The 57,671-nt window shown below is 39.5% G+C and carries 49 protein-coding genes, 3 tRNA genes, 4 rRNA genes and 2 pseudogenes (2 of these 58 cut by a window edge); 35 read left to right on the forward strand and 23 right to left on the reverse strand.

Annotated elements, in window-relative coordinates:
* Both cas10 and GM698_RS05245 read right to left on the reverse strand, forming a co-directional pair.
* A protein-coding gene (cas10, locus tag GM698_RS05240) for a type III-A CRISPR-associated protein Cas10/Csm1 (protein WP_176812056.1) crosses the window boundary here: on the reverse strand, window positions 1–1,895 show its 5' portion. Its footprint begins 277 nt before the window's first position; 1,895 of the gene's 2,172 nt are visible here — the first part of the coding sequence; its start codon is at window positions 1,893–1,895; the stop codon falls past the left edge of the window.
* 144 nt (window positions 1,896–2,039) lie between these two features.
* Complete coding sequence (locus GM698_RS05245) at window positions 2,040–2,963, reverse strand: NAD(P)-dependent oxidoreductase (RefSeq protein ID WP_337790846.1); 924 nt, start codon at window positions 2,961–2,963, stop codon at window positions 2,040–2,042.
* Between the two features lie 79 nt (window positions 2,964–3,042).
* Here GM698_RS05245 and murI point away from each other — a divergent pair, with 79 nt between their 5' ends.
* The 9 genes from murI to xerD all read left to right on the forward strand — a co-directional run bounded on the left by murI (window position 3,043) and on the right by xerD (window position 10,852).
* On the forward strand, window positions 3,043–3,843 hold the full coding sequence (gene murI / locus GM698_RS05250; protein ID WP_176807784.1) for a glutamate racemase: 801 nt from the start codon (window positions 3,043–3,045) through the stop codon (window positions 3,841–3,843).
* A gap of 352 nt (window positions 3,844–4,195) precedes the next feature.
* A 16S ribosomal RNA gene (locus GM698_RS05255) occupies window positions 4,196–5,736 on the forward strand.
* Window positions 5,737–5,843: 107 nt separating this feature from the next.
* Window positions 5,844–5,920 (forward strand) — tRNA-Ile (locus GM698_RS05260).
* 79 nt (window positions 5,921–5,999) lie between these two features.
* Window positions 6,000–6,075 (forward strand) — tRNA-Ala (locus GM698_RS05265).
* Window positions 6,076–6,392: 317 nt separating this feature from the next.
* A 23S ribosomal RNA gene (locus GM698_RS05270) occupies window positions 6,393–9,293 on the forward strand.
* A gap of 185 nt (window positions 9,294–9,478) precedes the next feature.
* Window positions 9,479–9,594: ribosomal RNA gene (gene rrf, locus GM698_RS05275) — 5S ribosomal RNA — on the forward strand.
* A 59-nt stretch (window positions 9,595–9,653) separates the two neighbouring features.
* Window positions 9,654–9,769: ribosomal RNA gene (gene rrf, locus GM698_RS05280) — 5S ribosomal RNA — on the forward strand.
* Together the 16S, 23S and 5S rRNA genes with 3 tRNA genes alongside form the textbook arrangement of a ribosomal RNA operon.
* A 10-nt stretch (window positions 9,770–9,779) precedes the next feature.
* A tRNA-Asp gene (locus GM698_RS05285) sits at window positions 9,780–9,856 on the forward strand.
* Between the two features lie 102 nt (window positions 9,857–9,958).
* Window positions 9,959–10,852 carry a site-specific tyrosine recombinase XerD gene (gene xerD / locus GM698_RS05290; protein WP_176807783.1) on the forward strand — a complete coding sequence of 298 codons (894 nt, stop codon included), beginning with the start codon at window positions 9,959–9,961 and terminating at the stop codon, window positions 10,850–10,852.
* Here the strand turns inward: xerD and tilS are convergent.
* The gene (tilS, locus tag GM698_RS05295; RefSeq protein WP_209289055.1) at window positions 10,849–12,111 is read right to left on the reverse strand and encodes a tRNA lysidine(34) synthetase TilS; all 1,263 of its coding nucleotides are present in this window, start codon (window positions 12,109–12,111) and stop codon (window positions 10,849–10,851) included. The two genes, xerD and tilS, sit on opposite strands and share 4 nt — an antisense overlap.
* A 1-nt stretch (window position 12,112) precedes the next feature.
* Complete coding sequence (mnmE, locus tag GM698_RS05300) at window positions 12,113–13,471, reverse strand: tRNA uridine-5-carboxymethylaminomethyl(34) synthesis GTPase MnmE (RefSeq protein ID WP_176809460.1); 1,359 nt, start codon at window positions 13,469–13,471, stop codon at window positions 12,113–12,115.
* Between the two features lie 189 nt (window positions 13,472–13,660).
* On the opposite strand from mnmE, the gene GM698_RS05305 reads away from it, so the two are divergent.
* Window positions 13,661–14,725, forward strand: coding sequence for an MFS transporter (locus tag GM698_RS05305; RefSeq protein WP_159628792.1), 1,065 nt, complete (start codon window positions 13,661–13,663; stop codon window positions 14,723–14,725).
* Window positions 14,726–14,812: 87 nt separating this feature from the next.
* Here the strand turns inward: GM698_RS05305 and GM698_RS05310 are convergent, their stop codons facing one another.
* The 4 genes and pseudogenes from GM698_RS05310 to GM698_RS05325 form a co-directional block, all read right to left on the reverse strand.
* Entirely contained in the window at window positions 14,813–15,748 is a 936-nt protein-coding gene (locus GM698_RS05310; RefSeq protein WP_176812051.1) for a hypothetical protein, read from the reverse strand.
* Window positions 15,749–15,894: 146 nt separating this feature from the next.
* Window positions 15,895–17,216, reverse strand: a pseudogene (locus GM698_RS05315) (IS3 family transposase).
* A 78-nt stretch (window positions 17,217–17,294) separates the two neighbouring features.
* Window positions 17,295–17,813 carry a protein disulfide oxidoreductase gene (locus tag GM698_RS05320; RefSeq protein ID WP_176809461.1) on the reverse strand — a complete coding sequence of 173 codons (519 nt, stop codon included), beginning with the start codon at window positions 17,811–17,813 and terminating at the stop codon, window positions 17,295–17,297.
* 70 nt (window positions 17,814–17,883) lie between these two features.
* Window positions 17,884–18,513: an FKBP-type peptidyl-prolyl cis-trans isomerase gene (locus GM698_RS05325; RefSeq protein WP_209289056.1), complete on the reverse strand. Its 630-nt coding sequence runs from the start codon at window positions 18,511–18,513 to the stop codon at window positions 17,884–17,886.
* A 100-nt stretch (window positions 18,514–18,613) separates the two neighbouring features.
* Between GM698_RS05325 and GM698_RS05330 the strand changes: the two genes are divergently transcribed.
* Window positions 18,614–18,751 (forward strand): hypothetical protein, encoded by a 138-nt coding sequence (locus GM698_RS05330; protein WP_209289057.1) that lies wholly within the window; start codon window positions 18,614–18,616, stop codon window positions 18,749–18,751.
* A 339-nt stretch (window positions 18,752–19,090) separates the two neighbouring features.
* On the opposite strand, the gene GM698_RS05335 is transcribed toward GM698_RS05330, so the two are convergent.
* Entirely contained in the window at window positions 19,091–19,891 is an 801-nt protein-coding gene (locus tag GM698_RS05335) for a hypothetical protein (protein WP_209289058.1), read from the reverse strand.
* 10 nt (window positions 19,892–19,901) lie between these two features.
* Window positions 19,902–20,144: an AlpA family transcriptional regulator gene (locus GM698_RS05340; protein WP_176807775.1), complete on the reverse strand. Its 243-nt coding sequence runs from the start codon at window positions 20,142–20,144 to the stop codon at window positions 19,902–19,904.
* Between the two features lie 203 nt (window positions 20,145–20,347).
* Here GM698_RS05340 and GM698_RS05345 point away from each other — a divergent pair, with 203 nt between their 5' ends.
* Window positions 20,348–20,755: a hypothetical protein gene (locus GM698_RS05345; protein ID WP_159628786.1), complete on the forward strand. Its 408-nt coding sequence runs from the start codon at window positions 20,348–20,350 to the stop codon at window positions 20,753–20,755.
* On the opposite strand, the gene GM698_RS05350 is transcribed toward GM698_RS05345, so the two are convergent.
* Both GM698_RS05350 and GM698_RS05355 read right to left on the reverse strand, forming a co-directional pair.
* Window positions 20,745–21,200 carry a hypothetical protein gene (locus GM698_RS05350; RefSeq protein WP_176807774.1) on the reverse strand — a complete coding sequence of 152 codons (456 nt, stop codon included), beginning with the start codon at window positions 21,198–21,200 and terminating at the stop codon, window positions 20,745–20,747. The two genes, GM698_RS05345 and GM698_RS05350, sit on opposite strands and share 11 nt — an antisense overlap.
* Before the next feature lie 53 nt (window positions 21,201–21,253).
* Window positions 21,254–21,622, reverse strand: coding sequence for a helix-turn-helix domain-containing protein (locus GM698_RS05355; protein WP_176809463.1), 369 nt, complete (start codon window positions 21,620–21,622; stop codon window positions 21,254–21,256).
* Between the two features lie 107 nt (window positions 21,623–21,729).
* On the opposite strand from GM698_RS05355, the gene GM698_RS05360 reads away from it, so the two are divergent.
* From GM698_RS05360 to GM698_RS05370, 3 genes and pseudogenes are all read left to right on the forward strand, one after another.
* Complete coding sequence (locus GM698_RS05360) at window positions 21,730–22,233, forward strand: hypothetical protein (protein WP_176807772.1); 504 nt, start codon at window positions 21,730–21,732, stop codon at window positions 22,231–22,233.
* Between the two features lie 6 nt (window positions 22,234–22,239).
* Window positions 22,240–22,614 (forward strand): hypothetical protein, encoded by a 375-nt coding sequence (locus GM698_RS05365; RefSeq protein ID WP_176807771.1) that lies wholly within the window; start codon window positions 22,240–22,242, stop codon window positions 22,612–22,614.
* 347 nt (window positions 22,615–22,961) lie between these two features.
* A pseudogene (locus GM698_RS05370) lies at window positions 22,962–24,107 on the forward strand (DNA translocase FtsK); the annotation flags it as partial.
* Window positions 24,108–24,134: 27 nt separating this feature from the next.
* Here GM698_RS05370 and GM698_RS05375 read toward each other — a convergent pair.
* Window positions 24,135–25,415, reverse strand: coding sequence for a site-specific integrase (locus GM698_RS05375; RefSeq protein WP_209289059.1), 1,281 nt, complete (start codon window positions 25,413–25,415; stop codon window positions 24,135–24,137).
* A gap of 188 nt (window positions 25,416–25,603) precedes the next feature.
* On the opposite strand from GM698_RS05375, the gene mutS reads away from it, so the two are divergent.
* Complete coding sequence (mutS, locus tag GM698_RS05380) at window positions 25,604–28,279, forward strand: DNA mismatch repair protein MutS (protein ID WP_209289060.1); 2,676 nt, start codon at window positions 25,604–25,606, stop codon at window positions 28,277–28,279.
* A gap of 33 nt (window positions 28,280–28,312) precedes the next feature.
* Here mutS and GM698_RS05385 read toward each other — a convergent pair whose 3' ends face one another.
* From GM698_RS05385 to GM698_RS05410, 6 genes are all read right to left on the reverse strand, one after another.
* Window positions 28,313–29,764, reverse strand: a complete 1,452-nt coding sequence (locus GM698_RS05385; protein ID WP_209289061.1) for a surface lipoprotein assembly modifier — start codon at window positions 29,762–29,764, stop codon at window positions 28,313–28,315.
* A gap of 134 nt (window positions 29,765–29,898) precedes the next feature.
* Window positions 29,899–30,537, reverse strand: a complete 639-nt coding sequence (locus GM698_RS05390) for a bifunctional 4-hydroxy-2-oxoglutarate aldolase/2-dehydro-3-deoxy-phosphogluconate aldolase (RefSeq protein WP_176809468.1) — start codon at window positions 30,535–30,537, stop codon at window positions 29,899–29,901.
* Window positions 30,538–30,606: 69 nt separating this feature from the next.
* Window positions 30,607–31,548, reverse strand: a complete 942-nt coding sequence (locus GM698_RS05395; protein ID WP_209289062.1) for a sugar kinase — start codon at window positions 31,546–31,548, stop codon at window positions 30,607–30,609.
* 9 nt (window positions 31,549–31,557) lie between these two features.
* Complete coding sequence (uxaC, locus tag GM698_RS05400; RefSeq protein ID WP_209289063.1) at window positions 31,558–32,961, reverse strand: glucuronate isomerase; 1,404 nt, start codon at window positions 32,959–32,961, stop codon at window positions 31,558–31,560.
* A gap of 15 nt (window positions 32,962–32,976) precedes the next feature.
* Window positions 32,977–33,822 (reverse strand): SDR family oxidoreductase, encoded by an 846-nt coding sequence (locus tag GM698_RS05405; RefSeq protein WP_025247015.1) that lies wholly within the window; start codon window positions 33,820–33,822, stop codon window positions 32,977–32,979.
* Window positions 33,823–33,899: 77 nt separating this feature from the next.
* A complete protein-coding gene (locus GM698_RS05410) occupies window positions 33,900–34,898 on the reverse strand; it encodes a TRAP transporter substrate-binding protein (protein ID WP_176809471.1) in 999 nt (332 codons plus the stop codon).
* 234 nt (window positions 34,899–35,132) lie between these two features.
* On the opposite strand from GM698_RS05410, the gene GM698_RS05415 reads away from it, so the two are divergent.
* The 14 genes from GM698_RS05415 to lipA all read left to right on the forward strand — a co-directional run bounded on the left by GM698_RS05415 (window position 35,133) and on the right by lipA (window position 49,588).
* A complete protein-coding gene (locus GM698_RS05415; RefSeq protein WP_176809472.1) occupies window positions 35,133–35,624 on the forward strand; it encodes a TRAP transporter small permease in 492 nt (163 codons plus the stop codon).
* Between the two features lie 17 nt (window positions 35,625–35,641).
* On the forward strand, window positions 35,642–36,943 hold the full coding sequence (locus GM698_RS05420) for a TRAP transporter large permease (RefSeq protein ID WP_176809473.1): 1,302 nt from the start codon (window positions 35,642–35,644) through the stop codon (window positions 36,941–36,943).
* A 16-nt stretch (window positions 36,944–36,959) separates the two neighbouring features.
* Window positions 36,960–39,338: a TIM-barrel domain-containing protein gene (locus tag GM698_RS05425; protein WP_176812042.1), complete on the forward strand. Its 2,379-nt coding sequence runs from the start codon at window positions 36,960–36,962 to the stop codon at window positions 39,336–39,338.
* A gap of 29 nt (window positions 39,339–39,367) precedes the next feature.
* Window positions 39,368–40,117, forward strand: a complete 750-nt coding sequence (locus GM698_RS05430; protein ID WP_176812041.1) for an FCD domain-containing protein — start codon at window positions 39,368–39,370, stop codon at window positions 40,115–40,117.
* Between the two features lie 24 nt (window positions 40,118–40,141).
* Window positions 40,142–41,326 carry a mannonate dehydratase gene (uxuA, locus tag GM698_RS05435; RefSeq protein ID WP_209289064.1) on the forward strand — a complete coding sequence of 395 codons (1,185 nt, stop codon included), beginning with the start codon at window positions 40,142–40,144 and terminating at the stop codon, window positions 41,324–41,326.
* Window positions 41,327–41,609: 283 nt separating this feature from the next.
* The gene (gene rsfS, locus GM698_RS05440; RefSeq protein ID WP_371739877.1) at window positions 41,610–41,924 is read left to right on the forward strand and encodes a ribosome silencing factor; all 315 of its coding nucleotides are present in this window, start codon (window positions 41,610–41,612) and stop codon (window positions 41,922–41,924) included.
* A gap of 91 nt (window positions 41,925–42,015) precedes the next feature.
* Entirely contained in the window at window positions 42,016–42,483 is a 468-nt protein-coding gene (gene rlmH / locus GM698_RS05445) for a 23S rRNA (pseudouridine(1915)-N(3))-methyltransferase RlmH (RefSeq protein ID WP_159628767.1), read from the forward strand.
* Between the two features lie 13 nt (window positions 42,484–42,496).
* Complete coding sequence (gene mrdA, locus GM698_RS05450) at window positions 42,497–44,440, forward strand: penicillin-binding protein 2 (protein WP_159628766.1); 1,944 nt, start codon at window positions 42,497–42,499, stop codon at window positions 44,438–44,440.
* Entirely contained in the window at window positions 44,433–45,560 is a 1,128-nt protein-coding gene (rodA, locus tag GM698_RS05455) for a rod shape-determining protein RodA (RefSeq protein ID WP_176807764.1), read from the forward strand. The genes mrdA and rodA overlap by 8 nt, the downstream gene beginning before the upstream one ends.
* Before the next feature lie 106 nt (window positions 45,561–45,666).
* Window positions 45,667–46,245 (forward strand): septal ring lytic transglycosylase RlpA family protein, encoded by a 579-nt coding sequence (locus GM698_RS05460; RefSeq protein WP_209289065.1) that lies wholly within the window; start codon window positions 45,667–45,669, stop codon window positions 46,243–46,245.
* Window positions 46,246–46,270: 25 nt separating this feature from the next.
* Window positions 46,271–47,449, forward strand: coding sequence for a serine hydrolase (locus GM698_RS05465; protein WP_176807762.1), 1,179 nt, complete (start codon window positions 46,271–46,273; stop codon window positions 47,447–47,449).
* A 110-nt stretch (window positions 47,450–47,559) separates the two neighbouring features.
* Window positions 47,560–47,859 (forward strand): DUF493 family protein YbeD, encoded by a 300-nt coding sequence (gene ybeD / locus GM698_RS05470; RefSeq protein ID WP_209289066.1) that lies wholly within the window; start codon window positions 47,560–47,562, stop codon window positions 47,857–47,859.
* Window positions 47,860–47,924: 65 nt separating this feature from the next.
* Window positions 47,925–48,578, forward strand: coding sequence for a lipoyl(octanoyl) transferase LipB (gene lipB / locus GM698_RS05475; protein WP_209289067.1), 654 nt, complete (start codon window positions 47,925–47,927; stop codon window positions 48,576–48,578).
* Window positions 48,579–48,592: 14 nt separating this feature from the next.
* Window positions 48,593–49,588, forward strand: a complete 996-nt coding sequence (gene lipA / locus GM698_RS05480) for a lipoyl synthase (RefSeq protein WP_209289068.1) — start codon at window positions 48,593–48,595, stop codon at window positions 49,586–49,588.
* Between the two features lie 66 nt (window positions 49,589–49,654).
* Here the strand turns inward: lipA and modF are convergent, their stop codons facing one another.
* Window positions 49,655–51,130: a molybdate ABC transporter ATP-binding protein ModF gene (gene modF / locus GM698_RS05485; RefSeq protein ID WP_209289069.1), complete on the reverse strand. Its 1,476-nt coding sequence runs from the start codon at window positions 51,128–51,130 to the stop codon at window positions 49,655–49,657.
* An 18-nt stretch (window positions 51,131–51,148) separates the two neighbouring features.
* Window positions 51,149–52,099: a methionyl-tRNA formyltransferase gene (gene fmt / locus GM698_RS05490; RefSeq protein ID WP_176807758.1), complete on the reverse strand. Its 951-nt coding sequence runs from the start codon at window positions 52,097–52,099 to the stop codon at window positions 51,149–51,151.
* Between the two features lie 112 nt (window positions 52,100–52,211).
* On the opposite strand from fmt, the gene GM698_RS05495 reads away from it, so the two are divergent.
* From GM698_RS05495 to hemG, 3 genes are read left to right on the forward strand one after another with little or no spacing between them, the layout of a single operon-like run.
* On the forward strand, window positions 52,212–52,823 hold the full coding sequence (locus GM698_RS05495; RefSeq protein WP_176812036.1) for a YigZ family protein: 612 nt from the start codon (window positions 52,212–52,214) through the stop codon (window positions 52,821–52,823).
* A gap of 3 nt (window positions 52,824–52,826) precedes the next feature.
* On the forward strand, window positions 52,827–54,311 hold the full coding sequence (locus GM698_RS05500; protein WP_176807756.1) for a TrkH family potassium uptake protein: 1,485 nt from the start codon (window positions 52,827–52,829) through the stop codon (window positions 54,309–54,311).
* Window positions 54,311–54,841 carry a menaquinone-dependent protoporphyrinogen IX dehydrogenase gene (gene hemG / locus GM698_RS05505; RefSeq protein ID WP_209289070.1) on the forward strand — a complete coding sequence of 177 codons (531 nt, stop codon included), beginning with the start codon at window positions 54,311–54,313 and terminating at the stop codon, window positions 54,839–54,841. Before GM698_RS05500 ends, hemG begins: the two co-directional genes overlap by 1 nt.
* 136 nt (window positions 54,842–54,977) lie before the next feature.
* Here hemG and rpsT read toward each other — a convergent pair whose 3' ends face one another.
* Window positions 54,978–55,241, reverse strand: a complete 264-nt coding sequence (gene rpsT / locus GM698_RS05510) for a 30S ribosomal protein S20 (protein ID WP_159628755.1) — start codon at window positions 55,239–55,241, stop codon at window positions 54,978–54,980.
* A 261-nt stretch (window positions 55,242–55,502) separates the two neighbouring features.
* Between rpsT and murJ the strand changes: the two genes are divergently transcribed.
* Both murJ and GM698_RS05520 read left to right on the forward strand, forming a co-directional pair.
* The gene (gene murJ / locus GM698_RS05515; RefSeq protein ID WP_176807754.1) at window positions 55,503–57,080 is read left to right on the forward strand and encodes a murein biosynthesis integral membrane protein MurJ; all 1,578 of its coding nucleotides are present in this window, start codon (window positions 55,503–55,505) and stop codon (window positions 57,078–57,080) included.
* Window positions 57,081–57,542 (forward strand): isoprenylcysteine carboxylmethyltransferase family protein, encoded by a 462-nt coding sequence (locus GM698_RS05520; protein ID WP_209289071.1) that lies wholly within the window; start codon window positions 57,081–57,083, stop codon window positions 57,540–57,542. It begins immediately after the preceding gene.
* A gap of 77 nt (window positions 57,543–57,619) precedes the next feature.
* On the opposite strand, the gene GM698_RS05525 is transcribed toward GM698_RS05520, so the two are convergent.
* On the reverse strand, window positions 57,620–57,671 hold the final stretch of the coding sequence (locus GM698_RS05525; protein ID WP_159628752.1) for a BCCT family transporter. Its footprint extends 1,964 nt past the window's final position; the window shows 52 of its 2,016 coding nt (coding positions 1,965–2,016); its start codon lies beyond the right edge, outside the window — the gene reads right to left on this strand; it ends in the stop codon at window positions 57,620–57,622.

The following is a 57,671-nucleotide window of genomic DNA, read 5'->3' on the forward strand; positions in this document are numbered from 1 at the left end:
TCAATATTCTCTCCTAATGCCATTAAACTCGTCCATTTTGACCAAGGCACTGACTGCTGATAAATAGTGAAAGCATTTTTGCCCTCGACGCCTTTGGCTTTTTCCAAGGCGTCTTCCGCTAGTCCACCTAGCTGTGGTATGGGTATTCCAAGTTTAGCCATCACCATACCAGCCGAGAAATGAATATTTGGATTGTCTGCTACATAACGCTTAAACTCTCTCTGCATTTCGCCTGCTAATTGTTGTGTTTCAAGCCACGGACCGATTAAAAAGAAGTCATCACCACCGGCAAAGACGGTGTACATATTCGGGAATTTTTCTGAACAAATCGCAGGTAGCCATAAGCTAAAAAATTGGTTCATTTGACGAGAAAGTGCAGCCATTTTTGCTAAATTCGGCTGTTTTAAGCCTTTTTGGAAAATCGTCCCGAGATTATCCACATCGCCTTTTAGTGTCATTAGTGCAATTTGCCCTTCGCCGGTTTCTGCATTTCGATGCGTTGTGGCAAGTGTGTCAAACGGCGTAATCTCTCCGTTTCGAGAGGCTACATAACCGTTAATATAACGGCGGGAGTAGCCGTGCCAAATCTCACTATCCTGATTTTCTGGCAATTCAAAATCCCAAAAACGCAGAATATCAACTTTGCCAAATTTACCGCTGATCTCTTCATTTTGGGTAAAAATGATTTTATAACCAAAAATAGACAGATGAAGAGGCGTAGTGTGTCGATCTTCGTAAATATCACTTTGTTCATCACAAATTAAAATGCGATCTTTTTTGACTAAATGCTCACCGATTAAAATCTGATCCAACGACATTTTAGCAAAACCGTCGATTTCCGCCGGAAAATAACTATTTAACTGACAAACACCTTGTGAATAATCCGCAGATTGCACGCTCTGCGTACTATCTAATAAATCCAAACGCTGTAATTTAATTTTTTCGAAATCATTAAATAGACTATTTCGTAATGTGGAAAAATTCTCTGCAGAAAAATCCGATTGATTGGCTGTTTTGGTTGCGATGCCCAAACCAATTAGTCCGTAGGTGTGCTTTACAAACCATTGATTTAGTTCTGATTTTGCATTTTCTACTGCATTTTTGACCGCTTGCGTATTTGGGGCAATAATTAAGAATTTTCCTGCGGCATTCATTATTTGGCTGGTTGAGGGTAATTTACACGCCTGTAATACTTTCAGTGCGGCAAGTTCAGTGAAAAGCGAAACTTGGAAAGAACGCCCGCGTAATAATTTCGCCGCCTGTTTGTTGGTTTCACTTCCGCTGGAAAAAATAAAATCTTGAATCCCGAAAAAATCACCTTGAATTAGTAAGAATTCGCCGTTTTCCTCTTTATCGTTTGTTTGGTCGTATAAATAGAGTGCAGTGGCTAAGGTTGCAATAGCTTTACTGTAATCATAAAGGGAAATGTCAGAAGCATAGGCTGATGGAATATTGCCAGTAAAAATTTGGTAAGCAGTATCGAAATGATCTAGCCAAAGATCGGGCTTCTTTTCGTGAGATTTGGGAATTTTGTTTAAACCCGCCAAAAAATCTTGCCAAAGCTTATCATAGTGTCCTTCTTTCTGTTTTCTGGGAAAAATAGTGTCAGAATTGACCGCTTGAATAGGATAAAAATGTGCCAAACTTTTGTGGTTTTCCAATTCGATATTTTCAAATAATGTAGAAAGATGTTGTTTGGGAGTATTTTTAATTGTCTGACCTAGAAGCAGTTGCTCTGCTTTTTGAATGAAAGTTGAAATGTCGTGAGCTATTGGGAATATGTGGCTAGCAATCGATTTATGTTCTGCATTCGCTCTTTGTGCAAAAATGGATAGCTGAGAGGTAAGTGCTTGAAAAGCGATATGGCAGGATTTTTCTGAAATTGAGTGATTCATTTCATTGCTCCATATTGATAATAAATGTAGGTTAAGTATATCTTTTGTTTCATCTTTTATAAATAATTGCAAATTTGTAATTTTTTAAGAGATATATTAAAAAAAACACTAGCAAAGATGCTAGTGTAATATTGAAGTCCCTTTTTACTTCGCCAAAAACTGATAAATCGCAGCCATATCCACTTCGCTCAAGCCTGAATCGTTCGCTTGGTTGTAGGTTTTGGTTGCTTGCTCAATCAGCGGATAAGATTTGCCTAGTTTTGCAATTTCCTCGCTCGCTAAATTAAAATCTTTTGTCATATGTTTCATCATAAATGCTGGCTGGAACTCGTTGGCTAAATACATAGGCACTTTCGCTTGGAAAATTTGGCTATTCATAAACGATCCAGAAATCATCTCAATCACTTGCTCTTTCGGAATACCGTATTGGCTAGCAAAATTCAACGCTTCGCCATACGCCTGAATGAAAATACCGAGTAGCGAGTTGATCATCAACTTAATGCCGCCTGCTTTGCCCACTTCGCCATAGTAGAATGTCGTGGTACTAAAGGCTGCGAAAAGCGGTTTTAATTGCGCAATGATTTCTTCTTTACCCGCCGAAAGCACGAGTAATTTACCCGCTTCTGCCACCTTGCTTGAACCTGAAACGGGAGCTTCTACAAATTCCGCTCCGTGCTGTGCTAATAAGGCTTCCACCGCTTGGTTTTGGCTTGGTGAAATGGTGCTCATATTCACAAACACTTTGCCTTTTGCTTTTGCTAACACTTCAGGGCTTAGCACCTGCTGAACAGAAGCATAATCTGCAATCATCAAGAAAATGACTTCGTGAGCTTTTACTAACTCCACTACCGATGAATATCGTTTTCCGCCTGCTGCAACCACTTCTTCTGCTTTTTCTGGGCTACGATTATAAACCCCTACTTTTACACCATTATTAAGTAAGTGCTTCGCCATTGGCTCGCCCATCTGGCCTAAACCAATCCAACCTATTTGTTGTGTATTCAATGTTTGCATTGTTTTCTCCTTGTTTCTATGAAAAGCGTTTTGATTATTACGGCTTTCAGTAATGAAGTCAAACGCATAGATGGCTTGAATATGCAAAGAGAAAAGAGTAGCATTTTGCTAATTTTTTCTTCAACAAATAATAATGAAACCAACAATTCTTTTATATGATTCTGGAATGGGTGGTCTGACCGTGTATGATGAGATCCGGAAAGTGTTACCCAACGCCTATTATCTCTATTGTTTTGATAATGCGTTTTTCCCTTATTCGGAGAAATCGGAAGCCGTGTTGATTACGCGAGCGGTCAAAATTGTGCAAAAAATTGCAGAAAAACGACCGCTTGATATGGTGGTAGTCGCGTGCAATACGGCGAGCACTGTGGTTTTGCCAGCATTACGAGAACATTTTAGTTTCCCGATTGTCGGCACCGTGCCTGCAATCAAGCCTGCGGCGGAAGTGTCACAAACAAAAACAATTGGTTTACTGGCAACCAAAGGCACCGTTACTCGTCCTTATGTGGCGGAGCTAATCGAAAAATATGCTCAAGATTGTGTTGTGGAAAAAATTGGCACAACCGATTTAGTGGAAATTGTGGAAGAAAAACAGCGGACAGGCAAGGTGGATATGAATCGCCTGCTGAATGTGGTAGAAGAGTGGAAAAACCACCCGACATTGGATACGATCATTCTAGGCTGCACCCATTTCCCATTGGTTAAAGCGGAATTAAAACAAATTTTGCCAAATGTTCGATATTTTGTTGATCCTGGCATTGGTATAGCCAAACGAGTGGTGAGCTTGCTAGAAACTCAAGGAGTAGCTCAATCTCAATATGGTCGCAATACGCCAAACGAGGCTTTTTGTACCAGCCAAGGCGATGACTTGGTAATTAAACAAAAAATAATGCAGCAATCGGGATTTAATCAGCTATCAGTGCTTGATATTTAAACTAAAATAAGCATTTTGGTGAAAAATAGCACATTTGAGAAAAATTTTTTAAAAAAGTCCTTGCGTTCGTATCATATTTCACTATAATGCACGGCACACAACGACGCGCTGTTGTGAATTATTTAGATGTTGATTACGGTGCGTCGTTTTGTTTTGTTCTTTAACAAATTATCAGACAATCTGTGTGGGCACTTGTTGATAGACTTGATTTAAAACTATTTTTATTTTTAAAACTTGAAGTCTTAATAGGTGCTTATAACTAGAAATTCATTATTTTTGATTTCTTGACTTAAGTTAAGTTTAGAAGTTGAAGTGAACTTTAGCTAAGCAGTTTATTGAGCGATTAAACTTTTAATTGAAGAGTTTGATCATGGCTCAGATTGAACGCTGGCGGCAGGCTTAACACATGCAAGTCGAACGGTAGCAGGTTAGTACTTGTACTAATGCTGACGAGTGGCGGACGGGTGAGTAATGCTTGGGAATCTGGCTTATGGAGGGGGATAACGACTGGAAACGGTCGCTAATACCGCGTAATCTCTAAGGAGGAAAGGGTGGGACTTTCGGGCCACCTGCCATAAGATGAGCCCAAGTGAGATTAGGTAGTTGGTGAGGTAATGGCTCACCAAGCCGTCGATCTCTAGCTGGTCTGAGAGGATGACCAGCCACACTGGAACTGAGACACGGTCCAGACTCCTACGGGAGGCAGCAGTGGGGAATATTGCACAATGGGGGGAACCCTGATGCAGCCATGCCGCGTGAATGAAGAAGGCCTTCGGGTTGTAAAGTTCTTTCGGTCGCGAGGAAGGCGTTGATTTTAATAGAATCGGCGATTGACGTTAACGACAGAAGAAGCACCGGCTAACTCCGTGCCAGCAGCCGCGGTAATACGGGGGGTGCAAGCGTTAATCGGAATAACTGGGCGTAAAGGGCACGCAGGCGGACTTTTAAGTGAGATGTGAAAGCCCCGGGCTTAACCTGGGAATTGCATTTCAGACTGGGGGTCTAGAGTACTTTAGGGAGGGGTAGAATTCCACGTGTAGCGGTGAAATGCGTAGAGATGTGGAGGAATACCGAAGGCGAAGGCAGCCCCTTGGGAATGTACTGACGCTCATGTGCGAAAGCGTGGGGAGCAAACAGGATTAGATACCCTGGTAGTCCACGCTGTAAACGCTGTCGATTTGGGGATTGGGCTTTAAGCTTGGTGCCCGTAGCTAACGTGATAAATCGACCGCCTGGGGAGTACGGCCGCAAGGTTAAAACTCAAATGAATTGACGGGGGCCCGCACAAGCGGTGGAGCATGTGGTTTAATTCGATGCAACGCGAAGAACCTTACCTACTCTTGACATCCAGAGAATCCTGTAGAGATATGGGAGTGCCTTCGGGAGCTCTGAGACAGGTGCTGCATGGCTGTCGTCAGCTCGTGTTGTGAAATGTTGGGTTAAGTCCCGCAACGAGCGCAACCCTTATCCTTTGTTGCCAGCACGTTATGGTGGGAACTCAAAGGAGACTGCCGGTGATAAACCGGAGGAAGGTGGGGATGACGTCAAGTCATCATGGCCCTTACGAGTAGGGCTACACACGTGCTACAATGGCGTATACAGAGGGCGGCGAGCCAGCGATGGTGAGCGAATCTCACAAAGTACGTCTAAGTCCGGATTGGAGTCTGCAACTCGACTCCATGAAGTCGGAATCGCTAGTAATCGCAAATCAGAATGTTGCGGTGAATACGTTCCCGGGCCTTGTACACACCGCCCGTCACACCATGGGAGTGGGTTGTACCAGAAGTAGATAGCTTAACCGCAAGGGGGGCGTTTACCACGGTATGATTCATGACTGGGGTGAAGTCGTAACAAGGTAACCGTAGGGGAACCTGCGGTTGGATCACCTCCTTACCAAAAAAAATCAAGTGCGAGGCTAGGCGAGAGTTTAGCGTCGCGACGACAGCAAGTGTTCACACAGATTGTTTGATAGAAAGTAGAATAAACAGAAACATCCTTTTGGGTCTGTAGCTCAGGTGGTTAGAGCGCACCCCTGATAAGGGTGAGGTCGGTGGTTCAAGTCCACTCAGACCCACCACTCAATGACGTGAGTAAGCGAAAGCGAAAGCACAGAATGTGAGTGAAAACTAAAAGGAAGTGGTAAGTCAATGATGTCTGGGGATATAGCTCAGCTGGGAGAGCGCCTGCCTTGCACGCAGGAGGTCAGCGGTTCGATCCCGCTTATCTCCACCAAGCATCGTGAGTCGTCATACCTAAGGTAGCAAGCGGTTGAATTTGAGCAAAGATTTGCAATATTCAATAAAAAAGAGACCGCTTGTTAATTTAGGTATGATGAGAGTCGAAAGACATTATCATCGTTGTTCTTTAAAAATTTAGAAACAAGCTGAAAAACTGAGAGATTTTCGAAAGAAAGTCTGAGTATGTAATAAAATCTTAGCTGAACAAAAGCAGCTAAGTGTTTAGTTTAAAACAGACTTTAAATGTGTTGTTATGTTGTTTTTTCTTTCCTTTTGATTGAAATACAAAAACAAAAACATTTGAGGTTGTATAGTTAAGTGACTAAGCGCACAAGGTGGATGCCTTGGCAATCAGAGGCGATGAAGGACGTGCTAATCTGCGAAAAGCTTGGATGAGTCGATAAGAGGCGTTTAATCCAAGATGTCCGAATGGGGAAACCCAGTAGATGAAGAATCTACTATCACTTGCTGAATACATAGGCAAGTGAAGCAAACCGGGAGAACTGAAACATCTAAGTACCCCGAGGAAAAGAAATCAACCGAGATTTCGTTAGTAGCGGCGAGCGAACGCGAAAGAGCCAGTGAGTAATAGCGGATTTATTAGAGGAATGAGCTGGGAAGCTCAATCATAGAGGGTGATAATCCCGTACTCGAAAATATTTCCGTGGTACTAAGCTCACAACAAGTAGGGCGGGACACGTGATATCCTGTTTGAAGATGGGGGGACCATCCTCCAAGGCTAAATACTCCTGATTGACCGATAGTGAACCAGTACTGTGAAGGAAAGGCGAAAAGAACCCCGGCGAGGGGAGTGAAATAGAACCTGAAACCTTGTGCGTACAAGCAGTGGGAGCAGATTTATTCTGTGACTGCGTACCTTTTGTATAATGGGTCAGCGACTTATATTTTGTAGCAAGGTTAACTGAATAAGGGAGCCGTAGGGAAACCGAGTCTTAACTGGGCGTATAGTTGCAAGGTATAGACCCGAAACCCGGTGATCTAGCCATGGGCAGGTTGAAGGTTGGGTAACACTAACTGGAGGACCGAACCGACTAATGTTGAAAAATTAGCGGATGACTTGTGGCTGGGGGTGAAAGGCCAATCAAACCGGGAGATAGCTGGTTCTCCCCGAAATCTATTTAGGTAGAGCCTTATGTGAATACCTTCGGGGGTAGAGCACTGTTTCGGCTAGGGGTCCATCCCGGATTACCAACCCGATGCAAACTGCGAATACCGAAGAGTAATGCATAGGAGACACACGGTGGGTGCTAACGTTCATCGTGGAGAGGGAAACAACCCAGACCGCCAGCTAAGGTCCCCAAGTACTAGTTAAGTGGGAAACGAAGTGGGAAGGCTTAGACAGCTAGGATGTTGGCTTAGAAGCAGCCATCATTTAAAGAAAGCGTAATAGCTCACTAGTCGAGTCGGCCTGCGCGGAAGATGTAACGGGGCTAAAACTAGTCACCGAAGCTGCGGCATCAATGGAAACATTGTTGGGTAGGGGAGCGTTCTGTAAGCGGAAGAAGGTGAGTCGAGAGGCTTGCTGGACGTATCAGAAGTGCGAATGCTGACATAAGTAACGATAAAACGAGTGAAAAACTCGTTCGCCGGAAGACCAAGGGTTCCTGTCCAACGTTAATCGGGGCAGGGTGAGTCGGCCCCTAAGGCGAGGCTGAAAAGCGTAGTCGATGGGAAACGGGTTAATATTCCCGTACTTGGTGTAATTGCGATGTGGGGACGGAGAAGGTTAGGTTATCAGGGTGTTGGATTACCCTGTTTAAGCTGGTAGTTGGGAAGATTAGGCAAATCCGGTCTTCTATTAACAACGAGAAGTGATGACGAGACTCTACGGAGTTGAAGTAACCGATACCACGCTTCCAGGAAAAGCCACTAAGCGTCAGATTACACTAAACCGTACTATAAACCGACACAGGTGGTCAGGTAGAGAATACTCAGGCGCTTGAGAGAACTCGGGTGAAGGAACTAGGCAAAATAGCACCGTAACTTCGGGAGAAGGTGCGCCGGCGTAGATTGTAATCCCTCGCGGATGAAGGTTGAACCGGTCGAAGATACCAGCTGGCTGCAACTGTTTATTAAAAACACAGCACTCTGCAAACACGAAAGTGGACGTATAGGGTGTGATGCCTGCCCGGTGCTGGAAGGTTAATTGATGGTGTTATCGAAAGAGAAGCTCCTGATCGAAGCCCCAGTAAACGGCGGCCGTAACTATAACGGTCCTAAGGTAGCGAAATTCCTTGTCGGGTAAGTTCCGACCTGCACGAATGGCATAATGATGGCCAGGCTGTCTCCACCCGAGACTCAGTGAAATTGAAATCGCCGTGAAGATGCGGTGTACCCGCGGCTAGACGGAAAGACCCCGTGAACCTTTACTATAGCTTGACACTGAACATTGAATTTTGATGTGTAGGATAGGTGGGAGCCTTTGAAGATGACACGCTAGTGTTGTTGGAGGCGTCCTTGAAATACCACCCTTTAACGTTTGATGTTCTAACGAAGTACTCGGAACGAGTACTCGGACAGTGTCTGGTGGGTAGTTTGACTGGGGCGGTCTCCTCCCAAAGAGTAACGGAGGAGCACGAAGGTTTGCTAATGACGGTCGGACATCGTCAGGTTAGTGCAATGGTAGAAGCAAGCTTAACTGCGAGACAGACAAGTCGAGCAGGTGCGAAAGCAGGTCATAGTGATCCGGTGGTTCTGAATGGAAGGGCCATCGCTCAACGGATAAAAGGTACTCCGGGGATAACAGGCTGATACCGCCCAAGAGTTCATATCGACGGCGGTGTTTGGCACCTCGATGTCGGCTCATCACATCCTGGGGCTGAAGTAGGTCCCAAGGGTATGGCTGTTCGCCATTTAAAGTGGTACGCGAGCTGGGTTTAGAACGTCGTGAGACAGTTCGGTCCCTATCTGCCGTGGGCGTTGGAGAATTGGTTGGGGCTGCTCCTAGTACGAGAGGACCGGAGTGGACGCACCGCTGGTGTTTCGGTTGTGTCGCCAGACGCATTGCCGAGTAGCTACGTGCGGAAGAGATAAGTGCTGAAAGCATCTAAGCACGAAACTTGCCAAGAGATGAGTTCTCCCAGTCTATAAGACTGTAAGGGTTGTTGGAGACTACGACGTAGATAGGCACAATGTGTAAGCGTAGCGATACGTTGAGCTAATGTGTACTAATTGCCCGAGAGGCTTAACTATACAACGCTCAAGTGTTTTTATAGAAAAAATAAGAAAGCACGAAGCGAAGTAACGTAAAGTAAAGACTAAACAAACAAGACAGACAAACAAATAAACTCAGAAAATAAATAAATAAACTCAGAATCAACAGCTTGTTTTTAGATTAAAGAACAAAAAATAGAAAGACAGAAAATCAACAAGATTTTCCCGACGACAATAGTGCTGTGGTTCTACCTGATTCCATACCGAACTCAGAAGTAAAACGCAGTGACGCCGATGGTAGTGTGGTGATTCGCCATGTGAGAGTAGGGCATCGTCGGGATTTATTTCCTTAGTTTTTTTGATAAAGAGATAAGAGAATTAAGGAAATAACCGAATTTGATTGATAATCATAGTGCTGTGGCTCTACCTGACTCCATACCGAACTCAGAAGTAAAACGCAGTAACGCCGATGGTAGTGTGGTGATTCGCCATGTGAGAGTAGGGCATTATCAATTTAAGTATTGAGGAGCGGTAGTTCAGCTGGTTAGAATACCTGCCTGTCACGCAGGGGGTCGCGGGTTCGAGTCCCGTCCGTTCCGCCAATTTATTTAACCGATTAGTATATGCTAATCGGTTTTTTGTTTTTTATGCTTTTTTTAAATTCTGCTAGAATTGCAGAATTCTGAGTAAAAATAACCGCTTGTATGGCTGAACTTGATCCTATTATCGAACAGTTTCTTGATACGTTATGGCAAGAACATAGTTTGTCTAAAAATACGATAGCCTCTTATCGTTTTGATTTAGAGCGTTTTTCTGATTATTTTTCTAAGCCTAAGGCTTTCTTATATGTCGATCAGTTTGATTTACAAGCTTTTTTAGGAGAGCGGTTAGAGCAAGGCTATAAAGCGGCAAGTACAGCGCGTATGTTAAGCTGCTTACGAAAATTTTTTCGTTTTCTTAGTCTTGAAAATTATCGCGAAGATGATCCGACTCTCACACTGAGCTCTCCTAAACGCGGTGTACATTTACCCAAATCATTAAGTGAAGATCAAGTGATGGATTTACTGGATGCGCCTAATACTTTAGACCCAATAGAATTGCGGGATAAAGCGATGTTAGAGCTGCTTTATGCAACAGGTCTGCGTGTAACGGAGCTGGTTTCTCTTTCCATAGATAATCTGAGCTTGAAACAGGGCGTGGTGAGAATTATTGGTAAGGGAGATAAAGAGCGGTTGGTGCCGTTAGGTGAAGAAGCTAGTTATTGGATACAAGAGTTTTTTCAATATGGTCGTTCTCTATTATTAAATAATCAGCCATCTGATGTGGTGTTTCCAAGTCGTAGAGGACAGCAGATGACAAGGCAAACCTTTTGGCATCGGATAAAGCATTATGCGGTGCTTGCAGGTATTGATCCAGATAAGCTTTCGCCACACGTTCTTCGCCACGCTTTTGCTACTCATTTGGTGAACCACGGTGCGGATTTGCGAGTAGTGCAAATGTTGCTTGGGCATAGTGATTTATCCACTACGCAAATTTATACCCAAGTTGCAAAAGCTCGTTTGAAATCGCTGCATCAACAATTTCATCCAAGAGGCTAATTATTGATACAAGCCACAAATTCATCTTGCCAAAAGATAAGTAATGTGTGGTTTCTTTCCCATACAGGCACATTATGTTGTTGCCAGATTTTTTTCATTTCTTCCCGATGCGGTTTTCTGTAACATTTCACCTTGCCTTGTTGCCCAATTTTTAGATAAGTCGGCTCTTGAGCCAGCTCTTTTGGTAATAACAAGCGGTGTGTTTTTGTATTTTTTTTGTAAATGATCTCTTGGTTATGGCGTGTTATTTTTCCAAGCTGATAGGGAAGAACGATTTCGCATTCTGCTTTCAAGATGATTTTAAAATTAGGAATTCTTGAGATTTCATCGGTAATATAGATTGATTGTTGGTAACGTCTAATCACCTTTTCCCCAATTTTGACCTGTGGATTTTTATCTTGATTTGCAAAAATTAGCTTAGAAATGACCGCTTGTAGTTGAGCTTGGCTGGGCATCATTATGTTATATTTTGCTAGCCATAGGCGGATTAATTGCTGTTGTTTGAGTACTGAGAAATGCTTGAAATTATCAATTGTAAGTTGGTTTTTTTCTCCGAGTCTTTTTGCTAATTCCTCTTCAAGGAGTTCTTCAATGAGCTCTTGTTGCTTCGCACAATGTTGGGCTGAGCGAGCCACCATTTTGCTGAAGTGAGTCCAACGTTGATTAAGCAAAGGAAGGATTTCATTGCGTAGAAAATTTCGATCGTAGTGATTATTAGTGTTACTTTCATCGTTAATCCACTCAAGCTGATTATTTTTCGCATAAGCCAAAATGTCTGTTTTGCTAAAGGTTAATAGCGGTCGAAAAATGGTAAAATGTTGCAAGAAACTGACCGCTTGCATAGCGGATAATCCTTTAATGCCACTCCCTCGCTTTAATGCAAGAAAAAAAGTTTCTGCTTGGTCATCTAAATGGTGAGCGGTGGCTAATATTTCGTTGGGCTTTAAATGTTGTTGAATGGCGTGATAGCGAGCTTCTCTTGCACCACATTCTACCCCTTTAGCTTGATCAACGGTTACTTTTTGCAAAATAAAGGGAATATTTAACCGCTTACAGTATTGTTCGCAGAACATTGCCCAGCCGTTGGCATTGGGGCTTAATCCGTGATGGATGTAAATCGCCCTGACATTCAATGCGGTGCGAGAGAACAAGTGGAGCAATACCACCGAATCCACACCGCCGCTTAAGCCGACTAAGAAATCGGTTTGCTGGGGCAGATGATTTTTGCACTCTGCTTGGAAGCGGTTAAAAAGTGTCATATTATTTGCCAATACAGAATGAGCTGAAGATATTGCCTAAAAGATCGTCAGAGGTAAATTGCCCTGTGATTTCGCTTAACGCGTTCTGCACTAATCGTAATTCTTCAGCTAATAATTCGCCTGCTAAAAATTGGGTCAGTTGGGTGTGTCCACGTTCTAAATGTTCGGCTGCAGTTTCTAGTGCTTGTAAATGCCGACGTCGAGCTAAAAATCCCCCTTCTGTTGAGCTTTGATAGCCCATTGATTTTTTTAAATGCTCACGCAATAAATCAACCCCTTCTTTTGTTTGAGCAGACAGGCGAATCATAGTGAAATCATCAACTTGAATTAATCCCTCAGGCTCTCCCGATAAATCAACTTTGTTGCGAATCACGGTAACAGGCATATTTGCTGGTAGTTTTGCTAAGAAATCAGCCCATTCGTTACGGAATTGATCCGCTTGTTGCTCAGTGCTATCAATCATTAATAAAACCTGATCAGCTTGAGCTATTTCGTCCCACGCACGAGCAATACCTATTCGTTCAACCTCATCGTAGGCATCACGTAAGCCTGCTGTGTCAATAATGTGTAGCGGCATTCCATCAATGTGAATATGTTCACGCAACACATCACGGGTTGTGCCTGCAATGTTGGTGACGATTGCAGCCTCTCGTCCAGCTAAAGCATTGAGCAAGCTTGATTTTCCTGCATTTGGGCGACCTGCAATTACTACTTTCATACCTTCACGCAAAATGGTACCTTGTTTTGCTTCGTGACGAACAGCATTTAATTGAGCAATAATTTCGTGTAATTTTGCCTCAATTTTACCATCGGCTAAAAAATCTATTTCTTCGTCAGGGAAGTCGATAGCTGCTTCTACATAAGTGCGTAAGTAGATGACAGAATCCACTAACTTATTGATTTTATGGGAAAATTCCCCTTGTAGTGATTTTAAAGCGGAGCGAGCCGCTTGTTCGCTAGTGGCATCAATTAAATCGGCAATCGCTTCTGCTTGGGCAAGATCGAGCTTGTCGTTTAAAAAAGCTTGTTCGGAAAATTCGCCTGCACGAGCAATGCGTAGCCCTTTGACTTGCAAAATGCGTTTGAGTAACAAGTCTAAAATAACTTGACCGCCGTGCCCTTGTAGCTCCAGCACATCTTCGCCAGTAAAGGAATTAGGTGCTTTGAAAAATAGTGCAATGCCTTGATCTAACACTGTGCCGTCTTCATCTTTAAATGGCAAATAGTTGGCTATGCGGGGGGATAATTTTTTGCCTAATACGGCTTCTGCCACATTTTCTGCCAGTGGACCAGAAACCCGTAAAATACCAACGCCCCCTCGACCAATCGGGGTGGCTTGAGCAACAATAGTGTCTTTCATTTTATATCCTTGAATAGTTACAAGCGGTCGAATTTCATCAAAATTTGCAAAAAGTCAGCAAAATAGTACCGCTTTTAATAGTGGTTATAATACCGAAACCAGGCCCAAAGGTAAAACAAAAGCCGATTGCTCGCCTTAAGCCGAAAGAGTAGAATATCGCTCCTTATTTAAACAATTTAGCTCAATTTAATGACTTTAGAAAAACTATTACTCGTTCGCCGATTTATTTCTACTACCGCATTTTTTTCTATGCAAAGTGTGTTTTTCTTTTATTTAGAAGGAAAAGGATTAGATAACGCACAAATTGCTTTTTCACTCTCATTACTGCTGTTTTGTAACCAAGCGTTGGCTATTTTTGCTGGCATTTGGGGGGATCGCTATGGTTTAGCTAAGATGATGTTACTAGGCTGCTTATTGGATGTTGTCGCTTATATGCTGTTTTTAGCGGCAGATAACTATATCATTTTGCTGATGGCGACAACGTGTTTCGGCTTAGGCAGTTGCTTGTTCGGCACAAATGCGAGAGCTTGTTTACTGGCTCTTGCAGGTAATGAATATGCCACAAAAACGCGTTTACAAGGTAAATACTTAAAAGTCACCAGTATGTCTTCAATGTTAGCACCGATTATCATCATTCCATTTATAAAATTTGAAATGATTGATACGCTGATTTGGATTTGCTTTGTTTTAGAGGCAATATTATTTGCATTTATGGTTAAGCCATTTTCTGCGGTAGAAGGTATCAGCGGGGGGATAAAATTTCAATTTTCGCACATTAAAAAAATTGTGACCAAAGAGTTTTTATTTGCTCACTTAATGTTATTTGTGCCACTTAGTGTGGCTTCTTCGTACTTTATTATCTTTCCGTATCTGTTTGATAAAGTGCTAAATGCACCGGAACATTCGCCGATTGCGTTATTTATTAATGGCATTTTAACGGTAAGTTTGCAATCTACATTTTCGCGTAAAATCAACTTAACTAAAAAGCAACTGGTTCGGGTTTCGCCTTTATTAGCGGTGGCGATTATTGCCCCTTGGTTTGTTGCGGTGAAATTTGCTACCTTAATCGCTGCCTATATTTACACTGTGATTTTCACCTTTGTTGAAGTCTTCGCTCTCACTGCAATGGCGAATTTATTGGTGAAGTTTGATAACGGTACGCATCGAGGGTTTATTTTTGGCTCATCAAGGTTGATTTTATCAATCACAACGGTTATTACGATGAATTTAGTACCCGTGATTTTTTTTGTTTAAGATAACAAGCGGTCGTTTTTCACCAATTTTTGGCAAATAAAAAGCCGTTAGTGAACAGGAACTCATTAACGGCTTATTCATTTTTATTTATTCCATTGGCGTTTGGAAGTTATCATAAGTTAATCCCAATTTTTGACGGGCGGCTTCTGCTTGTGAGCAAGGATAAAAATTGGTTACAGCTGAGCGTTGTTCGTGTTTGCTGTAGTGGTTGCCAATTTGTTTTACCTTCTCCACACATTGATTGTAATCTTGTTTCAACAGATCTGGATTTTTAGTGTAGTTTTCAATAACCGCTTGCTCTTTGGATCTTAAGACTTTTTCAAATGCTCTTTTTACTCTTAATGGCTTCTTGTTGCTGAAACTAGCATATTCAGATTGTTGCTGTTCTAATACAGGTAAATCTTGAGTTTCAAAGGCTTTTTCAGCTTGTTCGCCTAATGCAGTTTCCCAAATGGAGCAAGCAGAAAGTGGACGCTTGTCTTTTGCACAGAAGGCTTTTTCTTGTTTGAGTAATTCATCATAAGGCAGTTTCATTAACTCTTTTTTGCCAAGCTCTACATTTTCTAGATGAATTTCTTCGATAGCTTTACAAGCATAATTATCTCGCGGTATGGCAAAACTCGTTTTACTAAATTGGTTAACATATTTTGCACAATCTGAATTTACAATATAGTGAGCTGAGGCTTTCCAGTCTGATTGCCCTAGTTCTTGTTTAATTTTTGCCTTTTCACGGTCAATTTCCTCTCGTGCTTTTGCTTCAGCTGCCTTACGTTCTTGCTCGGCTTTGATTTTGCGATCTTCTTTGATTGCATCAATAGCAGCATGACATTCTGCATCTTTTTGGAGAGCTTTGGCCGCATTTTCATCTTTCTTTTGCCAAGCCTCTATGGCTTTATTTTCACATTCAGTTTTTTTTGCTTCCGCCTTATCAATATTTTGTAAATAGTAGGCTTTATCTTTTTCGGAACAGCCAGTTAATGCAAAGGTTGTGGTAATAATGCTTGCGAAAATTATTTTTTTCATCGATTTCTCCTTATATGAATGAAAACAATAGTATTATATCATTGTTTTTTTTTGTGCGATTTGATGTGATTTTTTAACCGTTAAACGGTACGATAGCCATATAAAAGCCCTGTAAGTTTTTGATCTGCCCCCAAAAAGTTAGACTGTTATTTAAAGGACTGATGTCGATATTGTATCGGACTCAGTCCTTTTAGTTTTAGTTGGATTCGTTCTTCATTATAGTAACGAACATATTCATTGATGACTTGTTCCAGTTCATCAATACTCTCAAACGTTTTTTCGTAAAAGCATTCTGTTTTCATTCGCCCAAAAAAGCTTTCCATCGCCGCATTATCTAAACAATTCCCTTTCCCAGACATACTTTGCTGAATACCATTTTTAGCTAATAGACTCTGATAACGATGCATTTGATAATGAAAACCTTGGTCTGAATGTCATATCAGATTTGCATTTCTCGGGAGCTTTTCGACCGCTTGTCATAACATTTTCTGTACAAGCATACCATTTGGGCTACGGCTCATTTGATAAGCGACCAATTCATTGTTAAAGCAATCTAAAATCGGCGAAAAATAGAGCTTCTCTTCTTTCACTTTAAATTCGCTAATGTCTGTCAGCCATTTCTCATTCGGCTTAGTTGCACTAAAGTTTCTTTGTAACAGATTTGGCGCGATTTTGCCTTGTTCTCCTTTATAAGCGTTATATTTACGTTGTTTCTTCGACCTAACTTGTCAGCCCATTACTTGAATCAAGCGTTGAACTCGTTTGTGATTCACATCGCCTAATTTTGCGGTGACTCGGCGATAACCATAGTGAGGCTCTTTCTGCTTAATTTCACAAATCCGTTTTTTGAGCTCACTGTCTTTGTCTAATTTAGGGGGTTGATGATAAAAGAATGTACTTCGAGCCAGCTTTGCTATTCGCAGAAGAATAGCTAACGGATAGTGTTCTCTTAACTTTTGGATTGTTTCTGCCGTTTGGCTTCGCCCCTTTTGATTATCTCGTCTAACTTTTTTAGATAGGTTACCTCTGCTTCTAGTTCTAAAATACGCAAGCGTAGGCGGTCTTCTTCTGTTTTAGGCGGTGGCGGCATTTTCGCATAGTGAGGCTTCATACTCGGGCGACCTTTGGATTTTGGTTGGAGTCCATTTATACCGCTTTTCCGAAAGGCTTTCAACCATTGGCTGATTACCCCGCTATTGGAAATACCAAAATGAAGAGTCGCCTCTTCAGCAGAAAATAAACCATCAAGGATTGATTTAATCACCTGAAACTTAAATTCTGGAGAGTAAGCTCTTTTACAATGGAGGACAGCTAACCCATTGATACCTGAATATTTATATTGAGCAATCCAACGTCTCACTGTTTTACTAGATAAATCAAAATGATGAAGTGTTATAGGAAGATTTTCGTGATGTTCAACATAGAAATCCACGACTTGTTGTTTAAAAATTTGGGGGTATTTAGTCATAAAAAATCTGCACCTTAATCAGTTGGAAAGTGAGTCTAACTTTTTGGGGTCAGATCATTTTATTTACAGGGCTTTATTTTAAGGTAGAATCTTAGCTAACCACAATCTTAACTTTAAACTTAAATAGCTGGTGTAACCGGTGGTATGGTTAAAAATTTTCCCATCTTTGATAATTAAAATAGTCGGTGTAGCTTGAATATCCCAGCCTTGAGAAAATTCTCCTGTCGGGTCGTTAATAGTTGCAAAGGTGTAGCCGTTTTCATTGAGATAGCTTTGTACCTCAGCATCATTACCTGATTTTAAGGCGACTCCTAGCACTTCTGTGCCATTTTCGGATAACTGTTGAATGTTTGGTGAAACCACTTTACAAAAGTGGCACCAACTTCCCCAAAAATAGAGCAACATCGGTTTTTCGTGACTAAGTTGGGCAATAATTTTCGGTTGATTTTGAATATCATAATGCACTTGTTGTTCAAATTGGGTTGGGGTAGCGGGGGCTCTGTACCAATCGACAATAAAACTGAGCACGATAAATAAGCCACCAAAGACGAAAATATTTTTCATTAAACGAAAAATGAGCGATTTCTTTTGAGTCATAATGTGATTTAGCTAAAAGCGACAAAAAACCTGTGAATGTTGCTCTACAGGCTTTTTGTTGTTAATGAGATTACAGAATATCTAATAATTCTACTTCAAAAATTAAGGTAGCGAATGGGGGAATGGATGCACCTGCACCACGTTCACCGTAAGCTAATTCATGAGGAATGGTTAAACGCCATTTTGAGCCAACAGGCATTAGTTGTAATGCTTCTGTCCAACCACGAATTACGCCATTTACAGGGAATTCTGCTGGCTGACCTCGTTTTACTGAGCTGTCAAACACGGTGCCATCAATTAATGAACCTGTGTAATGAACACGTACGGTTGAGGTTGCTGTGGGTTTCTCGCCTGTGCCTTCAGTTAAAATTTCGTATTGTAAACCGCTGTCAGTAATGATGACGCCATTTGCTTTTTTGTTTTCTTCTAAAAAGGCTTTGTTTTCTGCATCAATCGCTTTAAAGGCTTCTGTTTGAGCCGCTTCAGCACGCTGACCTAACTCTTGTAATGCAGCCGTTACTTCGTTGATGTTAATTGCAGGCTCATTGTTATTTAATACATCGTAAATACCGCGAGCAACGGCTTCTGCATTTACGTCCATACCACTGCTTAAAAGTTGCTGACCGATTTGTAAACCGATGCCATAACCGCCTTTTGATTCTAATGAGTCTAATGCAACTGAATTGAAATCTAATGCCATTTTTTGTTCCTTATAAATTGAATTCTGTATTAAAAATAAATACGGATAGTTAAATGGGGGCAAAAATTGAAAATACAAGATAAGAAAGATCAAGCGGTTAATGTTTTGCAAAATTTTGCAAGAAAATGACCGCTTGTTTTTTCCAACTCTTGAATCTGCTAAACTAGCAGGCAATGATTTCTCACGAACCAAACAATCAATGACGAAAGAACTCTCCGCTCACACCCCTGATGATTAAGGCTATGTTTGTTTATTTACAATGGTTGGCACATTGTTGATATAAAAAGCTACATAATAACCTACACTTATGTAGCTTTTATTGTTAAGAAATGAAGTTATCTCTGAAGAGGAGGGATAAAATGCCTGATAGTATTATCGATTATCATTGGGTATTTAGCCCATTCAATATTAAGTATAAACTTACTTTTGCATTTTTCAAGAAGTCTGTTCATTTTAAGCCTTGTGTTCCGATTCTCCTTTTTATCTCCATTTTCTTTACTCTGCATATAGGAACTTATAGCTAGAGGAAGGCTTTTCTCTTGTTTTATATAATGAAGAAAATCTTGGAATTTAAATGCTATTTTTGCTCTCCTATAAATAAGAATTTGATTAAATGGATTCTCCAACATTGAAACCTCTGATAATAGAGAGGTTTCTGGGCTAAAGGCTTTATTCTTAATTCTAATCGGGTAATGTGTTGCTTAATATGCTTTTTCTTAACTCTTATGTTCTTTTCACAAACATCACTAATTTTTACAACCTTTAATTTCTCATATACTAAAAGATAATTACTAGAACGTTTAGAACCAATAGCGTAGTTGTGCTTACAATTATCTTCATTATCTAAGAAATTTTTCCCTGTTTTGGCATTAGGAATTGAGAAGTAGAAATTTTTTAAAAACTGCTTGCCGTGTATATCAAGAGTCATATCCATTCGGGTTATTTTACCATTTTGGAAAAGCATATCGATAGCTTCTCCTCCAATATGTTTTTTTAACCATTTAATCACATTCGGTATATCATTCTTCCTTGCATATTGCGGAGATAGCTCAAATCTAACTGCTGGGGTACTAAGTTTTCTTGAGAAATCGTAGGATAAAAGCATATAGAAATCTGGGTTTCTCATAGAGGTAATCTTAATACAACGTCTATAATGTTTAACTTTAATTTGAGATACATTATAGTTACTAGATTCAATAACAGTTAGCCTATCGAACTTCTTATATATATCGCAAAAGTCTTTAGCTGGGGTTATATCTGAAACAAAAGAAAATTTATCAATTCCCATATAAATAGGGTATTTGTAGAAAGAACCTACATAGATAAAGTTATTTTTTCTATAAACAGCATTTATATTCAATAATACAGCATTTTTCATAATTCTTTTCCTATTGAGTTTTAGTGTTATTCAATAAATATGCTTGTAGCGTGCTAATAGAGTGACTAGAACTTGAAGTACACACCTCCTTTCTATTTACAATCCATTCATCAATTTCTTCTTCTAACCACGCAACCGCTCTTACTGAAAGTTTCTTTGGTTGTGGAAAATCAGATGATTTGATCAAGCGATAAATAGTTGATTTTGATAACGTTGTTTTTGCCATTACTTGGCGAAGTTTTATGAGTTGCATAGCTACCTCGATAGTTATCAAAAGGCGGGATTACCTTTTGTCGAGATGCATTTACAAATATGGAAAATTAGTCTGAACTAGCTGGATTTTTGCTTTTTTTATGGGTTGAAAACTGACAGTTAGTTATAAATAGTTAAAGTTTAATGACTGTCAGTTTTAAGTGGTATATACTGACAGTCAGTTAAATTTAAAGAGGGATTAATATGCACAAGAATTTAGTAGGTCAGACTGCTGAGCAAAAAAGAAACTGCAAAGAGCAAAAAAAGCGGAGAGAGGACATCAAAAAGAAATTCCCTAAGACGATAACTTACTATACCTATGGACCTATCAATAAGAAGATTGAGAAAAGAGCTAAGAGATTTACTGCAATTTTTGAAAAATTAAAGATTAAATACAGAAAGAGTGAGATAAAATCACTGGCTATTACTTACTATATCCATACCTATAAAAAAGAAAGTTTGGAAAAACTATTCTCATTTATATATAAAAAATTAGTTAAAAATGAAATTGGTATAGATGACTTAATTCCATATTTAGACCGGAAATTTCCCGAAATAGAAACAAGGTGGAATAAAAAATTGGTCATTGAGTATCTACTACTTAAGAAATAAATGATATGAAGAATACTGATGTTGGTATGATTTCTTTTAGATTTACACTTTCAATAGAACAGCTATCAAAAAGCATTAGTTTTTCATCTTTATAGTTATGAATTAAGCTCCAATGAGAGTTTGTTGAGAATAGCACGATAGTATTAGGCTGTTCTATGTGGGATAAAATAGCAGAAAGTAATTTTGAACGCTGTTTTATTGTAGAGGGGGTAATTTTGATATGGTTATGGATGTTAGTTATATGGTTTAGCAGATATTTCATTTGATAAATATCTATCCCACCAGTAAGGAGATCATACATTCCCCAATTATTCATATAAGCAAGAAGTAACTCATTAAATAATGGTTTTCTCCTGAGTTTTTTGTTTGATACGAAATAAACAGCATTAACGATACTATAAATTCCACATAAACAATCTAGCTCACCTTGTAATAGTGCTTTCATATTTAACTTTAAGTAGTGGTTATATATACATATTTTAACATATAATAAATAACCTACAAAACAGTCTCCAAAAACACTAAAAGCCCTCGTTTTTTATCTGCACTTAAGCGATCTAAATGCGAGTTTAGTCGATTTCGTATACTGTCTTCTGATACAGGAATAAAACGATGGTTATTACCGTCTTTTTGTTCTGACATACAATCAACAAAAAACCATCCAATTTCAGTATTTAATGCAGTAGCGATTTCCACTAAATGAGCCACATTGATCTTATTTTCTCCACGTTCATAGCGAGAAAGTTGTTGTTGAGCTATGCCGATTTGTTCAGACAATTCTGCAGCACTGAACCCAAGCTCTTTTCGCTTTTGCTGAATTCGTTTTCCTACCAATCTGTCTGTTTCTGTTACTGAAAGTTTCGACATTACTCAAGCCCTAATTTATCTTTTATTACTATTTTGTTATTGTTTTACTCTTTTAAAAATATCGGTTATAGTATCTTTTGGTTTTTTTATTTAATTAAGGATTTTTTATGAAACACGTACTTGCATTAATTCATTGGTTTGGTCCGTTTGAGTTAGATAAAGTTATTGGTTCAGAATGGGGAGCTAAAAAGGGGTTATATCTAATTACTGGTAAGCAAAAAGGAGATCGAGTGGCAAATATTCAATATTGTGGTAAAACAGAATACCAAACTTATGCTAAGCGTTTAGGTAGGCATCATCGAGCACATTTTATTACTAGGGAGAGAGAAATTTGGTTAGGTTTATTACCTTCGGTTTCTGACGAAGAACTCTCGTATTACTTAGATAAATCTGAAAAATTACTTACTTATTATTTAGAACCTACCATCAATAAAAAAAATACTCGAACGATTCCGAGCCCTATTACACTTATTAGTTATTGGTTTAAGTCTTCTGGAGAAGAGCGTGAAAAACGTATCTATCTTGCCCAACAAGGAATTGATGATGTGATTTCTTGGAATGGCGAAGTATTTCGTACTAGTAACCTACGTATTACTAATAATGACGAGTAATTTTATATGCAATTATTAGAAGATTTGGATATTGTTGCTGAAGTTCTAGAGTATGAAGAAGGAAGTGATAAATCTGTATGGGGAGAGCCTTACCTATGCGAGATAAAATTTGACAGTAGTACCGAAGAATTAAGGATTAAAATTGAGTATGAGCTAGATGATGGTCAGCCGACGACTTTCGTAACATTTATGGGTAAACGAGATCCTTCTAATCCATTAGCTTTTAATTTAATTTCAAATAAACCCGATGTAGATAATTCTACAATACAGCTAGAGACTTCATTTGATGGAGAGTTTTGGTATTTTGAGGGTTACTTTTATGCCCACAATGATGGAAAAATAGAGTGTAGAGATATTTATATCAACCAAGTTGAGCCGTAGGAAAACGACCTAGATTTTTTTAATTAACCATCCAGAGGTTTTTTATGTTTTTAGACAATCTGTTATTACCGATAGACTTATTAGAGAAGGATTACAATGTGAAGTTACCTGATATGGAGAAAGCTCTATCTACATTGGGTATCACGAATGCCAATATCAGTTACATTGTCGGTCCAGTGGTAATTACTTACCATATCAAATTAGAACTTGATAGCCTAGAAAGTAACGTAATCAATCAACTTTCTAATCCTAAGAAATGGGCAGAAATATTGAATGTTCGTGTAGTAAGAATGATTCCGAGTGATTTTGGTACGTTCTCTTTGGAAATTCCACACAATAACCGCCATACAATTTCACTAAAAGATGTGATCTGTTCAGAAGCTTTTATCGGCAGTAATGCTAAACTACCGATAGCTTTAGGCGTAGATACAAAAGGTGAGCCTGTTGTAATTGATTTAGCCAAAACTCCTCATTTACTGATGTCTGGGCAAACGGGCGGTGGTAAATCACTTGGAGTGAACACGATGATTTTAAGCCTCTTGTTTAAACTTTCTCCAGAACAAGTTCGCTTTATTATGATTGATCCTAAAGTGGTGGAGCTTTCTATTTATAACGATACTCCACACTTATTAACGCCTGTGGTAACCGATATGAAAAAGGCAGCCAATGCGTTACGCTGGGCGGTAGAAGAAATGGAGCGCCGCTATATTTTAGTAAGCCATCTACAAGTGCGTAATATTGAAGGCTACAATGCGAAAATTGACCAAGCTGCGGCGATGAACTTACCAATTCCTGATCCAACTTGGAGACCGGGCGACTCAATGGATAGCTTACCGCCGCCACTACAGAAATTGAGCTATATTGTGTTAATTGTGGACGAGTTTGCCGATTTAATGATGTCTGCTGGCAAAGAAGTAGAAGAGTATATTATGCGATTTGCCCAAAAAGCAAGGGCAGTAGGTATTCACTTAATTCTTGCAACACAACGCCCTTCAACGGATGTAATTACAGGAGTAATTAAGGCAAATATCCCAAGCCGAATTGCGTTTACCGTTGCCAGCCAAATCGATTCAAGAACAATTTTAGATTCTGGCGGTGCGGAGGCCTTATTAGGGAGAGGCGATATGCTTTACTCTGGAGAAGGTAGTCCTGATATTATCCGTGTACACGGTGCGTTTATGAAAGACGACGAAGTGCAACGTGTGGCAGCTAACTGGCGAGCAAGAGGCAAACCAAATTATCTGGATAGCATTGTGGAATCAAAATCAGAGGATAATGATGCTAAAAATGACAATGCAGGCGGCGAGTTAGATCCGCTATTTGATGAGGTGGTGGAATATATTATTGAGACTGGTTCTGTTTCTATTAGTAATATTCAACGCCGATTCTCACTGGGCTTTAACCGAGCGGCGAGAATTGTCGATCAAATGGAAGCTCAAGGCATTGTTTCCGAGCCGGGCAAGGGCGGAAAGCGAGAAGTGCTGGCGAGATAGAAACAACTCAAGAATGATAGAAACTTCCTATTCTTGTTCTGTTAGTAAATCATCTAGGTAATCTGCCCACTTTTGTAGCCAAATCCTACATTCTTTATCATAAGAATGTAGGTTATACGTTCCTTCAATCCCTTTCTTTGAATGACCTAGAATTGCTTCGCCCACTTCATTTGGACAGCCTAACCTTGCCAAACCAGTACGAACCGTTCTACGTAGATCGTGTGGAGACCAGTGGGCAATATCTAGCATCAAACCGTTTTTTCTGAGTGTCCAAGTCCTTTCTGTTAGGTATTTTTGCTGAATTGGTTTTTCTTGTAATCTCATTTGAAATAGATATTTAGTAGAACGATCAAAGGTTTTTATTAGTTCTACTGCTTGAGTAGATAATTGAACATAACGAGATGTACCAGTTTTAGTTTCTCGTAAGAAAATCGTTTTCATCTCTAGATCAATATCATCCCAAGATATCGCACAGATTTTCCCTGTTCTGCAACCTGTTAAGAGAGTTAATAGGAAAACATTCTGTATTTTTTCCGTAAAACGTGAATTTCTTATCCATCTTAAGAATATCTCAAGCTCCCGATGATCAAAGGCTCTTGTTCCCTTATTATTAGTTAGCTTAACTGCTGTCATTCTTAGGCTTTCTTTTGCTAAAAATGCAGGATTAACAAAGTTTTCATCAAACTTATCTAATCCAATTGCAAAACGATAGGCAGAAATCCATTCTCGTAGCACATTACCTGCTTGAACTTGAGCGCCTCGCTCATTTACGATTCTTAAAATATGTTCTGCAATTTCTTTTCTCGTCATTGAAGATGCTAATCTATCCCCAAAGGGAATTACTACATCATTATGTAAAGTTCGGCGAACTTCATCTTGCCCTTTTGGTTTCCTTGCCCCAGCAATTAAACGCCCATTTTCACTATAATGATCTTCAATATATTGGGATAAATAGAGTTCTATAAGATCTTTAACGTAAAATTGTTGCTGTTTTTCTTTACTGGCTTGTTCTTTCTTGTAGGCTTTTAGTTCTGTGGCAGGGCAGCGACCAGCAAGCCGAATATGTTTTAACTCTTTAAGTTGTTTCCTTGCATCTGCTAAACTAACAGTAGGGAATGAACCTATTTTCACTTGCGTAAGTTTCTTTGTTATCGGGCTTGAATAACGATAAAAGAAAGTTTTTATACCAGTTTTACCGCAGGTGACTCTTAATCCTGAGTATTCCCCAACATCGGCTTTATCCTGATCCTTAGGTTTCATCATCTCAATTGTTTTTGTTGTTAATGGCTTTTTTACATCATTACTCATAAAATAGCTCCTTGAAAGAAAAGTGCTTATTTGTGTACATATATTATACTACGAGTTATGATAACCTACAAATAAACCTATATTTAAGCATAGGTTTTTATGAGACTTTATGGAATCTTAAGAAACGATATAGATCCTATATGTTTGATAAAATCATTTAATATCAATATATTAACTAATATAACAAGATGAATTTAAACGAAAAAAACACACAGCATACCCCAATGATGATGCAATATTTGCAACTTAAAGCCCAAAATCCTGATATTTTATTATTCTATCGAATGGGCGATTTTTATGAGCTATTTTATGATGATGCAAAAAGAGCAGCTGCATTGTTGGATATTTCATTGACCAAGCGTGGGCAGTCGGCAGGCGAGCCGATTCCGATGGCGGGTGTGCCGTATCACGCGGTGGAGGGGTATTTAGCAAAGCTGGTGGCATTAGGCGAGAGTGTAGCGATTTGCGAGCAAGTGGGCGACCCTACCACTTCAAAAGGACCAGTTGAACGCAAAGTCGTTAGAATTGTAACGCCAGGAACAGTGAGTGACGAAGCCTTGTTACCTGAACGTCAAGACAACTTGGTTGCAGCGGTATATGAAGAAAAAGGCACTTTTGCGATTGCTTCTTTAGATATGACTTCTGGGCGGTTTTTAATGAGCGAATTGCCGAGCAAAGAGGCGTTGGCCGCGGAGTTACAACGCTTGCAACCAGCGGAAATTCTGTATGCAGAAGATTTTTCGGCAGCGAGCATTTTAAACAATTATAAAGGTTTACGTCGTCGCCCTGTTTGGGAATTTGAATTGGTCACAGCTATTCAGTTATTAAACCGCCAATTTGGTACGCAAAGCCTCGCTGGATTTGGCGTAGAAAAAGCCGTGATAGCACTTTGTGCGGCTGGGTGCGTGTTGCATTATGCCCAAGAAACTCAACGCACCGCATTGCCTCATATTAATTCCATTAAATTGGCACAACATAGCGATACCATCTTATTAGATGCAGCCACTCGCCGTAATTTAGAGCTAACACAAAATCTCGCAGGTGGCACAGAAAATACGTTAGCTGCGGTGTTGGATAAGTGTGTTACCCCGATGGGGAGCCGTTTGCTCAAGCGTTGGATTCATCAACCGATTCGAGATTATGCCAAACTGGAAGGAAGGCAGCAGACCATCGCGGCGTTTATTCAATATGATCGAGTGAGCGAGCTGCAACCTTTGCTGCAGCAAGTAGGCGATATGGAGCGGATTTTAGCACGTGTTGCACTGCGATCGGCTCGTCCTCGAGATCTTACTCGTTTACGCACCGCATTAGCACAATTGCCTGAAATTGCAAAAAATTCGCAAAATCTGACCGCTAGTTTAGATAAGTTGTTATCTCAAGTCGCGGATTTTAGTGAGCTACACGATTTGCTTGAACGTGCGATTATTGAAAATCCGCCACAGCTTATGCGTGATGGTGGTGTGATCGCCGAAGGTTACAATGCCGAGCTTGATGAATGGAGAGAGCTTTCAGACGGAGCAACGCAATATTTGGAGAATCTGGAAATTCGTGAGCGTGAAAGCACAGGTATTGATTCCCTTAAAATCGGTTTTAATGCAGTACACGGCTACTATATTCAAATTAGTCAAGGGCAGGCTCACAAAGCTCCTATTCACTACGTTCGTCGCCAAACGCTTAAAAATGCCGAGCGGTATATTATTCCTGAACTTAAGACCTATGAAGATAAAGTATTAAAGGCGAAAGGGGCATCGCTTGCATTAGAAAAACAACTTTATGACGAATTGTTCGATATTTTGATGCCACGATTAGGTGAGTTACAACTGGCGGCAATGGCGTTATCAACGCTTGATGTGCTGACTAATTTGGCTGAACGAGCGGAGAGTTTAAATTATGTTTGTCCAACATTTAGCCAAACGAGAGTGGTTAATATCAAAGGTGGAAGACACCCTGTGGTTGAGCAAGTCTTAACGGATCCATTTATTGCTAATCCAGTATTTTTGAATGCCCAGCGTCATTTATTGATTGTAACGGGTCCGAATATGGGAGGGAAAAGCACTTATATGCGACAAATTGCATTGATTACGCTAATGGCGTATATCGGCAGTTTTGTGCCAGCAGAAAGTGCGGAGATAGGTCCGATTGATCGCATTTTCACTCGTATTGGTGCTAGTGATGATTTAGCTTCTGGACGTTCAACCTTTATGGTTGAGATGACTGAAATGGCGAATATTTTACACCAAGCCACAGAAAAAAGCCTTGTATTGATTGATGAAATTGGGCGAGGTACGTCCACCTATGATGGTTTATCGCTTGCTTGGGCGTGTGCGGAATGGTTAGCGAAGAAAATACAATCTTTAACCCTCTTTGCTACCCACTATTTTGAGTTAACAGGGCTACCACATCAATTTAAAGGTGTAGCAAATGTACATTTAGATGCACGTGAACACAACGATACGATTGCCTTTATGCACTCAGTGCAAGAGGGGGCTGCAAGTAAAAGTTATGGCTTGGCGGTAGCAGCACTTGCAGGTGTGCCAAAGCAGGTTATTCAATTGGCAAAACAACGTTTGGCACATTTAGAAGAAATCTCCCACCAAACCAAACAAGCCAATGAACACCCACAGGCGGATTTGCTTTTTGCAGCTGACTTCTACGATGATTTGCAAAAAAATGATGACAAACACTTGTGTTTGAACGTTGGCTTTGCCAACGGCTCCGAAGACGCGAGCGTAGCGAGTAATATTCGACCGCTTGCAGAAGAAAGCGATCTAGAAAAAGCCCTTAAAGCAATCCAACCCGATGAACTCACGCCAAAACAAGCGTTAGATGCGTTATACCAATTGAAGAAGTTATTAGATAATTAAGCAAAATCGCCCCTTAAACAGGGCGGTTTTTGCTTAGAACGTATGGGAAAATTCAATGTAAACACGATTTTTATCATAGTTATAAAAAGCGTGATTACTTTTTAATTTATTATATTGCCAGGTTAAACGAGGTGTAATCCCTTTAAAATGTAAAGCTCTATGCCAAAGGCTTACTTGCACACCGTATTCTTTATTACGTTGAGTAATTAGGAAAATTGGCATTGGAGCACGATGTTGCTTGCGGGCGTAGCTGACACTTAATTGGCTAGAAAGTCCATTCTTCCACTCTTGCCCCCAACCTAGAGATATTCCTTTGCGAATAAAGCTGTCATCTAAATCTCTCGTGCTATTGCGGTTAAAGTTTGCCCCAACAAACCAATATTGCTGGCTGCTTGGATAATAATAAACGCTTGGGGAAATAAAATGATAATTCCCATCTAAGTGCTTGCGGCGTGTGTAACGCTGCTCGGCATACTCATAAGTGATGGATGATTGCCATTGTGGCGTAATCCAATATTGCCAACGGGTATTTACCCCTCTTGCATTGGAATAACGTTTAGTGCTTTCACTTTGAGTTGAACCACCTGCATACCACATTTGCTCTAAGAATGGTAAAACAGTGATTTTCTGTTTTGCATTTTGATAGCCTAATCCAAAGCTTTCTCTTAGCGAATATTCATTATATTTTTTGTTATTCCAATAATATTTTCCATTACCATTTAGATGAAATTCGTGGAAGATACCATTTCCCCAAGACCATTTCTTTTCCACGTTAACGTTAAGTCCAACGCCTTGTGCGGATTCTTTTCTTGGTGCGGTCCAGCCATTATGAGCGGTGCCTGAAGCAGGGGCATTATTAATATTCGGATCGTTTAAAAAAGTTAAACCGCCTTGAAATATCCACCTATCTTGTTTATTGATTGCAGCTAAATAATGATGGATGATATTTGCAATTTCTGGCGGTAATTTATCCGCTTGTAATTTGTGAAATTGTGCTTCTGCTGCTTCATTTTCACGATTCTCAAAAAGAGTCACCGCAAGCTGCATACGGATTGGCTGATTTTCAGGATAATTGGCTAACAACTCTCGATAGAGCTTGATAGATTGAGCGTAGTTTTGCTTTGCTCTAGCCTCAACGGCTTTTGCCCATTGCATTATTTCTCTACTTTGCTCAGCAATAGACAATTTTTGATAAATAGGCAGCAAAAAGAGCACATCTTCCGCATTTCCTGTGATCAAGGTAGAGAGCATTGCCGAATTCAGTAAATGAGGTTGTTTAAGTAACTCTTGTTTTGAAAGAGAAATGGCTTTATCACTATGTTGTATTTGGGGCTGTGATTTCGATACTTTATGCTCGGGTCTTTCAAACGGTTGATTTTGTTGCATTCGCTGGCTATCTATTTTCTCTTGAATTTGAATTGGGGCAGCGGCGGTAAAAGCAAAATGTGAAGTTAAGATTAACGAAATAGGAATGATTTTTTTCATAGAGAGTTATAAAAGAAAAGGCTATTTAAAATAGCCCTTAATAGTTAAAGTTGGCATTAAATAGAGTATGCCGAATTTGTATTCTCTTGTAAATAGATAAAAAAAGACCCTTTTTTATACTTGAGCAATTTCACTTAATTAACAATCTCAACGACTTCTCTCACTAATTCACTGATCTTTTCCCATTTTTGTTCTTTAATTAGTGATTGCTCTACAAACCAAGATCCTCCACAAGCTAAGACGTTTGAGATAGTAAGATAATCCTTGATATTAGCGAGGCTGATTCCACCTGTTGGCATCATTTGTAAGTTGCTGTAAGGGCCTAATAATGCTTTAATCATTTTGGCTCCGCCACTTGCTTCTGCAGGGAAAAATTTGACCGCTTGTATGCCAAGCTCAAGTGCAGCTTCAATTGCCATTGGGTTATTTACGCCTGGGATAATTGGTAAGTTTAGATCTTGGCAATATTGCACGATATTTGGGTTAAAGCCTGGTGTAACAATACAATCTGCTCCAGCATTTTTAGCTGTTAAGACTTGCTCTTTGGTGAGTACTGTTCCTGCTGCTATTAATACTTCTGGATAGTTTGCTTTGACTAACTTAATTGCCTCTTCAGCCGCAGCCGAGCGGAAAGTAATTTCCACCACAGGTAAGCCATTATTGGATAAGGTCTTCGCAAGCGGTAAAATATCTTCCGCGTTGTCTAGTGCGATGACAGGGACAACTTTGAGTTCTCTTAATTTTTCTACGATTTGTTCGGTGGTATAACGCATTTCTAACCTCTTTATGTTGTATGCAAGCGGTCATTTTTGTCAAATTTTTTACAATAACAACCGCTTGTATTACTGTGCAAACTGCTGTTTTAGATGGGCGGTGGCTGATTTATCAATAATTGCCCCTTTGTGCTGAATCACAATGCTTGCAAGGGAGTTGCCTTGTTGGCAGCAAGTGACTAAATCTTTGCTGAGCAAATAGCCGTTAAGGAAACCTGCATTGAAAGAATCGCCTGCGGAGGTAGTGTCAACCACATTCTCAATGGGAATAGTTGGCACAAAAATTTGCTCATTGTGAGTTTGAACAGTTGCCCCCCGAGAGCCTTGTTTGACTACGATGGTTTCAATACCATATTGCGCAAGGCGGGTAAGTGTGTCTTGCTCGTTTGTATCACCCCAAAGTAGGTGTTCATCATCAAATGTAACGAGAGCTAAATCCACTAAATCGAGCAACTTAGCATAATACCGTTGAGCTGTTTCGGTACTTTTCCACAGTTTTGGGCGGTAGTTACTATCAAAAGCGATTTTCACGCCTTGTGTTTTCAGTGCATGCAGTTGCTCAATAAGCTTAAAACGGTCATTCTCAGACAGAATAGCCAATGAAATACCGCTAAGATAGACCATATCGGTTTCTGCTATTGCATTCAGGGCTTTCGGGTAATCAGAGTGTTGCAACAGATAACGAGCAGCGGACTGATTTCGCCAATAGAGAAACGTCCGTTCCCCTTGTTTATCCAACTGAATGAGATAAAGTCCAGGCTGGCGGTGTTCATCACGCAACACAAAATCAGTATTGATATTATCCGCCTGCCAAGCGTCCAGCATACCTTGACTGAGTTTATCTGTGCCAAGAGCGGAAATATAACGCACTTCAATCTGCTCAGGCGGAGTCACCCGAGTCAGATAAGTGGCGGTATTCAGCGAATCACCGCCATAAGTTTGATACATATTCCCAAACGGCTCGCCATTTAACTCAATCATACATTCCCCGATGATGGAGAGTTTTTTCATTGTTATCTCCTATTTGAAATAACGTTTTGCGTTACTGTAGCAAATATCTTTTACCATAGTGCCAAGTAACTTCAGATCATTTGGTGCTTCGCCTCGTGCTACCCAGCCGCCAATCATTTCACATAGGATTCTGCGGAAATATTCGTGGCGGGTATAGGATAGGAAGCTGCGGGAATCGGTTAGCATTCCAACAAATTGGCTGAGTAAACCTAATTGTGAAAGCTGCTGTAATTGGCGTTCCATTCCATCTTTTTGGTCATTAAACCACCAACCTGAACCGAATTGGATTTTGCCTGCAATGCCACCTGTTTGGAAATTGCCGATCATACTGCCTAACATTTCGTTATCACGAGGGTTTAAGCAGTACAAAATGGTTTTTGGTAGTTGGTCGGTTTGATCCATATTGTCCAATAAGCAAGAAAGTGCTTCAGCAAATGGACGATCGCCAATCGAATCAAATCCTGAATCTGCACCCAATAATTTGAACATTCTCGTATTATTGTTACGGATTGCCCCAATATGCATTTGCATTACCCAATTTCGTTTATGATATTCTGTACCTAACCAAACTAATAAAGCGGTACTAAATTGAGCGATTTCCTCTTCTGCAAGCGGTTGATTTTGTAATCTTTTTTGCAAAATCTGATCGAGAGTTTTTTCATCAGGAATAGGTGTAAAACGGACGATTTCAATACCATGATCAGCAGATTTACAACCCTGTTGATCAAAATGCTCAATGCGTTTTAGTAAGGCTTGTTTTAATTTATCAAAGGTATTGATCTCAATATCGGTCACTTTACCTAACTGTTCAATGTAATCATTGAATAACGGTAACTCAATTTTGAATGCACGGTCTGGTCGGAAACTTGGCACTACTTCAATATCAAACGTGTTGTCTTGGGCAATCGCTTTGTGATGTTCTAGTGAATCAATAGGATCATCAGTTGTACCTACTAATTTCACATTCATCTGCTGCATAATGCCACGAGCTGAAAATTCAGGCTGTTGCAGTAATTCTTTGCCTTGATGCCAAATTTTTTCTGCTGTTTCAGGCGAGAAAAGCGTGTTCGTAATGCCAAATGGACGGCGTAATTCTAAATGTGTCCAATGGTAAATTGGGTTACCAATACATTTTGGTACAGTTTCCGAAAATGCTAAGTATTTACTGTATTTATCTGCATCACCAGTGATTAAACGCTCTTCAACGCCTGCTGAACGCATTGCCCGCCATTTATAGTGATCACCTTCTAACCAAATTTCGGCTAAATCATTAAATTGACGATTTTCTGCGATTTCCTTTGGATTTAAGTGGCAGTGATAGTCAAAGATGGGCTGATCTTTAGCATAGTCGTGATAGAGCTTTCTAGCGGTTGGCGTTGAGAGTAAAAAATCTTCATATAAAAATTGTTTCATATAAACCTCGTTAGGCTATACACCGCTATAAGCAGAAAAACCACCATCTACTGGAATAATAACACCATTTACAAAGCTGGAATATTGGCTATCAACTAAGAACAGTAATGCACCTAATAATTCTTCTGGTTCACCAAAACGTCCCATTGGCGTATTCGTTAAGATTTTATTCGCTCGAGCAGTTGGGTTACCTTCGCTATCAAAGAGCAGTCCACGATTTTGGTTACTGACTAAGAAACCTGGTGCAATTGCATTACAACGAATCCCCACTTTTGAGAAGTAAACGGCAAGCCATTGAGTAAAGTTGCTGATAGCAGCTTTGGCTCCAGAGTAAGCTGGAATTTTGGTTAATGGCGTGAAAGCATTCATACTCGAAATATTGACGATATTTGCGCCCTCTTTACCAATCATATCTTTTGCGAAGACTTGGGTTGGTAACAATGTACCTAAGTAGTTTAAGTTGAAGACAAACTCAATACCACCTTTATCCAATTCAAAGAAAGATTTAGTATTTTCTGGCAAATCTACCTCGTGAAATTCATTATCGGTAGTTGCTTTCGGATTATTACCACCTGCTCCGTTGATTAAAATATCACAAGTTCCTAAATCAGCAGTAATTTGGTCGCGTACGGCTTTAATATTATCTAATTCTAGAACGTTAGTTTGATACGCTTTAGCAACTCCACCTTCGGAAGATATTTCATCAGCTATTTTTTGTGCAGCTTCTAAATTTAAATCAAGTAAAGCAATCTTTGCTTTGGTTTTTGCTAATTCTTTGGCTAAGAATGCACATAAAACGCCACCAGCACCTGTTACGACGACGACTTTATTTTTTAAATTGTGGTTTTGTGCAATATTCATTAATTTATCCTCTTTATTTATATTCTTATAAAAATCTATTGCTACCTTAGGTGGCAATAGATTTTTGTGTGTTTTAACTATTTAGCTGTTGGTGCTAGGGCATCAATTTTTTCTACTAAGCTGCCAATTACAGGATCTGCTTTTACTTCATCTTTCATTGGTTTAGTTGCATCAATAAATGGTTGTTTTTCAACGGTAATGAATTTAACTCCCATTTGTTCTTGTGCTTTTTTCTTCTCTTCTTCAATCATTTTCGTCCATAAATCTTTATGAGACATCATTGAATTATCCGCTGCTGTTTTTATTGCCTTTTGTTGTTCAGGTGTTAATTTAGCCCAAGTTTTTTCACTAATTAGTAGAACATCAGGAATCATAGTGTGTTCATCTTGGCTAAAGACTTTTGACACTTCACCATGGCGAGCAAGTGTTAGTGCTGTTTCGTTATTTTCTGCAGCATCGACTACTTTTTGCTGTAAGGCTGTATAAAGTTCACCATATGCTAAAGGTGTTGCTGAACCGCCAAGAAGCTCCATCATTTTTACAGCACTTGGGCTTGGTTGAACACGAACTTTTAAGCCTTTCAAATCAGCTGGCGTTCTGATTTCTTTATTTGCATAGAAACTACGAGCACCACCATCATAATAAGTTAAACCTAGGAAACCTTTACCTTTAGAAGCTTCTAAGATTTTTTGACCTACTTCGGAATCTTTTAATGCTGCGTAGTAGTGATCTACGTTATGAAATAAGTACGGAATATTAAATGCACCATAAGATGGCTCAAATGATTCCATTTCACTTGCATTTGATTTCGCCATATCTAGTGAGCCTGCTTGCAGTAATTCGATAGATTCACGTTGTGTTCCTAGCTGGCTATTTGGATAGATACGAATTACAATTTCTCCATTCGTTAATTCTTTGACTTCATCTGCCATTTTTTGCATAGAAATATGAACTGGGTGAGTTTTATCATTATTGTGATTTAGTTTTAATGTTGTTTTTGCTGACGCAGAAAATGCTAAACCTAGTGATAAAACAGTTGCTAATGAAGTTGAAAGAAGTGTTTTTTTAGTGAACATATTGAGTTCTCCTAGATAAAGTTAAAATTTCAAAATCTACAATTCGTTAATGTATCCATTAGTTGAATTGTTAATCTATCATACAAAGCTATTTTTTACATATCAAACCAAAATTTCTAAATTGGTGATCCAGATCACAAAATTAATAATTTTTTATTGCAAAAAATAACTATATTGAGCAGAATTGGTTTACCAATTTTGTTTATTGAGTCATTACTTGTTAAAGAGGGTTGTATGGATAATTTTGTATCTAAGATTGATAAAGCATTATCTGCCTTATGTGTCATCATCAGTATTCTTCTTGTTATTTGTGTTGTTTGGCAAGTGTTTTCACGATTTGTATTACAGGACCCGAGTGTCTATACCGATGAACTGGCCCGTTTTTCATTTATTTGGGTTGGTTTAATTGGAGCAGCTTATGCGTTTGGTCAGAAAAAACATTTAGCTATTGATTTATTAGCAACAAGATTAGAATCTTCGCCAGATAAATTAAGACGCCTAAATTTTGTGGTGAACTTAATTAGCTTGTGTTTCATAGTGCTAGTTATGTGTTATGGAGGCATTAAATTAGTGGTCTCTACAATAAATGCGGGGCAAATTTCCCCTGTATTAGGTATAGAAATGGGGTTGGTTTATAGTGCCATTCCATTAAGTGGTTTCTTTATGTTGGTTTATGTGATTCGTGATTTATTTACGTTAGCTAAACCAGTATCCTCATTAAATTAATATAAGGAGAACATATTATGGAATGGTCAGTTGTTCTTGTACTTTGTTCTACATTCTTTCTCTTCCTTTGTATTGGTGTACCAATTTCATTCTCTATCGGCTTAGCATCTCTAATTACTGTAATGATGTCTGTACCTTTTGATGCAGCAATTACTGTAATTACACAGAAAATGGCTTCTGGCTTAGATAGTTTTTCATTGCTTGCAATCCCATTTTTTATCCTTGCAGGTAATATTATGAATAGAGGTGGTATTGCTTTACGTTTAATTGAATTTGCAAAAGTAATAGGTGGGCGCTTGCCAGGTTCTTTGGCTCACGTAAACGTGTTAGCTAATATGATGTTTGGTTCAATTTCAGGTTCTGCAGTTGCATCTGGTGCAGCAATGGGGGGAATTATGTCTCCATTACAAAAGAAAGAAGGTTATGATCCTGCATTTTCAGCAGCAGTAAACATTGCTTCTTGTCCAACAGGGTTATTAATTCCACCAAGTAATACTTTTATCGTTTATTCATTGGTAACTGGTGGCACATCAATCGGTGCATTATTTTTAGCTGGCTATATTCCTGGTATTTTAATGGGATTATCGATTATGTTGATTATTGGTTATATTGCTAAAAAACGTAATTACCCAGTTTCACTGAAACCAACTAAATCTGAGGTGTTTAAGAAAACCTTAGATGCGTTACCAAGCCTTGGTTTAATTGTTGTTATTATGGGAGGGATAATCGGTGGTATTTTCACAGCAACTGAAGCATCAGCTTTTGCTGTTGTTTACACCCTTATTCTAGCGGTATTGATTTATCGTGAGGTATCAATTAAAGAATTACCAAAAGTCATTTTAGAATCCGTAGTTACTACTGCAATTGTATTGCTTTTAATCGGCACATCAATGGGAATGTCTTGGGTAATGGCAAATGCAGATATTCCTTATACTATTAGCGATGGTTTATTGGCAATATCAGATAATCCAATCGTGATTCTCTTAATCATCAATATTATCTTATTGATTGTAGGTGTATTTATGGATATGACACCAGCATTACTTATCTTTACACCAATTTTCTTCCCTATTGTTACCGATTTAGGTATGGATCCTGTACATTTCGGTATCTTAATGGCATTTAACTTATCAATTGGTATTTGTACGCCTCCAGTAGGTAGTGCCTTGTTCATTGGTTGTTCTGTTGGTGGTGTGAGAATCAATCAGGTGATCAAACCATTACTACCTTTCTATGCAGTCTTAATCTTAGCATTGTTATTAGTAACTTATGTGCCTTCATTAAGCCTTGCCTTACCACAATTGCTATTAGGTTATTAATCCAGGAATAGTCAATATGAAAACATTAAAAAATTGGCAGTTTAGCAAGCACGAAAATAATCGCATTGATATCCAATGTGAACGTGATATTGGATTGCATATTTTTGTATTAGAAAAAGATATTTTCCGTATAGCCTTTACCCGTAACAATGAATTTAGGGTTCCTGCAACTTGGGCGGTTAGTCCTAATACAGATGATGTGCAATGGGAAGGTAGAGATAAGTGGTCTGTAGAAGGTTTTTCATTACCTGATTATGAGGTGAATGAATCTGCAAATTCTTTAGAAATTTCGACCGCTTGTTTAAAAGTCATTGTACATCAGCCACTTTATTTGGAATGGCAGCGTAAAGTTGATGGAGAGTGGAAAACCTTTGCATCAGATCGTAAAACAGGGGCTTATCTATTCGGTATTTCTAATACTAACGTTACTCACTATCTAAATCGTAGCATGAATGAGCAATATTATGGTTTGGGAGAAAAAACAGGGAATTTAAACCGACACGGTCGTCGTTTTGAGATGCGTAATATTGATGCTATGGGCTATAACGCGGAGCATATGGATCCACTTTATAAACATATTCCGTTTTATATTACTCACGCTGAAGAAGCAAGCTACGGTATTTATTACGACAACTTAGCTCCTTGTTGGTTTGTGTTAGGTAGTGAAATTGATAACTACCACGCTTATTATCGCAATTACAAAGCCGAAGATGGTGATCTAGATTACTATATGATTTTAGGTCCGCAAATTTTAGATGTAACCAAGAAATATACTCAATTAACAGGTGGTACTATTTTTGGACCTCGTTGGAGCCTAGGCTATAGTGGCTCAACAATGAGTTATACCGATGCACCTGATGCTCAAGAACAGCTGAAAAAATTTGTTGATTTATGTCGTGAGCATAATATCCCGTGTGATTCATTCCAATTATCATCAGGCTATACTTCGATTAGCGGTAAACGCTATGTGTTTAACTGGAATTATGACAAAGTTCCACAACCGAAATTAATGAGTAAATACTTTTTGGATGCAGGAATGAATTTGGCCGCAAATATTAAGCCTTGTTTATTGCAAGATCACCCTCGCTATAATGAGATTGCAGAAAAAGGATTATTCATTAAGGATTCAGAGTCAGATAATCCAGAGCGTTCAATGTTTTGGGACGATGAGGGATCACACTTAGATTTTACCAATCCGGCAACAGTAGATTGGTGGAAATCTAATGTGAAAACCCTATTAATGGAAATGGGGATTGGTTCAACTTGGAATGACAATAATGAGTATGAAGTTTGGGACGATTATGCTAAGTGCCATTTCTTTGGTAAGGGGCTACCGATTAAACTTATTCGACCACTTCAGCCATTGTTGATGATGAAATCGTCCTTTGAGGCTCAAAAAGAGTTTGCGCCGAATCTTCGACCTTATTTGATCTCTCGTTCTGGTTCATCAGGTATGAACCGTTATGTCCAAACTTGGTCTGGTGATAACCGTACTAGTTGGCATACATTGAAATATAATATCAAAATGGGCTTAGGTATGAGCTTATCTGCTCTATATAATGTTGGGCACGATGTTGGTGGTTTCTCTGGTAATAAGCCAGAGCCAGAGCTGTTTGTGCGTTGGGTTCAAAATGGGGTAATGCACCCTCGTTTTACTATCCATTCTTGGAATGATGATAAAACAGTTAATGAGCCTTGGATGTATCCTGAAGTAACTAATATTATCCGTGATGCAATTCAGTTACGTTACCGCTTAATGCCATATATCTATAATTTACTATGGCAAGCACATACACAAGCAGAGCCAATGTTACGTCCGACATTCTTAGATCATGAGCACGATACAAAGACATTTGCTGAAAACGATGATTATCTGTTTGGTAAGGATTTGTTGATTGCATCAATAGTAGAAGAAGGGCAACGTAAACGAGATGTTTACTTACCTTGTAATTATACAGGTTGGTATGATTTTTATACACATCAATGGTATTATGGTGGAGAAACAATTACGGTTGATGCACCTATAGAGCGTATTCCATTATTCCTAAGAGCTGGTTCTATTATTCCTCTTGGTTCAAAAGGACGCTCTAACACATTGATAGATAATTACCGTGAATTATTAATTATGCCGTTTATTGATCAAGGTAAAGCAATATCATCTATTTTTGATGATGATGGAGCAAGTTTTGATTATTTAAATGGTACACATTTAACCTTAGACATTGAGTTAAATTGCTCAAATACAGCAGTTGAAGTCAATTTAACTAAAACAGGTGAATATGAGCCACAATATAAAGAACTTGTCTTTAGATTGCCTCACCCTGAGAAACGTCAATTAATTGTAAATGGCAAACCTGTTGAAAATGGCTATAAGTTATCCATTTCAGAAATTTAATTTAGATTAGAGGCATTATTAGAAACATTATGGCACCTGAAGATTTACGTTCTTATAAAAAAATAGGGCAAGAGCTAAAAGCAGAATTACTGAGTGGAGCTTATAAAGTAGGCGACAAATTACCAGCAGAACGTGATTTATCAAACTACTTCAATGTAAGTCGCACAGTGATTCGTGAGGCGCTTATTATGCTTGAGCTTGAAAATTTAGTAGAAGTTCGTAAAGGTTCGGGTGTTTATGTGATCAATTTACCAAAGGTAAATGTTGAAGAAACGGATGATTTACCCGATGTTGGACCATTTGAATTGTTACAAGCAAGGCAATTATTGGAAAGCAGTATTGCTGAATTTGCAGCAATTCAAGCAACCAGAGCAGATGTTTTACAACTCAAAGACATCTTAGAGCGTGAACGTAAAAACCTAGAGCATGGTGATGAAGACTATGTTGCAGATGAAGATTTTCACAAAACGATTGCAGAAATTACGCAAAATGAGGTGATTATTCGTATGCAGAAAGATCTTTGGGAGTATAGGACAAATAGCCCTATGTGGAAAGGATTACACGCTCATATTCCTGATCAAAGTTACCGCTATTTATGGTTGAAAGATCACGAAAATATTATTGCAGCTATACAGAGAAAAGATCCTGTGATGGCGAGAAAAATGATGTGGCAACATTTAGAAAATGTAAAACAAAAACTATTTGAGTTATCGGATTTAGACGATCCAAACTTTGATGGTTACTTGTTTAATGTTAGTCCGTTAGCTGTTAATTTTTAATATAACTATAACCAGGAGTTTACTATGGAACAAGCATGGCGTTGGTATGGACCAAACGATCCAGTCTCTTTAGACGATATAAGACAAGCAGGGGCAACAGGTATTGTAACTGCATTGCACCATATTCCCAATGGGCAGGTGTGGTCTATTGAGGAAATTAATAAACGTAAAGCTCAATTAGAAGAAAAAGGGCTGGTTTGGTCTGTTGTTGAGAGCGTGCCAGTTCACGAAGAAATTAAAACCCAAACTGATAATTTTCAACAATGGATTGATAACTATAAGCAAACATTACGTAATTTGGCGGAATGTGGTATTGATACCGTTTGTTATAATTTTATGCCGGTTTTAGATTGGACCCGAACCGACCTTGAATATGAAATGCCAGACGGCTCAAAAGCTCTGCGTTTTGATCAAGTTGCTTTTGCGGCATTTGAACTCTATATTTTAAAACGCCCAGGGGCGGAAGAAACCTATTCAGAAGCAGAGAGAGTAGAAGCCAAGACTTATTTTGAAAAAATGAGCGAAGCGGATATAGCAAAATTAACTAAGAATATTATTGCTGGATTACCAGGCTCTGAAGAAGGCTATACCTTAGAAGAGTTCCAAGCTCAGCTTGATCGCTATAAAAATATTTCGGCTGAGAAATTCCGTGCCCATTTAGCTTATTTCTTAAATGAAATTGTGCCTGTTGCTCAGGAAGTAGGGATCCGTATGGCAATTCATCCAGATGATCCTCCTCGCCCAATTTTAGGGTTGCCGCGTATTGTCTCTACTATTGAGGATATGCAATGGTTTGTTGAAACTCAATCGCTTACTGCGAACGGCTTTACTTTCTGTACTGGCTCGTATGGTGTGTTAGCCGATAATGATTTGGTTAAAATGGTAGAAAAGTTTGCGGATCGTATTTATTTCGTGCATTTACGAGCGACTCAACGTGAAAAGAATATACAAAGCTTCCACGAAGCGGATCATCTGGCGGGCGATGTAGATATGTTTGGTGTAGTAAAGGCAATTTTAACAGAAGAAAGTCGTCGTAAAGCAAAGGGAGATAACCGTTTAATTCCAATGCGTCCTGATCATGGTCATCAAATGTTGGATGATCTCAAGAAAAAAACCAATCCAGGGTATTCTGCAATTGGCCGTTTGAGAGGTTTGGCGGAAATTCGAGGTTTAGAATTTGCATTAAAAAGGGTCTATTTTAATGACTAAATTGTTTTAACTGAACGGTTCTCTTTAAATAGGAGAACCGTTTTTTTTGTTTTCATGAGAATATGTTAGAGACATTGCCACTACTCTAGTAATTTTCACCGCAATATTAAAAATTTTTCAACAGGATAATTGAGCTTTTTTAGGCATAGTAAGTTTGAAGAGTTGGTGATATATGCAAGCGGCTATTTTTGTAAGATTTTTTGCAAAAATAGCCGCTTGTTGTCTTATAGCTGCCCAATTTATGTTAAAATCCCACGTTTTTATGATGAGAGAGAAAAATAGAGTGGAACAAAATTTAGTCGAATTTTTAACAAAAACGTTAGATGATTTAAAGGCGAAGGATATTTTAGCCATTGATGTGAAAGGTAAATCAAGCATTACGGATACGATGATTTTAGCAACTGGGACATCAAGTCGCCATGTGGCTTCAACGGCGGATCGTTTGGTGAGTGAAGCAAAGCAAGCGGGAATTGAGGTTTTTGGTGATGAGGGTAAAGCGGTTGCAGATTGGATTGTGGTAGATTTCGGGCAGGCGATTGTTCACTTGTTGCAAGAAGATAGCCGTGAGATGTATCAATTAGAGAAACTTTGGGCGTAAATTGTGTTTTGAGTAGGATTGCAAGCGGTTATTTTTGTAAGATTTTTTGCAAATTATTCTGTAAATTCAACCGCTTGTGAGTATCAAGAAAATGAAAATTCAATTAATTGCAGTTGGCACAAAAATGCCAGTTTGGGTGACAATGGGGTTTGAAGAATATCAACGTCGCTTCCCGAAAGAGATGCCGTTTGAGTTGATAGAAATTCCAGCCGGAAAACGAGGTAAGAATGCCGATACTAAACGCATTCTAGAGCTTGAGGGGAGGGCGATGTTAGCGGCTGCGGGTAAGGCAAAAATCGTTACGCTTGATATTCCAGGTAAGACGTGGACGACAGAGCAGTTAGCCTCTCAGTTAGATGGTTGGAAAAATGACGGGCGAGATATTGCTTTGTTAATTGGTGGACCTGAAGGGTTGTCGCCTGAATGTAAGGCGGCTGCAGAGCAAAGTTGGTCGTTATCGCCTTTAACATTACCGCATCCATTGGTGCGTGTGGTGGTTGCGGAGAGTTTATATCGTGCGTGGTCAGTCACTATTAATCACCCTTATCATCGAGAATAGTGATTAAATTTATATGTTTGGTAAATTAGCAAAATTCATTTCATCAAATCAGCGAGAAAAGGTGCGAGACGGGCAGGCGGAAAGTAATTTGTATGCTCGCCGTTCCTTTATTGCATTTGTGGGGGTGCTTGCCTTAACGGGGGTATTGTTAGCTAATTTGTATCATTTACAAGTGGTTAATTATGATGACTACCAGACTCGCTCAAATGGTAATCGTATTAAATTGTTGCCTGTTCCACCTGCTCGAGGGTTAATTTACGATCGTAATGGTAAAGTGTTAGCAGAGAACTTAACTTATTTTGGGTTGTTTATTGTGCCAGAAAAAACGGAGAATATTAAACAAACATTAGAGGAGTTAAGAGAAGTTGTTGGGCTAACAGATGAAGATATTGAGAACTATAATAAAGAGAAAAAACGGACTTCTCGCTATACGCCGATTATGCTTAAGGGCAACTTAAATGAAACTCAAATGGCACGTTTTGCGGTGAACCAGCATCGTTTTCCAAGTTTGGATGTGCAGGCATATTACAAACGTAATTATCCTTATGGTGAATTATTAACCCATATTATCGGTTATGTTGCGAAAATTAACGAAAGGGATAAAAAAAAGCTGCAGGAAGAGGGGAAGTTCGGTAATTATGCTGGTTCTCACGATATGGGAAAATTGGGTATCGAGAAATACTATGAAGACCAATTACATGGCGTGACAGGCTTTGAGGAAGTAGAAATTAATAATCGTGGCAAGGTTATTCGCAAGTTGCGAGATCAGGCTGGTGTAGCAGGTAGTAGCATTCGCTTAAGTATTGATGTGGAATTGCAACAATATGTAATGTCGTTAATTTCAAATTATAAAGGGGCGGTCGTGGTGCTTGATCCTCGTGATAGTAGTATTTTAGCGATGGTCTCTAACCCAAGCTATGATAATAATCTGTTTGTAGGCGGCATTTCAGGTAAGGATTATAAAGCGTTGCTTGATGATCCTGAACGCCCACTTTACAGTCGTGCTACTCAAGGCGCTTATCCCCCCGCCTCTACTATCAAGCCGTTTATGGCTGTAGCGGGTTTAGATGAGGGGATAGTTACGCCCAATACCACTATTTCTGATCCAGGTTATTGGATTTTGCCAGGCACAACGCAACGCTATCGTGACTGGAAGCGAAGTGGGCACGGTGCGACTAATGTGAATAAGGCGATTACTGAATCCTCAGATACTTTTTTCTATCAATTAGCCTATAAAATGGGGATTGATAAAATGTCGGATTGGATGAAAAAATTTGGTTTTGGTGTGAAAACAGGTATTGATATTTTTGAGGAGTCCGCAGGGGTAATGCCAACCCGTGAATGGAAGCAAAAACGCTATAAAAAACAATGGGTGCAAGGAGATACAATTCCAGTTGGCATCGGGCAAGGTTATTGGATTTCTACACCGCTTCAGTTAGCAAAGGCAGCGGCTATTTTAATTAATAACGGACGAGTGAATACACCGCATTTAATGCTTGAAGTGCAAAGTAGTAATTCAGTCACGCCATATCAAGATCCGCTTCTTTATGAAGATATTAAAGGCGTGCCAGAATCGTTTTGGCATTTAGCAAAACTCGGTATGTATAATGTAAACCACGCTTCAAACGGTACTGCTCGTAAAGTATTTGCTGGAGCGTTATATCATTCAGCAGGAAAAACAGGAACGGCGCAGGTTTTTAATTTACACGGTAAAAACTACGATAAGAATGCGATAAAAAAAGAGTTGCACGACCACGCGTGGTATATCGGTTATGCTCCTTATGAAAAGCCGACAATCGTCGTTGCGTTGATTCTAGAAAATGCAGGCGGAGGTGGAAGTGCCGCCGCACCAGTGGCTCGTCAAATTATGGATTATGTGTTGAAAAAGATTGAACACTCAGATTTGCAAAATGCTGAACAAAATCGACCGCTTGTAATAGAGGGGAATTATGAATAGTAGGTTTAAGAAAATTTTTTGGAAGCTATTTTCGCTCGATCTCCTTCTATTAATCGGTTTGCTAGCGATTACCGGATATGGTTTATTAGTACTTTATAGTGCAAGCGGTGCGAATGAGCGAATGTTTACCAATCGAGTGGTACAGGTCTCACTTGGTCTTGGTTTGATGTTTATTATGGCGATGATTCCGCCTCATTTTTATCAGAAAATATCGCCGTATGTGTATGTGTTTTGCTTAATATTATTGATTTTAGTGGATTTAATTGGGGAAACCAGTAAAGGTGCCCAGCGTTGGTTGAATTTAGGGTTTGTCCGTTTTCAACCCTCTGAAATTGCGAAACTTGCTGTGCCGTTGATGGTGGCAACTTATTTGGGTAAGCGACCGCTCCCTCCAAGTTTTAAAGATACTTTTATCGCACTAGCCTTGATTGTTTTGCCAACCTTATTGGTTGCGATTCAGCCCGACTTAGGTACATCGATTTTAGTGTGTTCTGCAGGGATTTTTGTGCTCTTTTTAGCAGGGCTTAGCTGGAAACTAATTGGAACCGGTGTGGTATGTTTAGCGGGTTTTATTCCGGTTATGTGGTGTTTTTTAATGCACGATTATCAAAAAACACGGGTAATGACGTTAATTGATCCAGATAAAGATCCTCTTGGTGCAGGTTATCATATTATCCAATCTAAAATTGCGATAGGTTCTGGAGGAATTAATGGAAAAGGTTGGATGGAGGGTACTCAATCACAACTGGAGTTTTTGCCTGAGCCACATACGGATTTTATTTTTGCTGTTTTAAGTGAAGAACATGGTATGATAGGCGTTTCAGTTTTGCTGGCTATCTATTTGTTTATTATCGCCCGAGGTTTAGTCATTGGCTCTAAATCGGATTCTGCCTTTGGGCGTATATTATCGGGTGGTACGGCATTATTGTTCTTTGTTTACGTTTTTGTAAATATTGGTATGGTAAGTGGTATTTTACCTGTAGTTGGGATACCATTGCCACTGTTTAGCTATGGGGGAACCTCTTATGTTACTCTTATGGCTGCGTTTGGTTTGATAATGTCCACTTATGTACATCGTAAGCGTATTGGTAGTAACAATCCTTACGATAAACTGAAATAAATCGGGTATCAACGTTCTGAACTTTTGCTTTTTTGCGGTATCAAAAAGCAGTAAAACTATCATTGTTACAAACAATAGCGACATCCACATAGAGGAAAAAACTTATATGAGATTAGGTAAAATTGTAACCCTGTTGTTAGCTGGATTTATGGCATTTGGTTCATTAAATTCTTGGGCTGCAACAAAGCATTCAAAAGCTAATTCAAGTATTTCAATAAAAAAGCAAATAGCGTCTAAATCAACAAAAAAGAAGGCAAAAGTTGCCAAAAAAGTAACGGTTAAAACCGTGAAAAAAAAGACGGCGATGATTAACAAAAAATCGTCAAAAAAACAGCATAAACAGCTTATCCGTAAACATTTTCAAACGGGGGTAGCGAGCTATTATGCTAATAAATTTAATGGTCGTCGCACAGCAAGTGGTGAAACTTTTAGTAATGCGAAAATGACTGCTGCACACAAAACGTTGCCATTTGGCACGTTGGTTGAAGTAACCAATTTACGCAATGGGCGTTCTGTTGTGGTGCGAGTAAATGACAGAGGTCCTTACGCTCATACTAGAGTAGTGGATTTATCTTCTGCAGCAGCGAAAAAAATTGGTATGCACCGTTCAGGTATAGCAAAAGTAAAAATTGCGATTTTACATAAAAATACTCGCTCAGCTAATGCGTATTATGTAATGAATTAATATTAAGAGGAACTGAAATAAATTTATGAAAAAAATATTAGTGAAAGCAATCAGCGTTGTAGCACTTACAGTATCAAGTATTGCCTATGCTGATTTAAATACCGATTTTAATTTGCCAGCCCCACAAATTAATGCACAAACTTATATTTTGATGGATTATAATTCCAGAGAAGTATTAGCGAGTTTGAACCCAGACCAACGCCAATACCCTGCATCATTAACAAAAATGATGACAAGCTACGTAGTGGGTGAAGCACTAAAAGCAGGCAGGGTAAGTAGTAGTGATATGGTTACTGTAAGTGAAAATGCTTGGGCACAGAAATTCCCTGGTTCTTCACTTATGTTTTTAGATTTAAACAGTAAAGTATCTGTTGCAAATCTAATGAAGGGGCTGATTATTGTATCTGGTAATGATGCCTCTGTTGCCCTAGCGGAACACGTTTCAGGTTCGCAGGCTGCTTTCATTAATGAAATGAATAAATATGCACAGCAATTTGGTTTGAAGAACACCCACTTTACTACCGTTCACGGTTTAGATGATGCTGAGCAATATTCTTCAGCGCGTGATATGGCGATTATTGGTGCTCAGATTATTCAAGATCACCCTGAAGAATATAAAATTTATGCAGAAAAAGAGTTCCAGTACAATATTAAAAAGCCACAACTTAATCGCAACGGTTTATTGTGGGATAAAACCTTGCAAGTCGATGGCTTAAAAACAGGTCATACAGATAAAGCCGGTTATAACTTAGTCGCCTCTGCGGTGAATCCAAATACTCGTTTGATTTCGGTGGTAATGGGTGTTCCAACGTACAAAGGACGTGAAGTTGAAAGTAAAAAATTACTCCAATGGGGCTTTGCAAACTTTGAAACGATTAAATCACTGCCTGCGGCACAATCTGTGGCGGAGCAAAGTGTTTATTATGGCGAAGTGAACAAAGTACAATTAGGTGCTCTGCAAGATAGTTTTGTGACAATTCCAAAAGGCAGAGCCGCAGACTTAAAAGCTCGCTATGAGTTAGAGAAGAAAAATCTAGAAGCCCCTTTAGTAAAAGGACAAGTCGTGGGTAAAATGATTTACCAGTTAGATGGCAAAGATGTGGCGAGTACTAACTTACAAGTTCTACAAGATGTACCAGAAGCGGGCATTTTAGGTAAAGCATGGGATTGGATTGCCTTAACCGTTAAGAGCCTTTTTGACTAATCTTGTCATCTAGAATTTTATCCCCATTTAAGGTGGAGTTGATCAAGCGGTGTGATTTTGCAAAAAATTTGCAAAATTTCACCGCTTACCGTTTAAAATAAGGATTAAAAATGTCTCAATCAAAAGCAATTAATTTACAAGATTTACCACAAGCTAAATTAAAAGATTTATTAGCATTTCCATGCAGCCTTACCTTCAAAGTGGTAGGTGCAAACCGTGCAGATTTAGTTGATGATGTGGTTGAGGTTACGCAAAAATATGCCAAAGGCGACTACAATCCTCGTGAGCAAAAAAGCTCAAAAGGCACTTATAATTCCGTTTCCATCGATATTTTGGCTGAGAATATCGAACAAGTTGAAACACTCTACACAGAACTTGCCAAAATTAACGGCGTGAGAATGGTTCTTTAAGCAGTAAGGGCGAATTTTATTCGCCCTGAATTTTTCAATCAGTGAATGTGTGTTGGAAAACAGAAATGAAATTGATTATTCGCCAACTTGGCATTCAGCCCTACGAAGAAGTTTGGCATCAAATGCAAGCTTTCACGGATATGCGTGATGAGAAGACAGATGATGAACTATGGCTAGTTCAGCATTCTGCGGTGTTTACGCAAGGTTCTGCCGGCAAACCTGAGCATCTGCTCAATCCGAATCATATCCCCGTGGTACAAAGCGACCGTGGCGGACAAATTACTTATCATGGTGAAGGTCAGCAGATTATGTATGTGCTGATCGACATCAAACGCCTCAAAGCTCAAGGCAAAGAAGTGTCGGTACGAGAATTAGTCACCGCCTTGGAGCAATGCGTGGTGAACACATTGGCGGATTATGGTATTGAGGGCTACCCCAAGGCGGATGCACCAGGGGTTTATGTAAATGAGAAGAAAATTTGCTCACTTGGTTTACGCATTCGCAAAGGCTGCTCTTTCCACGGTTTAGCGTTGAATATTAATATGGATTTAACGCCATTTGGCTACATCAATCCGTGTGGTTATGCAGGGCTTGAAATGTGCCAGTTAAGCGAGTTAATCAATCAAAATGGTTTAACTTGTGAAGCGGTCTCTCCCAAATTAGTCGAGCATTTCAGTGCAATTTTGGGCTATAATGACATACAATTTATTAACAACTAGGATATAAAATTTTAATGGTTACGGCTACAGCTCAAGTTACGGCAAAAAAAATGAGCCCTTTTAAAATGGAAAAAGGGGTGAAATATCGTGATGCCGCTAAAACCTCCGTTATTCAAGTCAGAAATATTGATCCAGACCAAGAATTACTGAAAAAACCAGAATGGATGAAAATTAAACTGCCAGCAAATTCAGCAAAAATTGATAGCATTAAAAATGGGATGCGTCGCCATGGCTTACATTCTGTTTGTGAAGAAGCCTCTTGCCCGAACTTGCACGAATGTTTTAACCACGGTACGGCAACTTTTATGATTATGGGCGCAATTTGCACCCGCCGTTGCCCATTTTGTGATGTGGCACACGGTAAACCGCTACCGCTCGATCCTGATGAACCACGCAAAGTGGCAGAAACAGTGCAGGATATGAAACTCAAATATGTAGTTATTACCTCTGTCGATCGTGATGATTTGCCTGATCGTGGTGCAGCTCATTTTTCGGCAACGGTGCGTGAAATCAAAGCGTTAAATCCAAACTGCAAAGTGGAAATTTTAGTACCAGACTTCCGTGGTCGTGTTGAACAAGCGGTCGAAATTCTGAAACAAAATCCACCTGATGTGTTCAACCACAACTTGGAAAATGTGCCACGCTTATATCGTGAAGTTCGCCCGGGTGCGGATTATAAATGGTCGTTAGAGTTGCTTAAAATCTTCAAGCAAGAGTTCCCAGATATTCCAACTAAATCAGGCTTAATGGTAGGACTTGGCGAAACCAATGAAGAAATTCTTGACGTAATGCAAGACTTGCGCGATCACGGTGTAACAATGCTTACCATCGGGCAGTATTTACAACCAAGCCGCCACCACTTAAAAGTGGAACGTTATGTGCCACCGGCGGAGTTTGATATGTTCCGTGAGGAGGCAGAAAAAATGGGCTTTGAGCACGCAGCTTGTGGACCATTTGTTCGCTCTTCCTACCACGCTGATCTACAAGCGAAAGGGGAGTTGGTTAAATAAAACGATAAGGGCGAAGGATATTCGCCCTTATTTTTTCTAGCCAAAGAGCAAGAGAAGAACATTCATTTATACTTTTAGCTCTGTTTGCTGATACTCATACCCAAATTCGTTCGTTTTCCCTTTCGGCACAAATTCAAACAAATGCGTAATGCAATTTGGTGCGTCGCTGTCTTGGTGAGAAACAAAGAGTAACTGAGTTTGGCTATTGGTAACCAATTGTTCGATAAAGTGTTTGACTAATTTACGATTTACGCCGTCTAAGCCTTGTAATGGTTCATCTAAAATTAATATAGGTGGGTGTTTTACCATTGCCCTTGTGATTAGCAGTAAGCGTTGTTGCCCCCAAGAAAGTGAGCGAAATGGTTTTTTGGCAAATGCGGCTAGGTTTAATCGTTCTAACCATTCCACTGCTTTTAATTGCTGGGCATTTGGTACTTGTTGATAAACGCCAATACTGTCAAAAAAGCCAGAGAGAATGACATCAATTGCCGAGCAGTTTACTCGATAATCCATATGTAATTGGCTGCTTACATAACCGATGTTTTTCTTAATATCCCAGATGGTTTCGCCACTACCACGTTGGCGGCCAAATAATCGTACTTTGTTTGCATAAGATTGTGGGTGATCGCCTGTGATAATGGAAAGCAAGGTCGATTTCCCTGCCCCATTTGGACCTTTAATCCACCAATGTTGTTTAGGTTGAACCGTCCAAGTCAGGTTATCAAGAATTTTCTTCTCGCCATATTGGATATTCACATTTTCCAGCTCAAATGGATTGATGTTTTCGGGCAGTGCAACAAGCAGAGAGGCACTTTCGGGCAGGGGGACATTGACATTATCTTCTGCAAATTTTAGCTGAGAATAGACCGCTTGTTGTTCTATTTCTGCTCGCTTTCCTTGCAAAATGAGCGATAAGTTATCCAATACCGCAATATGATCAGCGGCATCGGGTATATCATTGAAACGATTCACAATGAGCACTAATGCCATTTTAGTTTGAAGTTCAGAAACTAATTGCGTCCAATATTGAACTGATTGTTGATCTAAGCCTTCAAAGGGTTCGTCTAAAATGAGTAAATCTGGCTCGTTTACTAACATTTGACAGAACAACACTTTGCGGCTTTCCCCAGTGGAAAGATGAATAAAAGGCTGTTCCAACAAATGCTGAATATGCAATTTTTCTGCGTATTCCTCACATAAGGCGGTTTTGTTGCTGCCGTTTAAAATTACTTGGCGTGCGGTTAAACCGAAATCATCGGGGGAGATAGTATCGTTGTTACGATCTTTTAAAATTTGCTCAATCATTTTTTGCTGCTGTTCAAACGAAAGCAGTTGAATATTTCGGAAGCTGTTGTCATATTTCCCTGCATAAAGAGAGAGCTTACGTTGCAGAGCAAGTGAAAAAGCCGTTTTGCCCGAGCCGTTTCCGCCCACTATCACCCAAAATGTATTTGGCTGAATAGTGAGTTCATCAATCGTTAGTTTTTGATGTTTAGCAAGCGAAAACTGAGCATCTTTAATGGTTAAATGGGGTGAGTGCATTGTTATTTTTCTCTGAAATTAAAGTTGTTTGCCTACTTTAAACCAATCTGCTCGACCATTTAAGAAATCTTGCACCGATATCGGTTTCTTTCCAGCTGGTTGCAGTTGGGTAATATTTAACACGCCTTTTTGAGTGGCAATTTGAATTCCTGTTTTATCTACATTCAAGATTGTGCCAGCGGTTTTATTTTGATGGGGTAGTACGGCTGCTTGATGTACTTTAATGCTTTGTTCAACGCCATTAACGTCTAGGGTTAAAAAACTCATCGGCCACGGATTAAAGGCACGAATGTTTCGTTCTAGCTGTGTAGCAGATAACGTCCAATCTAATTTTGCTTCTTCTTTAGATAATTTTTCCGCATAGTTAGATTGGCTTTCATCTTGTTTTTCTGCCTGGAACGTTTGACTCTCTAAGCTATTTAATACTTCCACTAACGCAGATGGAGCAAGTTCTGCCAGTTTGGTGTAAAGTGAGGCGGAGGTTTCATTTGCCTCAATTGGCGTGGTGACTTTGTGTAGCATATCACCCGTGTCTAGGCCTACATCCATCTGCATAATGGTTATACCCGTTTCATTATCACCAGCCCAAATGGCACGTTGAATCGGAGCAGCCCCACGCCAGCGTGGTAGTAGTGAGCCGTGAACATTTAAGCAGCCATATTTAGGTGCATTCAGGATCGCTTCAGGTAAGATCAAGCCATAAGCAACCACTACCATTACATCAGCATTTAAGGCTTTAAGTTCTGCCTGTGCTTCAGGGGTACGCAGAGATTTTGGTTGATAAACAGGAATATTGTGAGCTTCCGCCAGTTGTTTTACAGGGCTTGCTTGCAATTTTTTACCACGTCCAGCGGGTTTATCGGGTTGGGTGTAAACTGCAATCACATTGTGTTCGCAATCCAATAAAGCGTGTAAATGTTGAGCCGCAAAATCGGGTGTACCAGCAAAAATAATATTGAGTTTTGACATAGTGTTATTTGTTTACGTTATCAATGAAAAGGCTATTAAACCACTAAACAGCACAAATAAAAAGTAGCTTGAATGTGGTATCATTACAAGGTTAAACAAAAGAGAGCTAGCAATGGAATTTTTTATCCCAAAGGCAGATGCCATTTTTGAAGAAGAGATCAAAAAAAGCCGTTTTATTACCTATCTCCGCCATACTGAAGGAATGGATCAGGCAAAGGCGTTTTGGCAAGAGCTAAAAATGCAGCATCCACACGCTCGTCATTGGTGTTGGGCAACGGTTGCTGGTACGCCGAATGATTCTCAGCAGTACGGTTTTTCTGATGATGGAGAGCCTTCTGGCACAGCAGGTAAGCCGATGCTTAATTACTTATTAGGTTCGGGCTTAGGTGAAATTACGGCGGTGGTGGTGCGATATTATGGCGGTATTCAGCTTGGTACAGGTGGGTTGGTAAAGGCCTATGGAAACGGTGTACAACAAGCATTATTGCAGCTAGAGCGAATGTGCAAAGTTTTGCGAAAAAACTACCGCTTGCAGTGTGAATATGAGCAGTTTAATACGATTTCACATTTAATTAGTGGACGAGATATTAACATTATCGAGCAACACTTTGAGGAAAAAGTGCATTTGTTGCTTGCCTTCAACCCGAAAGAATTTGAGCCGTTTTCTGATGAGCTAACCCAACGTTTTTCGGGCAAACTGACTTTAATTAAAGAAGATATCTAATTTATGCAATTTTTTTCCATTATTCGTATTGTCGGTATTTTAGTGATGTGCTTTTCCTTCACAATGCTTGTGCCAGCAATAGTTGCCTTGATTTATGGTGATGGCGGCGGGCGAGCCTTTTTAGAAGCTTTTGTGTTGAATTTTGTAGTGGGTACGCTACTTTGGTGGCTGTGTCGCCATAATAAAAATGAGCTACGCTCCCGAGAAGGCTTTTTAATTGTAGTCTTGTTCTGGGTGGTGCTAGGATTACTGGGGGCTGTGCCTTTTATTATTTTAGAAACCCCCGATCTCAATATGGCGGAATCGATTTTTGAATCTTTTTCTGGCTTAACTACCACTGGGGCAACGGTGATTACAGGGTTAGATAGTCTCCCGAAAGCAATTTTATTCTACCGCCAATTATTACAATGGCTTGGTGGAATGGGGATAATTGTTTTAGCAGTGGCAATTATCCCATTACTGGGTATTGGGGGAATGCAGCTTTATCGTGCAGAAATGCCTGGTCCGCTCAAAGAGCAAAAAATGCGACCTCGTATTGCAGAAACGGCGAAAGCGTTGTGGATGATTTATTTCAGTTTAACCTTATTATGTGCTTTTGCTTTTTGGCTAGCAGGAATGAGTGCTTTTGATGCGATCTCACATAGTTTCTCAACGGTTTCGATTGGCGGATTTTCTACTTACGATGCGAGTATTGGCCATTTCAATAATTCTACAATCAACTATATTACCGTCTTTTTTCTGTTACTTTCTGCTTGTAACTTTGCCTTACACTTTGCTGTAATTGACCGCTTACGTGACAAGCAATCCAGAAAAAGAGGCGGTATCCTAAGTCGCCTTTACTGGGGCGATTATGAGTTTCGTTTCTTCTTAATGGTTCAATTAGGGCTGTTTTTGATTTGTACGATAGTGTTGATGGCGTATAGTTACTTTAATAATACTTCAGTAACCATTATACAAGCATTATTTCAATCGGTTTCAATTTCTACCACTGCAGGTTTTACTACTCACGATTTTAGCCAGTGGCCTTCTTTCTTACCAACTTTATTGGTGTTATCTTCTTTCATTGGTGGCTGTGCAGGCTCAACAGGTGGTGGTTTGAAAGTAATCCGTGTATTATTACTCTATTTACAAAGTAAGCGGGAAATCCACCGTTATATCCATCCTAACGTAATTCAGCCTATTAAATTCGGCAAACATGTTCTATCTGAGCGAGTTGTTGATGGCATTTGGGCGTTTTTCTCAGCTTATTTCTTTGTGTTTGTGATTTGTTGGTTAGGCTCTATTGCCTGTGGAATGGAAACTTTCGATGCTTTAAATGCGGTAATCGCAACACTAAACAACTTAGGACCAGCATTAGGCAATGTGAGCAGCAACTTTACTCAGGTGCCTGATAGTGCAAAATTGGTGCTCACTTTTGCGATGGTATGTGGGCGCTTAGAAGTATTTACGTTGCTAGTGATTTTAAGCCCTGTATTTTGGAAAGACTAATGAAAACCTTAATTCTCTATTTTACGACCGATGGTCAAACGAAAAAGATTGCTGAGCGACTAGCGGATGTGATCACACACGAAGTGGAGCTGATCTCCCTTAAGGATCAAGCGGTCGATTTTGCCAAAAAAATGGCAAATGTTGATCAAGTTGTGATTGGTGCCTCCATTCGTTATGGACATTTTAATCCGTTGGTTTATCAATTTATCGAACAGCATTATGCTATGTTAAATGAAAAGAAAACGGCATTTTATGGCGTAAATCTGACCGCTCGCAAAGCGAATCGTAACACACCTACCACTAATACTTATATACGTAACTTTTTGGCTAAAGTGAAATGGCAACCAAACTATGTTGAAGTGATTGCAGGGGCGTTGTTCTACCCACGCTATCGTTTCATTGACCGTATGATGATTCGCTTTATTATGAAAATCACTAAAGGCGAAACAGACGTCAGTAAAGAGTATGAATATACGAATTGGCAACAGGTGGAAGAGTTTGGCAAAAAATTAAGCGATCAGTTAATTTAAGCACAAGCTAAATTGAACCAGTTTAGCGGATTTATAAAAAAGCGATGTGAGAGAAATCTAAACGAACTTTTGGGGCTATTCAGAAAATGAAAAAACTGACTATTGCTAGTCAGTTTTTTCTATCTTTTATTCGATATTACGCTAATTTTTTGATTTGCGCGCTCAATTTAGATTTGTGGTTAGCGGCTTTGTTAGCGTGGATTAAGCCTTTAGACGCCATACGGTCTACGACTTTTTGCATTTCAACGAAAGCAGCTTGAGCCACTGCTTTATCGCCTGCTGCTACTGCTGCGTATACTTTTTTAATGAATGTACGCATCATTGAGCGTTGGCTTGCATTGTGTTGGCGGCGTTTTTCAGATTGAACCGCACGTTTTTTTGCTGACTTGATATTAGCCAAGGTCAAACTCCTAAAATATCTGTGTAAAAATTAGATATAAACCGTTTGGGTTTATATTTGCCTATCGATAGTTTTTAATTCATTTTCAACGAGACACGTGCTTGAAAATAACACCGTTTTTCTGATAGAAAACGATAGGGCAAGATTTTAACAGTTTTTTTCTGATTTTCCTATAACAAACTGCTAAAATTGCGATCGATTTTTAGAATCAAGCGGCAAGCGGTCTGATTTTTCAATAATTTTACCAATATCTTCTTTATTATGAGCAAGAAACTTTTAAGATCAGGAATGATCGTAAGCGGAATGACCTTGATCTCACGTGTGTTGGGGTTAATTCGCGATATTGTGGTAGCCACCATTTTGGGTACAGGCGTAAGTGCAGATATTTTCTTGTTTGCCAACCGTATTCCTAATTTTCTCCGTCGTTTGTTTGCTGAAGGTGCCTTTTCGAAAGCTTTTGTGCCAGTGTTGGCAGAATATAATGCGGATAACGATTTGGGTAAAACCAGAGAATTCATCGCCAAAGTATCGGGTACATTGGGAGGATTAGTAACTATTGTTACCCTTGTAGCAATGGTGGCCTCTCCTGTGGTTGCAGCCTTGTTTGGCACCGGCTGGTTTTTAGATTGGCTTGATGATGGACCTAATGCAGAAAAATTTACCCAAGCCTCGTTTTTGTTGAAAATCACCTTCCCTTATTTGTGGTTTATTAGTTTTGTGGCATTGTCGGGTGCGGTACTGAATACTATTGGGAAATTTGGTGTTATGGCATTTTCGCCTGTGTTGCTGAATGTGGCGATTATTGGCGTAGCGTTACTCGGAAGAGATTATTTTGAGTCGCCTGACATTGCCCTTGCTTGGGGCGTGTTTTTAGGCGGTTTGTTGCAATTTTTATTTCAAATTCCCTTTATGAAAAAGGAAGGATTGCTGGTTAAACCAAAGTGGGCGTGGAAAGATGAGGGTGTTACCAAAGTGCGTAAATTAATGATTCCAGCCTTATTTGGGGTTTCAGTTACACAATTAAATTTATTACTCAACCAAGTGATAGCTTCATTTTTGATTACAGGTTCAATTAGCTGGATGTATTACGCAGACCGCTTAATTGAGTTTCCGCTTGGTTTATTTGGTATTGCGATTTCAACGGTTGTGTTGCCTAGCCTTTCTCGTATTGCAAAAAATAAAGAGATAACTGAATTACAACGTAGTGAAAACTTTCAAAATACAATCGACTGGGGAGTGCGAATGGTGTTGTTGTTTGGCATTCCAGCTATGATCGGAATGGTGGTTCTAGCACAGCCGATTATTATGACGATGTTTATGCGAGGTAAATTTGGATTTGAAGATGTGCTGGCAACCTCTTATCCACTCTATGTAATGTGCTTAGGCTTAAATAGCTATATGTTGATTAGCGTGTTAGCAAATGGCTTCTATGCTAACCAAAATACGAAAACACCAGTAAAAGTAGGCATTATTGCGGCTATCAGTAATATCTTTTTTGGGTTGGCGTTTGCTCCGTTTTGGGGTTATATCGGATTGGCATTAGCATCTGCTTGTTCTGCTCTGGTGAATATCAGCTTACTGTATTTCCACTTATCAAAAAGTGGTTACTACCAAGTAAGCCGCCAGACGATGATTTTTGTCTTAAAACTTTTGATCGCGGCTTGTGTAATGGGCTCATTGGTTGGTTATTTTACGCCAGAGATTAAGCTTTGGTCATTAATGACTATATGGCAGAAAATATATTGGCTAGTTTGGTTGATGATTTTAGCTGCAGGCAGTTATTTTGCGGCAATTATCGCGTTAGGTATTCGTAAAAAAGAGTTTAAGGCTGCTGAATAAATGTTTAAATTGAAAATACCGCCACCACTTTTATTTCTTCTCTGTACGGCATTAATGTGGTTAATTAAGCGATTTTTACCTGCCTATTTGCCAGATTATCGACATATTGTGATATTAATCTTGGGCACTTTCATCATAATTATGGCGGTAATAATTGCAGTATTAGCAGTTATTACGATACGAAAAGCAAAGACGACAATGAGCCCCTTTCTGCTACAAAATACGACCCAAATGGTTACTTGGGGAATTTACAGCAAAAGCCGAAACCCAATGTATCTTTCATTACTTTTAGGTTTAATTGCTTGGGCGATATGGCTTAGTTCAATTTGGGTATGGTTTGTTTTGCCTCTATTTATCTGGCTGATAACCTATTTTCAAATTAAACCAGAGGAACAAATCCTCACCCAAAAATTTGGGCAGCGTTATTTAGATTATTCAAGGCAAGTCAGGCGTTGGTGGTAAAATACAAGCGGTTAGATTTTATGAGAAATTTGCAAAATTTTCCAAAAATCTAACCGCTTGTTTATACTGCTTGATGCTTAGTCTAAATGATTTACATCGGCAGTCATTAAGTTGTGTGAGTTATCCATT

The sequence above is a fragment of the Mannheimia sp. ZY171111 genome, assembly GCF_017750945.1.
Classification (GTDB): domain Bacteria; phylum Pseudomonadota; class Gammaproteobacteria; order Enterobacterales; family Pasteurellaceae; genus Mannheimia; species Mannheimia pernigra.

Bases quoted from the DNA above. Each gene is read 5' to 3' on its own strand.
- murI (WP_176807784.1), top strand. From the start codon at position 3,043: ATGAAACCAACAATTCTTTTATATGATTCTGGAATGGGTGGTCTGACC.
- xerD (WP_176807783.1), top strand. From the start codon at position 9,959: ATGGCTGAACTTGATCCTATTATCGAACAGTTTCTTGATACGTTATGG.
- tilS (WP_209289055.1), bottom strand. From the start codon at position 12,111: ATGACACTTTTTAACCGCTTCCAAGCAGAGTGCAAAAATCATCTGCCC.
- mnmE (WP_176809460.1), bottom strand. From the start codon at position 13,471: ATGAAAGACACTATTGTTGCTCAAGCCACCCCGATTGGTCGAGGGGGC.
- GM698_RS05305 (WP_159628792.1), top strand. From the start codon at position 13,661: ATGACTTTAGAAAAACTATTACTCGTTCGCCGATTTATTTCTACTACC.
- GM698_RS05310 (WP_176812051.1), bottom strand. From the start codon at position 15,748: ATGAAAAAAATAATTTTCGCAAGCATTATTACCACAACCTTTGCATTA.
- GM698_RS05320 (WP_176809461.1), bottom strand. From the start codon at position 17,813: ATGACTCAAAAGAAATCGCTCATTTTTCGTTTAATGAAAAATATTTTC.
- GM698_RS05325 (WP_209289056.1), bottom strand. From the start codon at position 18,513: ATGGCATTAGATTTCAATTCAGTTGCATTAGACTCATTAGAATCAAAA.
- GM698_RS05330 (WP_209289057.1), top strand. From the start codon at position 18,614: ATGTTTTGCAAAATTTTGCAAGAAAATGACCGCTTGTTTTTTCCAACT.
- GM698_RS05335 (WP_209289058.1), bottom strand. From the start codon at position 19,891: ATGAAAAATGCTGTATTATTGAATATAAATGCTGTTTATAGAAAAAAT.
- GM698_RS05340 (WP_176807775.1), bottom strand. From the start codon at position 20,144: ATGCAACTCATAAAACTTCGCCAAGTAATGGCAAAAACAACGTTATCA.
- GM698_RS05345 (WP_159628786.1), top strand. From the start codon at position 20,348: ATGCACAAGAATTTAGTAGGTCAGACTGCTGAGCAAAAAAGAAACTGC.
- GM698_RS05350 (WP_176807774.1), bottom strand. From the start codon at position 21,200: ATGAAAGCACTATTACAAGGTGAGCTAGATTGTTTATGTGGAATTTAT.
- GM698_RS05355 (WP_176809463.1), bottom strand. From the start codon at position 21,622: ATGTCGAAACTTTCAGTAACAGAAACAGACAGATTGGTAGGAAAACGA.
- GM698_RS05360 (WP_176807772.1), top strand. From the start codon at position 21,730: ATGAAACACGTACTTGCATTAATTCATTGGTTTGGTCCGTTTGAGTTA.
- GM698_RS05365 (WP_176807771.1), top strand. From the start codon at position 22,240: ATGCAATTATTAGAAGATTTGGATATTGTTGCTGAAGTTCTAGAGTAT.
- GM698_RS05375 (WP_209289059.1), bottom strand. From the start codon at position 25,415: ATGAGTAATGATGTAAAAAAGCCATTAACAACAAAAACAATTGAGATG.
- mutS (WP_209289060.1), top strand. From the start codon at position 25,604: ATGAATTTAAACGAAAAAAACACACAGCATACCCCAATGATGATGCAA.
- GM698_RS05385 (WP_209289061.1), bottom strand. From the start codon at position 29,764: ATGAAAAAAATCATTCCTATTTCGTTAATCTTAACTTCACATTTTGCT.
- GM698_RS05390 (WP_176809468.1), bottom strand. From the start codon at position 30,537: ATGCGTTATACCACCGAACAAATCGTAGAAAAATTAAGAGAACTCAAA.
- GM698_RS05395 (WP_209289062.1), bottom strand. From the start codon at position 31,548: ATGAAAAAACTCTCCATCATCGGGGAATGTATGATTGAGTTAAATGGC.
- uxaC (WP_209289063.1), bottom strand. From the start codon at position 32,961: ATGAAACAATTTTTATATGAAGATTTTTTACTCTCAACGCCAACCGCT.
- GM698_RS05405 (WP_025247015.1), bottom strand. From the start codon at position 33,822: ATGAATATTGCACAAAACCACAATTTAAAAAATAAAGTCGTCGTCGTA.
- GM698_RS05410 (WP_176809471.1), bottom strand. From the start codon at position 34,898: ATGTTCACTAAAAAAACACTTCTTTCAACTTCATTAGCAACTGTTTTA.
- GM698_RS05415 (WP_176809472.1), top strand. From the start codon at position 35,133: ATGGATAATTTTGTATCTAAGATTGATAAAGCATTATCTGCCTTATGT.
- GM698_RS05420 (WP_176809473.1), top strand. From the start codon at position 35,642: ATGGAATGGTCAGTTGTTCTTGTACTTTGTTCTACATTCTTTCTCTTC.
- GM698_RS05425 (WP_176812042.1), top strand. From the start codon at position 36,960: ATGAAAACATTAAAAAATTGGCAGTTTAGCAAGCACGAAAATAATCGC.
- GM698_RS05430 (WP_176812041.1), top strand. From the start codon at position 39,368: ATGGCACCTGAAGATTTACGTTCTTATAAAAAAATAGGGCAAGAGCTA.
- uxuA (WP_209289064.1), top strand. From the start codon at position 40,142: ATGGAACAAGCATGGCGTTGGTATGGACCAAACGATCCAGTCTCTTTA.
- rlmH (WP_159628767.1), top strand. From the start codon at position 42,016: ATGAAAATTCAATTAATTGCAGTTGGCACAAAAATGCCAGTTTGGGTG.
- mrdA (WP_159628766.1), top strand. From the start codon at position 42,497: ATGTTTGGTAAATTAGCAAAATTCATTTCATCAAATCAGCGAGAAAAG.
- rodA (WP_176807764.1), top strand. From the start codon at position 44,433: ATGAATAGTAGGTTTAAGAAAATTTTTTGGAAGCTATTTTCGCTCGAT.
- GM698_RS05460 (WP_209289065.1), top strand. From the start codon at position 45,667: ATGAGATTAGGTAAAATTGTAACCCTGTTGTTAGCTGGATTTATGGCA.
- GM698_RS05465 (WP_176807762.1), top strand. From the start codon at position 46,271: ATGAAAAAAATATTAGTGAAAGCAATCAGCGTTGTAGCACTTACAGTA.
- ybeD (WP_209289066.1), top strand. From the start codon at position 47,560: ATGTCTCAATCAAAAGCAATTAATTTACAAGATTTACCACAAGCTAAA.
- lipB (WP_209289067.1), top strand. From the start codon at position 47,925: ATGAAATTGATTATTCGCCAACTTGGCATTCAGCCCTACGAAGAAGTT.
- lipA (WP_209289068.1), top strand. From the start codon at position 48,593: ATGGTTACGGCTACAGCTCAAGTTACGGCAAAAAAAATGAGCCCTTTT.
- modF (WP_209289069.1), bottom strand. From the start codon at position 51,130: ATGCACTCACCCCATTTAACCATTAAAGATGCTCAGTTTTCGCTTGCT.
- fmt (WP_176807758.1), bottom strand. From the start codon at position 52,099: ATGTCAAAACTCAATATTATTTTTGCTGGTACACCCGATTTTGCGGCT.
- GM698_RS05495 (WP_176812036.1), top strand. From the start codon at position 52,212: ATGGAATTTTTTATCCCAAAGGCAGATGCCATTTTTGAAGAAGAGATC.
- GM698_RS05500 (WP_176807756.1), top strand. From the start codon at position 52,827: ATGCAATTTTTTTCCATTATTCGTATTGTCGGTATTTTAGTGATGTGC.
- hemG (WP_209289070.1), top strand. From the start codon at position 54,311: ATGAAAACCTTAATTCTCTATTTTACGACCGATGGTCAAACGAAAAAG.
- murJ (WP_176807754.1), top strand. From the start codon at position 55,503: ATGAGCAAGAAACTTTTAAGATCAGGAATGATCGTAAGCGGAATGACC.
- GM698_RS05520 (WP_209289071.1), top strand. From the start codon at position 57,081: ATGTTTAAATTGAAAATACCGCCACCACTTTTATTTCTTCTCTGTACG.